Here is a 57,343-nt window from a genome sequence, read left to right as displayed (position 1 = left end):
ATCCGGCAATACCCGAGTATTTATTGAAGTGCGTTTTCGCAAAAGTCATTATTACGGCGGCGCACTGGAAAGTATCACTCATCGCAAGCAACAGCGTTTAATCCGCTCCGCCATGCTGTACAATCAACGTTTTCCAACACATCAGCCCTGGCGAATTGACGTTGTGTGCCTGAGCCCCGGCCCAAGTGCAGACTCTCCGTCAATTGAGTGGCTGCAATCAGCAATCAGCAGTTAAGACAGATTATGGATCTTCAAGACCGAATTATTGCCACCTTCCATAGCAGCATCGATTTTCAAGCCACTGCCAGCGAAATGCTGCCACCACTACTGGAGCATGCCAGCGGCCTAATGGTGAACTGCCTGATTAATGACAATAAAATCCTAACCTGCGGCAACGGCGGCTCTGCTGCTCTGGCACAGCATTTTACCTCTGAAATGCTTCACCGCCATGAAAGAGATCGCCCCAGTCTTCCGGCTTTTGCACTGAGCACAGACAGCTCAACACTGACCGCCATTGCCAATCACGCCAGCTTTAATGAGATCTTCTCTAAGCAGGTTCTTGCACTGGGCCAACCCGGTGACATCCTGCTCGTTATTACCTCCAGCTGTAAATCCAACAACGTAGTACAAGCTGTACAAGCCGCCCATGAGCGCGGTATGACGGTTATAGCCTTAACCGGAGGTGATGGCGGCGATGTGGCATCCCTACTAAGTGCAGAAGATTTTGAAATCCGCGCCCCTGCGGATCAGGCTTGTCGTATTCAGGAGGTCCATCTATTAGCGATGCATAGCCTGTGCGATCTAATTGATTACCAACTGTTTGGCGGTTTGGAAGAAGAGGAAAGCTATTACTAAGCTTGTCTGAGCGACCTACAAATCCCACCTAAAAACAGGATCACAGATCCGGAAAGAGAAAAATCAAAAAAGGCGCTTAAACAAGCGCCTTTCTTTATACCCATATTGAGTACCGAAACCCTCAAGCCTACTTCACAACCTTTAATGCAGGTCTCTTAGGTTTACTGTCAGGCACAGATGTTAATACCCTATCACCATCGGATGGGCCATTTGGCTCCGGATCAGGATCAGGGACCTCAGGCTCTTGGCCAAAAGCCATACCCTGAGCATTCTCACGGGCATAAATAGCCATAACCGCCATAATAGGTACATAAACATGCTGAGGCACACCACCAAAACGAGCAGAGAAGGTAATCGCCTCGTTGGAGATATCCAACTCCCGTACCGCAGACATAGCGATGTTTAATACAATCTGACCGTCATGCACATGCTGAGTAGGCACCATCACCTCTTCAATAGTCGCATCCACGGCGATATGAGGCGTCAGGTCGTTATCGGCCAGCCACTCATACAACGCACGAATCAGATAAGGACGACTTGATGACATAACAATTCCAATTATAAGCGCATTTCACGCTCAGCTTCAGACAGGCTTGCCTGGAAAGCTTCACGATCAAACAAACGATCTTCCATATAAGTCAGCAGAGGTTCAACCTGCCCTTCAGGCAACTCAACACCCAACGCTGGTAAACGCCACAGGATCGGCGCAATACAACAATCCACCAGAGTAAACTCTTCGTTCATGAAGTAAGGCATCTCTTCAAAGATTGGACTGATACCTACCAGACTTTCACGCAGGTTCTTACGGGCCTCTTCTACCAAGACCTCATCTTTTGCTGCTGTAATAATATCCACATGAGTACACCACTCACGCTGAATACGATGCATCCACAGACGACTCTGAGCACGCGCCACCGGATAAACAGGCAGCAATGGAGGATGCGGGAAGCGCTCATCCAGGTACTCCATCATCACATTGGATTCATACAGCACCAGATCACGATCAACCAGCGTCGGCAGACTGTTATAAGGGTTAATGTCGGCCAGTTCAGACGGCTTATTGCCTTCTGTACAGTCCAGAATATCAACAGCGACACCCTTCTCTGCCAACACAATACGCACACGATGGCTGTAATGATCTTCGCCGTTGGAGTAAAAAGTCATCGAGGAACGCTTGGCTGCTACACCCATGTTATTACCCCTATTAAAAATTTGAAGGCCAATATATTTGCATATCTTTGCTCCAAGAGCAAAAAAAGCGCGCAACCACAAAGGGTTGCACGCTCTTTAATCCAGAGTATGGAAGCGATTAGTGAATATCGCGCCAGTACTCTTTCTTCAGCAGGTAAGCCAGGATACCCAACAGTACAATAAATGCCAGCACCCAAGGCGCCATAGCATTACTCTGCAGCTTAGAAGGCTCACCTACGTAAGCCAGGAAGTTAGTCAGGTCGTACATTGCACGATCGAACTCAACCTTGCTCATAGAGCCTTCTTTAGTGATCTTCAGACAGCTATCACCTACTTGCTTACCAGTCAGCGGATCAACTTCTGCATTGTGCGTGTTAGGATCACAAACCTTCTCCTGAACACCCTGCAGGGAAGCCAGTACGTTAGGCATACCTACATCAGGGAATACAGTGTTGTTCACACCCCATGGACGACTCTCATCCACATAGAAACCACGCAGGTAAGTATAGATCCAGTCTGTACCACGCAGGCGCGCTTCCAGACTCAGATCCGGTGGCGCAGCACCAAACCATACAGCAGCATCTTCCTTCTCCATAGCGATACGCATTTGATCGTTATATTTCAGAGAGCTGCTAAAAATCAGGTTCTGCTCAATCACATCCTGAGGAATACCCAGGTCTTCCGCAGTACGTGCAAAACGCTGGAACTGTGCAGAGTGACAACCCATGCAGTAGTTCACAAACAGTTGTGCACCACGCTGCAGAGACGCCTTGTCATACAGATCCGGTTCCATTTTATCCAGGTGAACGTTACCGCCACCGGCCGCCAGCGCCGTAAAAGGAATCAGCGCTAAAATCAGTGCAATCAGTTGCTTTTTCATTAGCCTGTCACCCTCTCTGGCACTGGTTTAGTAGATTCAAACTTGGTGTACCAAGGCATCAGAATGAAGTACAGGAAGTAAATCGCTGTAGTCACCTGAGCCAGAAGTGTACGACCCGGAGTAGAAGGCAGAGCACCCAGCACACCCAGAATCACAAAGCTAATCGCAAACGCAACCAGGAACAGCTTACTGATCATGCCTTTGTAACGCATAGAGCGTACAGGACTCTTGTCCAGCCAAGGCAGCACAAACAGGATAGCAATCGCTGCACCCATTACGATAACACCCAGGAACTTCGCATCCAAACCAAACAGCGAGAAGTTAATCGCACGCAACATGGCGTAGAATGGCGTGAAGTACCATACCGGCGCAATGTGAGCAGGCGTTTTCAGTGCGTTTGCAGGCTCAAAGTTTGGCGGCTCAAGGAAGTAACCACCCATCGCAGGCGCGTAGAAAATAATCGCACAGAACACGAACAGGAATACCGCAACACCGACAATATCTTTCAGCGTGTAGTAAGGATGGAAAGGAATACCGTCCAGAGGAATACCATTCTCATCTTTGTACTTCTTGATATCGTTACCGTCTGGGTTGTTAGAACCCACTTCATGCAGTGCAATAATATGCAGAACAACCAGTGCCAGCAGCACGATTGGCAGCGCAATTACGTGCAGTGCGAAGAAACGGTTCAGGGTAATACCCGAGATCAGGAAGTCACCACGCACCCACTGAGCCAGATCAGCGCCGATCACAGGGATCGCAGTAAACAGAGAGATAATTACCTGTGCACCCCAGTAAGACATCTGACCCCATGGCAGCAGGTAACCCATAAAGGCTTCTGCCATCAGCGCCAGATAAATGGCCATACCGAAGATCCAGATCAGCTCACGTGGCGCCTTGTACGAACCGTACATCAGACCACGGAACATGTGCAGGTAAACAACTACGAAGAACGCAGAAGCACCCGTGGAGTGCATATAACGCAGTAACCAGCCGTACTCTACATCACGCATGATGTACTCTACGGAAGCAAATGCGCCCTCAGCACTCGGGTTAAAGCTCATGGTCAGCCAGATACCGGTCAGAATCTGGTTAACCAGTACTAACAGAGCCAGAGAACCAAAGAAGTACCAGAAGTTAAAGTTCTTTGGAGCATAGTATTTACTCAGGTGATCTTCCCACATCGCTGTCGCTGGGAAACGATCATCAATCCAGCCCATCAGGCCCGGATTGCCTTTATTACGACTACCAGCCATTATGCGCCCTCCTGATCAACACCGATAACAATCGTAGTGTCAGACTCGTACTTGTATGGAGGAATCTCCAGGTTTATAGGAGCAGGTACACTCTTATAAACACGGCCTGCAAGGTCAAAACGAGAACCGTGACAAGGACAGAAGAAACCACCCAGCCAGTCATCACCCAGATCAGCTGGACCTACTTCCGGACGATAGGTAGGCGAACAACCCAGGTGAGTACAAATACCGATCATTACCGCGTACTCTGGTTTCAGAGAACGAGCAACGCCTTTAATGTACTCAGGCTGCTGCGGAACTTCAGAATTAGGATCAGATACCTGATCATTCAGTTTTTCCAGAGAGGCCACCATTTCTGGAGTACGGTAAATAACCCATACAGGCTTACCACGCCACTCTACTGTCATTTGCTGTCCCGGCTGTAGCTTGGAAATATCAGCTTTAACCGGTGCACCTGCCGCCCGTGCTTTCGCACTAGGGTTCCAGGATGCAACAAAGGGAACCGCTACCCCCACAACGCCCACTGCACCAACTGCAGATGTCGCGCCGAGAAGGAAACGGCGACGCCCCTTGTTTACGCCGTCATTACTCATCGTAAGGTTTCTCCCATCAACCAACCCGTTAAACTTCAAAGGGTTATGCAACTTAAACAAAGTAACTTAACCCATTGTCATTTTTCACGGAAAATAAATGGCACAAATAGTAAAAAAATCGGCACCGCAACACAAGGAAATATACCCTTGTAAAAATAATGCCTTAGTTGCATGACAAATAGTCGATGCTGTACACCAACAACTATTCAGAGCACTCAAAGCGCCTGTTACGGGCAAAAAAAACGCCCAGACAGAAAACATGCCTGAGCGTTTTTTGTACAAACCCAATAAAAGGTCTGTAAGCGAATTAACGCTTGGAGAACTGTGGACGCTTACGTGCTTTACGCAGACCCACTTTCTTACGCTCAACCTTACGAGCGTCACGAGTTACATAACCCGCTTCACGCAGAGCTTTACGCAGAGTCTCATCGTACTCCATCAGAGCACGGGTCACACCGTGACGAATCGCGCCAGCCTGACCGAAGTCACCGCCGCCTTTAACAGTCACGTTGAGATCGAATTTTTCTTCGTTTTCAGTCAGAACCAGAGGCTGACGAACGATGATGCGAGCAGTCATACGACCGAAGTATTCGTCCAGTGGCTTACCATTTACAGTAATAACACCAGAACCTGCACGCAGGAATACACGAGCAGTAGAGGTCTTACGACGACCGGTACCGTAATACTGAGTTACAGACATGATAACCTTCCTAATTAAATTTTCAGTTCTTGCGGCTGTTGTGCAGTGTGTGGGTGAGTTTCACCAGCGTACACTTTTAACTTAGCCTGCATAGCACGACCCAGAGGGCCTTTTGGAAGCATGCCTTTAACAGCCAGCTGGATAACACGCTCAGGAGCATGATCAATCATCTGCTCGAAAGACATGGACTTGATACCACCGATGTAACCCGTGTGACGGTAGTACATCTTGTCTTTAGCTTTGTTACCAGTAACTTTTACTTTCTCCGCATTTACAACAACGATGTAGTCACCGGTGTCAACGTGAGGAGTATACTCAGGCTTGTGTTTGCCGCGCAGACGACGAGCCAGTTCTGTAGCCAGACGACCCAGAGTCAGACCGTTTGCGTCGACAACATACCAGTCACGAGTGACTGTCTGTGGTTTTGCACTAAAAGTTTTCATTTCTTAATAGCCTATATTGGTCATACGCTCTGAGAATCTTTCTCATCCCGATTGACCCTTTGCCTATTTTTATTGGTTGCAGATCCGTTGCAACGTTCATACCTTAAAAAAGGAGCGCGAAGTATAGCGACTTAGATTCGTAAAGTTAAGCCCGAATTTCGCTAAATTTGATCATTTATGATATTGATCAACTCTTCACTAACCTCTAAAAAAAGCAGTCCCTGAAAAACAACACGTTAAAATGCCATTTCGTTAACAGCAATCGATCAGAAAGCACCTCTATTAAGGGCGATGCTCACGCGCCAGATATTCGTGCGACTGCATCTCCAGCAGACGAGATACCGTACGATCAAACTCAAAACTCAGATTTCCGCCCAGATAAAGCTCGGAGATACCGGCTTCAGCAGAAATAATCAACTTCACATTACGATCGTAAAACTCATCCACCAGATTAATAAAACGACGCGCCTGATCATCTGTGTCCCGCTTCATCTGTGGCACATTGCTCAACAGTACCGTGTGAAACTCTTTTGCCAGCTCAATGTAGTCATTCTGGCTACGGGGACCATCACATAATTCATCAAACTCAAACCACACCACATCATCGTGCAGACGCTGAGTCGTCATATTACGGTGATTGACCTCAATAATAGCGTTGCGCTGACCTTCACCCAAGGCAATACTTTTAAAGCTTCGGTTCAGACTCGCATCCGCCTCCGAATCCAATGGATAATGGAAGATCTCTGCCTGCTCCAATGCACGCAGACGATAGTCCACGCCGCTATCAACATTCACCACATCAGTATATTGCTTCAACAGATCAATAGCGGGCAGGAAGCGCGCGCGCTGCAAGCCATTTTCGTACAGACCATCCGGCACAATATTTGAAGTAGTTACCAGACTGACACCGTTTTTAAATAACGAATCCAGGAGACCCGCCAGGATCATGGCATCAGTGATATCTTTTACGAAGAACTCATCAAGACACAACACCCTGATCTCTTTGGAAAGATTCTCCGCAACCAGTGTCAATGGGTTCTTTTCACCATCAAACTTACGCAGATCATCGTGTACACGCTGCATAAAACGGTGAAAGTGCACACGCATCTTTTCCTGAAATGGCAGGCTATCGTAGAAAGTATCCACAAGATAGGTTTTGCCGCGACCAACACCACCCCAGAAATACAAGCCCATCAGCGGCTGCACCTCTTCCTCTTTTTTACCAAACAAACCTTTCAGCTTACTGGCAAAGCCTTCTTCTTTTTTAGGCGGAGTGTACGCCACCAGTTCATCGTATAAGCGCTGGAGATGCTTAACTGCCATCTCCTGAGCCGGGTCATAGCTAAAATCATCCCGTTCCAGATCTTTTTTATAGCGCTCTAAAGGTGTCATGGGCCTGTATTCCAGTGATCTCAGAAAAATAAGGCCGCCATTATACTGATTCTGTCGCAAACTCCCAAACTCGTTCACTGGTGCAAAAGTCGAACTCAGCCCTCTGGAAAAACACCACTGACAACAATCTGCATTATTTAACAGCCTCTATATACAGCCACACCCTTAATAAAACAGCAAAAAAACAATCCTCAAACACTCTCTACAGAGGATTATGCTGCCACGCAGAAACGGCTTATATCTTAGCCTTTTTGCGGTTGGTCTTTTACTCTGATTAGCCTGTATAATACCCAGCTTGTTAGGAATCGTGCCTATAAAAAATAAGCTTGATAGGAGCCGCTTGTGGAAGCAGCAAATCTAGATTGGTCCCTGGTCGTTTTAACCTTTATCGTAGGTTGCGGCGTAGGTGCACTTATTTACCACTTGGTAACCATGAATTCGGGTGATGATTCAGGTCTGAAAGACCGTATGAGTCAGAAAGAGATGGACTATGATCGTTTAAGCGAAGGTGTCAGCGAACACTTTATCCGCACAGACGAACTGGTCAACACCCTTGAAAAGAACTATCAAAACCTGTTCAGCCATCTGCGTCAGGGTGCGGATAGTTTCTGCGACGACAAGAGTCTGTTAAAGCAGATCAACCGTCAGAAAGAAACAACTGAGGAACAAACCGAAGAGCCCGAGGTAGAAAAAACAGAGGAAGCTCAATCCGAGCAACCAATGGATTATGCACCGAAGAGCTCCGGTACTCTGTCTGAAGATTTCGGCCTGGAGAAAGAAAAGACTCCTGAGCCACCTAAAGGGCTGTAAGTCCTGTCTCGACAGATCATCAGGCACCGCCTTATTACTGTTTACAGGTAGTCAACGCACTATTATCAAACAGCAATAGGCGGTGTTTTTACTTTTCACAGAGGAAGTTTCAACGACCGTCCATTCCAGCACCTATGGAGAGCCTATACACCTCGCCCCACATAACATATAAAGAAGCGACTACACTGGGTTTGCTTCATCCAGAGCAATATGCTCAACCCCCAGCTCTTTCTCCAGCCACTCGCCAACAGCCAATACACCATAACGTTCAGTGGCATGATGCCCTGCGGCCATATATGCAATCCCCAGCTCTCTGGCGGTATGAACAGTATTCTCGGATATTTCTCCACTCACATACAGATCACAACCCGCCTCTGCGGCCTGCTCTATCATGCCCTGTGCTGCACCGGTGCACCAGGCAATCTTTCTAATTTCGCGCTCAGCATCACCAATAACCAAAGGCTCGCGCGCTAGCACAGTCTCAATCTGCTGAGACAACTCAGCCAGCGATACACTTTCTGACACCTCACCCACTAAACCGATACTGCGCGGATTTCCTGCTTCCAGACCATCAGTAATACTCCAGCCCAGCTTTTGGGCCAGCTGCACGTTATTGCCCAGCTTTGCATGGGCATCCAACGGCAGATGATAAGCAATCAGATTAATATCATGCTTGATCAGTGCAGAGATACGCTTGTACTTCATACCCACTAACACATTCGGCTCGTTTTTCCAGAAATAACCATGATGCACCAACAGAGCATCTGCACCGCATGCCACCGCCTGATCCACAATATTCTGACTGGCCGTAACCGCAGTCGCGATTTTTGTAATCTCGGCTTTACCCTGTACCTGCAAGCCGTTAGGACAATAATCCTTGTATTGCCCCGGCTCCAGCAATTTATCCAACTCCGCCATCAGACGCGTCAAAGCTACGCTCATAATATTACCTTCCAGACAAACTATATCTGCAACCTATAAAATGACGTAATCACCCAAGCAAAAGCTTATACTCAGAATTAGAGATCGCTTTCTCCAGCCACAAGCCGGAAAATAGCGCAACACTTTTGTTGAAGCATGTACAATCTACTCTATAGCAGCACCTATTAAGTGACTTGATTTTACAGGATTAGTCACCATATTTCGTTGAACAATCTCCGGCGACCAGGACCTCCTATGAAAAAACTCATACGTTATTTATCTTGGCCAGTCATGATCGGTGCCATTGCTGGGCTGTATATCAACCAGCAGACGCTGTTAAACAGTCAAAACAGTGGAGCAACCACCTATAACACACCGGTGTTTATTGAAGCAGCTCAGGCGAACACCACGCCTCGCTTAAGCGGTCCTTATAGTTATTCGGATGCCGTTAAACAGGCTGCTCCTGCAGTCGTCAACATCTATACAAGCAAGATCATTGAGCAAAGAAGACACCCTTTACTCAATGACCCTGCATTCAGACAGTTTTTTGGTTATAACGGCGCTCCCAGGCAACAACGTATGCAGTCTAGTTTGGGCTCAGGCGTGATTATCAGTGCAGATGGCTATGTACTGACCAACAATCACGTCATTGAAGGCGCCGATGAGATCAAAGTCGCACTGAAAGACGGTCGTGAGACCATCGCTCAGGTTGTCGGCACTGACCCCGAAACAGACCTGGCCGTATTACGCATTCAGCTGAATCAGCTACCGGTTATCACTATTGCACCCTCCGATATTATCGAAGTGGGTGATGTGGTACTGGCTATAGGCAACCCTTTTGGCGTCGGACAAACCGTGACCATGGGCATTGTCAGCGCCACAGGCCGCGACCAGCTGGGCATCAACACCTTTGAAGATTTTATTCAAACGGATGCCGCCATCAACCCCGGCAACTCCGGTGGTGCGCTGGTCAATCCACGGGGGGAACTGGTTGGCATTAACACCGCGATTTTTAGTAAGAGCGGCGGTTCTCAGGGCATCGGCTTTGCAATTCCATCGAATCTGGCACGCAAGATCATGGTGGATATCGTGCGCGAAGGTAGCGTAGTTCGCGGCTGGCTCGGCGTTGAAGTACAGGAGCTGACACCACAACTGGCCCGCTCGTTCGGCTTTAACGGTAATCAGGGGATCTTAATTGCAGGCCTGTTACGCAATGGCCCTGCCCATTTAGCAGGCCTGCAACCAGGTGATATTGTCACAGAGGTCGAAGGCAAAGCTGTGATAAGTGGCCGCACGGCAATGAATCAAATCGCGCAAAAGCGCCCAGGTCAAAATATCCCTCTGACGGTTTTCCGTCGTGGAAAACTGCTTAAGCTAACGGCAGAAGTGGGCCGTCGACCTGTGCCGCAACAAGCTCAATGACCAACAAGCCGGACAAAGCCCCTATAGCCGATCGCTATCCACCTAAACAACACTCAAATCATAACCATAAAAAAATCCCCATAAGCCAAGCTTACGGGGATTTTTTTATGATATTAAGCCCTGCTACTGATACGCACCTCAGGCTACTGCCGTATTAATCCTTGATACGGTATTCCGCAGAACGGGCGTGAGCGGTCAGACTCTCACCACGAGCCAGAACAGACGCACTCTTGCCCAGCTCAGATGCACCAGCCGCCGAGCACATAATCAGCGATGAGCGCTTCTGGAAATCATACACACCCAACGGTGATGAGAAACGTGCCGTACCTGAAGTTGGCAGTACGTGGTTAGGCCCCGCACAGTAATCGCCCAACGCTTCAGCCGTGTAACGTCCCATAAAGATGGCGCCGGCATGACGTATTTGCTCAACAACGTCCATCGGGTCTTCAATGGATAACTCCAGGTGCTCCGGTGCAACACGATTGGTAATCGCAATGGCATCATCCAGATCTTTTGCCAGGATCAGTGCTGCACGGTCACGCATGGAAGCACGGATAATCGGTTCACGCTCCATTGTCGGCAACAGCTTTTGAATACTGGCTTCCACCTGATCGATAAAGGCCTCATCCCAAGCCACCAAAATTGGTTGCGCATCTTCATCATGCTCTGCCTGGGAAAACAGATCCATAGCAATCCAGTCAGGATCGGTCTTGCCATCACACACCACCAGAATTTCTGACGGGCCGGCAATCATATCGATACCTACCGTGCCAAATACCGCACGCTTGGCCGTGGCTACATAGATATTACCCGGCCCTACAATCTTATCCACCTGAGGTACGGTTTCAGTACCGTAAGCCAGTGCCGCAACCGCCTGAGCACCACCAATGGTAAATACACGATCCACACCCGCAATACAGGCGGCAGCCAGTACCAGCTCATTCACTTCGCCACCCGGTGTTGGCACTACCATGATGATCTCGTCGACACCGGCCACTTTGGCTGGAATCGCATTCATCAGCACAGAAGATGGATACGCCGCTTTTCCACCTGGCACGTAAACACCGACACGATCCATCGGCGTAACCTGTTGCCCCAACAAGGTACCGTCGTCTTCGGTGTAGCTCCAGGAAGATTGAAGCTGTTTTTCGTGGTAACGACGCACACGCTCTGCAGCCAGCTCCAGCGCATCACGCTGAGTTTGCGGCAAACCATCGAGAGCCCGCTGCAAACGCTCCTGCGACATCTCCAACGAAGAGAAATCGGACACACCCATACGATCAAAACGATTAGTAAATTCAATTACCGCATGATCACCACGAGTCTTCACCTGATGCAGAATATCGTTAACCGCCTGGTTAACCGCAGTATCAGAAACAGCTTCCCAAGCTAATAGCTGGTCCAGCTGCTGTTTAAAGTCAGCCTGACTACTGGAGAGTCGAGTCACTTGTACAGGTGAAGACATAGGAATTTCCGTTGTTAGCAATTTAACGAACAAGCCGACAACCCTTTGCATGCAGGTCAGGGTAGGACCAGCGCAATGAATTATCGGCAGATAGGGTATATTTATTATTCAGCTGCGTTATCCGCAGCATCCACAGCCGCAGCCAGCTGATCAATAATTGGTTGAATCAGACGATGCTTCATCTTCATCGCACCCTGGCTTACCACCAGACGGGTACTGATATTGGCATCGATATGTTCACGGGCTTCCAGGCCGTTAGCCTTCAAGGTATTGCCCGTATCTACGATATCAACGATTTCGTCTGCCAGATCCATAATCGGTGCCAGCTCCATACCACCATACAGCTTAATCAGGTCAACCTGAATACCCTGTTCGGCGTAGTAGCGTTTGGCCACATTAACAAACTTGGTCGCCACACGAATACGACCTTGCGGACGCGCCTGATTCTTCATACCTGCCGTCATCAGACGGCACTTGGCAATTTTCAGATCCAGTGGCTCATAGACACCTTTAGCGCCATGCTCCAGCAACACATCCTTACCCGCAACCCCCATATCGGCTGCACCCAACTCCACATAAGTGGGTACATCCACTGCACGGATAATGATCAGCTTAACGTTTTCAATATTGGTATCAAAAATCAGCTTACGACTCTTACGCACATCCTCTAACGGATAGATCCCCGCCTGCTCAAACAGCGGCAGGGTCTCGTCCAGAATACGTCCTTTGGATAGTGCGATAATCAGCTCTTGAGACATAATAATTATAAAACCTTTTAACGGGGGACACGGCGAATCTTAGCACCTAAAAGTTGCATCTTTTCTTCAATGCACTCGTAACCCCGGTCGATGTGATAGATACGATCTACCACGGTATCACCTTCAGCGACCAGACCCGCAATAACCAGACTGGCCGACGCGCGTAGATCTGTTGCCATAACGGGAGCAGCTTTTAGCCGTTCCACACCATTGATAATGGCGGTATTACCCTGAACATCGATTTTGGCCCCCATACGCAACATCTCCTGGACGTGCATATAACGGTTTTCAAAGATGGTTTCGGTAATAGTGGAAGCCCCCTCCGCTACAGCATTCATCGCCACAAACTGGGCCTGCATATCCGTTGGAAACGCCGGGTAAGGTGCGGTACGAATATTCACTGCTTTTGGACGATTACCCTTCATATCCAGGCGAATCCAATCAGACCCCGTTTCGATATGAGCACCGGCTTCTTCCAGCTTCAGCAGCACAGCATCCTGAATATCTGCCCGGGTGTCTTTGACCAGAATACGACCACGGGTCGCAGCTGCAGCTACCAGATAGGTTCCGGTTTCAATACGATCTGCCACCACGTTGTATTCACAACCGTGCAGCTTTTCAACACCTTCAACGATGATAGTGTCGGTACCATGCCCAGTAATATTCGCACCCATGGCGATCAAACATTCCGCCAGATCGGTCACTTCAGGCTCACGGGCCGCATTTTCAATCACGGTTTTACCATCGGCCAGACAAGCAGCCATCAGGATATTTTCCGTGCCTGTTACGGTTACCGTATCAAACAGGATATTGGCGCCTTTTAAGCGGCCATTTACCTTAGCTTTGATATAGCCATCTTCAACCTTGATATCTGCCCCCATAGCTTCCAGGCCACGAATATGCAGATCCACCGGGCGACTACCAATGGCACAACCACCCGGAAGAGACACTTCCGCCTCACCAAAGTGCGCCAACAGAGGACCCAGAACCAGAATAGAAGCACGCATGGTGCGCACCAAATCGTATGGCGCGTGACAATTACGAATCGAGCGGGCATCAGCCTCTATACGCATTTTCTCATCGATAACAGGCTCAATACCCATACCGCTGAGCAGCTCAATCATAGTGGTGATATCGTGCAGATGAGGCAGATTACCTATAGTAACCGGGCCTTCTGCTAACAGCGTGGCAGCCAGAATCGGCAAAGCAGAGTTTTTTGCGCCCGAAATACGAATATCACCCGATAACGGCTGATATCCGGAAATTATTAATTTATCCATTAGAGATCCGTAACTGTAATGTTAACTGCTTAACCCACACGAAGTTGTTCAGCGTCTTTCCACTGTTCTGGAGTATAGGTACGGATCTGTACGGCATGTACGACACCGGAAGAAATCAGATCGTTAATTCCCGCATACACATATTGCTGTTTTTGAACTGGCTTTAAAGAAGCAAACACTTCACCAATGGCAATCACTTCAAAATGACGACCGTCGTCACCCTGAACAATGACCTGACAATCTGTCATTGCATCTTCTAAAATCTTTTGCAATTCACTGGCTTGCATCTTTATCTCCGAAAACTGATTCTACTTTTGCTGCAATATTATTAGAAATGCAGCCAAAAGGCGATTTTTGCTCAAATTCATTTCTAATACAGAACCTTCATAATCATGAAGATTTGTCTGTTTAACGTCTTAGCTATCTAATCCGTGACAAACGTATTAAACCAGGCTTATTTAGCCGGCTTAGACTGACTGCTTATCAGGGATAACGATTCGCCTAAACCTGACACATCAATAATGCCCTGAAGAAGATCAGGCACTCCGGTATAGCTGATTCGACGCTTTGATTCATTTGCCACTCTTAGCCAACACATCATAAGAGAAACGGCCGGACTGCCCGATTGCGTCACATCAGAAAAGTCAATGCTGATAACATCCGGACCTTTGGCAATCAGCGTTTCACCCTGCTTCCTTACTTCCAGCACTGTCGCAAAAGTCAAGGCACCAGATACTTTCAGTTCTCCCGGAGCGACTTCAACGACTGCCATTACTCTTTTTCTCCAGAGCCTTTTTCTCCAGAGCCATCACTGATTACCGAAGCCGCATCACTCTTCAGCCAGTTATCTATCACGTAATCCACATCTCGATTATGGGCCTGCATCGCACTGTCAAACTGATTACGGAAGGTCAGACCCAGGTTTATGCCATTGACAGTAACATTGGTGATACGCCAGCGGTCATCGCTACCCTTTCGCATGGAATAAATAATGGGATAAACAGTACCATCAACAGAGATCACCTCCATTTCGACGCTGTCACGATCTGGATCCCGTGAAGGCCCCTTTGGATCCAACACCCGGATTTCTTCATTGGAGAATGCCAGCAATCCCTTAGCATAGGTGCGTATCATACTATCTTGAAATACATCCATAAAACGCTGACGTTGCGCTTTTGATGCTCCTCGATAGTACTTGGCCATCACTCCGGCAGAGAAGCGACGCATATCCACGGCAGGAGTGAGGATCGCTTCAACCTTATTGTAAAAACGCTCTGGTTCCTGATCATAGTAACCTCTGGCTTCTTCAATAATGCCTAACAGCTCGTTGGCCGTTTGCGTGATAACTTCTTTAGGAGTCTGCTGTGCAGCCTGAACACTATTCACAGACAGCCCCATCATCAATAGAACACTAACAATAAAAACCCAATAGATACGTAATCCGGTTATTTTATGCATATCCCACTACCCATTGTTATTCAATTCTACTTCTACAAGAGACCTGCAACAGAAGCTGTGCAACACCCACTACCACGTACAGCCATCAGCTTTCAACACTGCACAACCAAACCCAATCACTCTTTCCCCATACTGGATAGAAACTTACCTATCAGATCTTCCAGCACCAGAGCTGGCTGAGTATCCTTAATTTCACCGCCATCCTGGATCATATTCTCTTCCGCACCAACAATCAGACCAATATAGTTCTCCCCCAACAAACCAGACGTCAAAATCATTGCTGAGGTATCTTCTGACAGCTTGCCTTTCATACTATTATCAATCTTCAATGTTACTTTGGCATCATACCATTTGGAGTCAATTTCAATACTGGCCACTCGACCAATAGTGACACCAGCCATGGTAACTTTGGCTCTGGGTTTAAGCCCTCCCACATTGTTAAAATGGGCATAAACCGTATATGTACTCTTTTCATCTGTATTGTAGTCCAAACCACTGACTTTCAGCGCCAACACCAGAAATGCCAAACCTGCAGCTACAACAAACGCACCAACGCTGACTTCGATCCAACGTGTTGTCATCATTAAAAATCCCCAAACATCAAAGCGGTCAAAACAAAGTCCAGCCCAAGTACTGCCAAAGAACCATGCACCACGGTTTTTGTGGTTGCCCGGCTAATCCCTTCAGACGTCGGTACCAGATCATATCCCTGAAATACAGCGATCCACGTCACTACAATTGCAAAGACGATGCTTTTAACAACACCATTCAGTACATCATGACCAAAATTGACGGATGCCTGCATATTACCCCAGTAGGAGCCATCAAAAACCCCTAACCATTCAACACCGACTAACATACCGCCCCAAACGCCAATAACACTAAAAATAATGCATAATAGCGGCAAGGAAATAATCCCTGCATACAGGCGAGGTGCTATTACCCTCTTCACGGGATCAACACCTATCATCTCCATACTTGCCAGCTGTTCAGTGGCTTTCATCAACCCTATCTCTGCCGTTAGAGCAGAGCCCGCCCGTCCGGCAAATAAAAGAGCAGCCACCACAGGGCTTAACTCCCTCAGCAATGTCAGCGCCACCATCTGCCCTAAGGCATCTTCAGCACCAAAGTCGACCAGGATAGAGTACCCCTGCAGCCCCAGCACCATACCAATGAACAGTCCCGATACACTGATAATTGCGATAGACAGTACACCGGTCACATAGACTTGCTTAACCAGTAAGCGAAAGTTTTTCAGGACATAACTGATACCAAGCAAAGCAGCGATTAACAATTGGGCCGAGCGCCCCAAGCCTGCCACTATGTCCAGTACACGCTTACCGATCTGTTGTAATTGAGCCACCATTAGTTACATCCCAACATATCCTGAGCGAAATCCCCGGTAGGATAACGGAAAGGCACAGGACCGTCCGGCAGCCCCTGAATAAACTGTCGCACCTCGGCCTGCTCACTTTGCAAAACCTCATCTGGTGAACCTTCAGCAACCACCTTACCACCGGATAAAACACAGACATGGTCGGCAATACTCAGGCTTTCGTCGATATCATGGGACACCAGCACTGTCGTCATCTGCAAGGAATCATTTAACTGACGAATCAGCTTCACCAGCACGCCCAGCGTAATGGGATCCTGTCCAACGAAAGGCTCGTCGTACATCATCAACTCCGGGTCCAAAGCAATCGCCCGGGCCAAAGCAACCCTGCGGCTCATACCACCTGACAGTTCAGACGGCATAAGATCACGTGCACCACGCAGCCCCACTGATTCCAGCTTAATCAACACCAGATCCCGAATCATATCTTCCGGCAAGTCGGTATGAACCCGAATAGGAAAGGCAACATTTTCATAGACACTCAATTCAGAAAAGAGTGCACCACTCTGAAACAGCATGCCCATACGCTTACGCAGCGCAAATAGATCTTTCCGACTGATATTCGGTACACTTTGGCCATCCACCAGAATTCGACCGGCATCGGGCTTGAGCTGCCCACCGATCAAACGCAACAAAGTTGTCTTCCCTGTACCACTGGGCCCCATAATTGCCGTAATCTTACCTTTTGGAATTTTCAAACTAAGATCAGAAAAGATGGCGCGATGGTCGCGTTTAAAAGTCAGGTTGGAGATTTCAACCAGACTGTCTGCATAAGGCATAAATTTGATAGACCTTTAGTATCCAAAACGGGACGAGGTATAAGAGCGCAACTTTAACCCAGTCACAGGCAAAATGCAGCCTCACTTTTTTAATCATGGTATTGGCCAAGGGGTAAATAACCGGTTAACCCAACAACCCAAAACAGGTCATCACAAAGCAGCCGCTTTACTTTCGAGTGAATTCGTTTGTGATCTTACTTAGTGCAGAAAGAAATAGTGCAGAAAATTACGAAATACTTTTCTTTTGGTGTTAATTAGGAAACCTTTCCTAATAAATAGTATCTCAGACTTGCATTCCACACTGGATGCTTCTTTAATTGCCCACCAACTTTGACTGACAGAAAAGCCCAATATGATTCTCTACTCTGCCCTAGCTCTTGTTTTTGGTTTAGGCCTCTTGGTTTGGAGCGCTGATCGCTTTATCGATGGCGCCGCTGCAACTGCCCGCAACATGGGCATGTCCCCTTTGCTAATCGGTATGACCATTATTTCTATTGGAACCTCCGCACCCGAGATTCTAGTGTCAGGTATTGCATCTCTTGAAGGCAACCCTGGACTTGCGGTTGGTAACGCTATCGGTTCCAACATTGCCAATATTGCGCTTGTATTGGGTATTACTGCTTTGGTAGCTCCTCTGCCGATCAACATGAAGCTGATGAAAAAAGAGATTCCGCTACTACTTGGCGTCACTCTGATCGCCGGAGCAGTCATGCTGGATGGTGAGCTAAGCCTGATGGATGCTTTTATCCTGGTCGGCTGTTTAGTACTGAGTCTGTTATGGCTATTTAAAGGGGATGGCGAGGGCGAATTCGATCACCCTGAAGATATCCCTCAGATGGACAGCAAAAAAGCCTGGTTCTGGCTTGTAGTAGGCCTGCTGCTGCTGATCGCCAGCTCACGAATTCTGGTGTGGGGAGCAGTGAATATTGCACAACACTTTGGCGTGAGTGACCTGGTCATCGGCTTAACTATTGTTGCAATCGGCACCAGCTTGCCAGAGCTGGCCGCCAGTGTAGCCAGCGCCCTTAAAAACCACCACGAGATTGCTCTGGGTAACGTTGTCGGTTCCAATATTTTCAACCTGTTGGCCGTACTTCCCGTACCAGGTTTCTTTGCGACTACAGTGTTGGAAGGTGATGTTATGAGTCGTGACTATCCGATTATGGCAGGCATAACCTTCCTACTGGCAGCACTGATTATTCTGATGCGCAAAAAAGGCCGTATCAGTCGCGGTGAAGGCGGCTTGCTTGCAGCCATTTATGTGGGTTATCTATACCTGATTTATCTGTCAGCCCTAGCTTAAATGCGGAGTTTTTATGCATAACTATCTTCAATCGGCTAACAGAACCATTCGGATGGAGGCGGATGCGGTTAGCCAACAGGCTCAGCATCTGGATGATAACTTTATCACGGCCTGCGAGCTTATAATGAACTGCCAGGGCCGTGTCGTAGTAACAGGCATGGGAAAATCAGGTCATATTGGCAATAAAATCGCCGCAACACTGGCCTCAACAGGTACTCCAGCATTTTTTGTTCATCCTGGTGAAGCTAGCCATGGTGATCTGGGCATGATCACCCGGGGTGACGCGGTACTGGCTCTATCTAATTCTGGTGAAACCTCAGAAGTTACCACGCTGCTCCCTCTGCTAAAGCGACTGGCCGTACCTCTTATTAGCATGACTGGCGCTAAAGATTCTACACTGGCCCGTTTTTCCAACGCTCATTTGTGGATCGATATTCAACAGGAGGCCTGCCCTTTAGATCTGGCACCAACCTCCAGTACTACAGCAACATTGGTTATGGGTGATGCCCTCGCCATTGCACTGCTGGAAGCTAAAGGCTTTAGTGCTGAAGACTTTGCCTTTTCTCATCCCGGTGGCAGCCTGGGGCGCAGACTACTGCTTAAAGTCAGCGATGTGATGCACTCCGGCGCCCGTCTGCCGCTGGTCAAAAGCGGTTCAGGCTTGCAAGAGGTGTTGCTCGAAATCACCCAAAAAGGCCTGGGCATGACAGGTGTTATCAATGAAGCAGGCCAGTTAATCGGTATATATACTGACGGAGACCTGCGCCGCACTCTGGATCAGGGGCTGGATATCCATCAAGCTATCGTAAATGATGTGATGACAGTAAACCCTGTAACGGTACACGAGGAGCAACTGGCTGCTGAAGCCGTTGAAGTGATGCAGCAGAAGAAAGTCAACGCATTACTGGTGACCGACCAGAATCAACAACCCACTGGCGCATTGAATATGCACGACCTGCTAAGAGCCGGAGTTATCTAAAACGACTAACCAGAGATAAACTCGACTGCCAGAGAGAAACTCGACTGTGTTAGGGCAGATATTGTTTTAGCAGGCGCTTTAAGCGCAAAGGCTATGATTTAAACGCCATTATTTTAAAAGCAAGCAATTGTTTTAGTTGAACGATTTACTTTAGGGGGACAAACATGACATTTTCCGACGATACATTAAATAAAGCCCGCCTGATTCGCCTGTTGGTTTTAGATGTAGACGGAGTGATGACTGATGGCAGCCTTTACTTCCATGGTGATGGCAGCGAAAGTAAATCATTCAACAGCCTGGACGGCCATGGCATCAAAATGCTGCAGGCCAGCGGTGTTAAAGTCGCAATCATTACTGGTCGACGCTCTACCATGGTGGCACAACGAGCTAAAGCACTGGGCATTGAAATTCTGCAGCAAGGCCGTGAAGATAAACTGGTTGCCTTGAAAGAGATCCGGCAGGAGCTGCAACTGGAATGGAGCCAGATCGCTTATTGCGGTGATGATCTGCCTGATCTTTCTGCAATTAGAACGTCAGGGCTGGGGATTACCGTACCTAATGCACCGGAATATATGCAGCAGCATGCAGATTACTGCTGTCAACGGGCAGGCGGCCAAGGTGCCGTGCGTGAAATCACTGATATGATTATGCAGGCGCAGAGCACCCTTCAGGATGCCATTGATCACTATCTATTGGCTCACTGACCGCCTAGCAGAAGACTGCAAAATGACTCATCTACTGGCTATTTTAGGATGACTCATTTTAAATAAGCCAAGCAGATATCACTTTTCATCGGACGACTATCCACTATGTTATTTGGCTCCCGATTAAAAAAACGCTTTCTTGGTTTAGCCGGCCTCGCCGTGCTGGGAGCCGTCATTCATTTACTGGACAGCCAACGTCCGGAAGATATCGACCTGTTTTCTGATGTGCCGGACAAACCTTCCGAGCCTGATTACTATGCGGTGAATAGCAAATACCGCAGCTATGACGACCAAGGCACCTTACATCGCTCCATCCAGGCCGAGCGTTTACTGCATTTTCCTGATAGCGCACAAACACACCTTGAAGTCCCGCTGCTGATCACCTATACCCCTCAGGGTCAAGCTCAATGGCATGCCCAAAGCCAACAGGCATTTATTGAAGGCGATGGAGATCATTTTCAATTAAATCAAAATGTTATAGTCTGGAAGGCAGATTTGAAGCAAGATCAAAAAAATATAGAAAATGCCAGCTTAAAGCTTTTGACTGATCTGATTAATATCGATTTACTGCAAAATATTGCCTACACCCAGAGCCCAATTACTCTGGAATCTGATAACGGCCACATGGAAGCAGTAGGTCTCAAAGTCAATTTAAACACTCACCGAGTTCAACTACTTGATAACGTTCGGGGATTTTATGCGCAGTAATATCCATTTCTTTTCTACAATAGCCACCTGGTTGATACTGCTGACCTCCCCTTTCTTGTCTTTGTCGGCTCTCGCTCTGGGTAGCGACAGACAACAACCCATTAATATCCAGGCAGATCAAGCCGAGTTTAACCCCAATACAGGTATTGCTACCTATACCGGTACCGTCGTATTAACCCAGGGGTCATTGAAAGTGGCTGCCCATCAGCTGACTATCTATCAAACGGATAGTGGCGAGCTTGATAAAGTCGTGGCACAAGGAAAAGAGCAGCGAGTACACATTCAGCAACAACCCAATGAGCAAGACCCTTTAGTGCACGCTTATGCCATGCACGTAGAATATTTTGCTCTTGAACAGGAAATTCTGCTGACCGACAGCGCTGAGGTCGAAAATGGCAGTGACCGTTTTACGGGTGAAAATATTCGCTACAGCCTGCAAAACCGTAATATTCGCGCCTGGGGTAAAAAGAGTAATGTAGAGAACAACCCCGATGCCGATGAAGGCCGAGTGAAAATCATTCTGTTTCCACAGAACAGTAAAAAACAGGAACAGAGTCAATGAGAACGCTCAAAGCCGCTCACTTAGCCAAAAGCTATAAGAAACGTCAGGTGGTACAGGATATAAGCCTGTCTGTTGGGCAGGGACAGGTTGTCGGCCTGCTTGGACCCAATGGTGCAGGTAAAACCACCTCGTTTTATATGATTGTTGGCTTGGTAAAATCAGATCAGGGAGCCGTCAGCATTGATGACGAAGATATCACAGCTCTTCCGATGCATGGACGGGCCAAAAAAGGCGTAGGCTATCTACCTCAGGAAGCGTCTATTTTCCGAAAACTATCGGTTGAGAAAAATATTCTCGGTATTCTTGAAACCCGCAAAGATCTTAATAATCAGCAACGTCAAGGACACCTGGAACGTTTACTGGAAGAGTTCAGTATCACCCATATCCGTAAAAGCCTGGGTATGAGTCTATCCGGTGGTGAGCGACGCAGGGTGGAAATTGCCCGTGCTTTAGCCACTGAACCCTCTTTCGTCTTACTGGATGAGCCTTTTGCAGGGGTTGACCCTATTTCGGTAAATGAAATTAAATCTATTATTCGACAGTTAAAAGCGCGTAATATCGGTGTATTAATTACCGACCATAACGTGCGTGAAACCTTGGATATCTGTGAAAAAGCCTATATCGTCAGTGAAGGACATATCATTGCCGAAGGCAATGCCGCTGATATCATGAGTAACCAGCAGGTAAAAGACGTTTACCTGGGTCAAGAATTCAAGCTATAACAACACTCAGGAATAAGCCGTAACCTATGAAGCCGGCATTACAGCTCAAAATCGGTCAGAATCTGACCATGACGCCCCAGCTGCAACAAGCCATTCGCTTGCTGCAGTTGTCGACGCTGGATCTGCAACAGGAGATTCAGGAAGCTCTGGAATCCAATCCCATGCTGGAAGTGGAGGATGAGTTTAATTCTGCTCCTGAAGCAGAAGGCGCAGCCAGTAATGAGACTCAGGAAGCGGAAGGTGAAACTGCTACCGCATCAGACTCCACAGACACTGATCTGGACTCGGATCAATACAGCACCAGCGCTGAAGACAACTGGCAGGACTCCATCCCGGAAGATCTGCCTGTCGATAGTGGCTGGGATGAGGTCTACCAGGAAAGCCTGCCAATCTCTTCCGGCAGCATCTCTGATGATGAAAACAATTATCTGGAACAACGGGGCACCGTCACAGAAACCCTTCAGGACCATCTGTCCTGGCAGCTGAACTTATCCGGCTTGCCACTGCAGGATGTTGTGATAGCAGAAGCCATTATCGATAGTATCGACCCCGATGGCTACCTGTCCTCCAGCATTGAAGATATTATGGAAGGCCTGAAAGATCGTGAGCAATTCCAGAACTGTGCTTTTGAGCTGGAGCTGGAAGATGTCGAGGCGGTTCTGGGTTATGTTCAACATCTGGATCCTATTGGCTGTGCAGCCCGCAATCTTCAGGACTGCTTATTGATTCAGCTGGAAACCATCGAAACGAGCCCCTTCCTACTGGAAAAAACCCGCAAGCTGATCAGTTACTTCCTGGATATGCTCGGCAGTCGAGATTTTACCCAACTGATGCGTAAGCTGAGAGTCAAAGAGAGTGAGTTACAGGAGATTATCGCCCTTATCCGAACTCTGAACCCTAAACCAGGCTCCAGCATCTCCACAGAACACGCGGAATACGTGACACCGGACCTGTTTGTCACCAGAGAAGAAGATCACTGGAAAGTTGATTTAAATCCCGACATTGCGCCTAAGATCCGTATTCACAACGCATATTCAGGTCTGATTAAGCGGGCCGACAACAGCCCTGACAACACCTTTATGAAAAATCAGCTTCAGGAAGCACGCTGGTTTTTAAAAAGCTTACACAGTCGTAATGAAACCCTTCTGAAGGTAGGATTAGAGATTGTAAAGCGCCAACAGGGTTTTCTTGAGATGGGCGAAGAGGGCATGAAGCCCATGGTATTGCACGATATTGCCGAAGCCATTGGCATGCATGAGTCCACCATCTCCCGTGTAACAACACAGAAATACATTCATACTCCGCGGGGTATTTTTGAGCTGAAGTACTTCTTCTCCAGCCATGTGGGCACAACCTCAGGCGGTGAAGCATCTTCTACTGCAATCCGAGCTATGATTAAGAAGATGATTGCGGAAGAACCGCCCCGAAAACCTCTGAGCGACAGTAAATTGGCAAATATGTTGGCTGAGCAAGGTATTAAGGTTGCAAGACGGACCGTAGCCAAGTACCGTGAAGCTATGAATATTCCACCTTCGAACGAACGTAAGAAGTTGATTTAAAATCCCTTTACAAAAAAAAGGTTTGCAAATACAGGAAAAGCGATACAATCAGTTTGCAGACCGCTAAAAAGTAAGGAGCTCGTTATGCAATTAAATATTACTGGTCAACATCTAGAGCTTACCGATGCACTGCGTGACTATGTATCAAATAAGGTAACCCGCTTAGAACGTCACGTTGATGGTATTACCAATGTTCAGGTTACCCTGAAAGTAGAGAAGGAACGCCAAATTGCAGAAGCCACACTGCATGTTGCCGGAGCTGATCTGCACGCAACCGCAGAAGATGAAGACATGTATGCGTCAATCGGTGCGTTAACCGATAAAATCGATCGTCAGCTTATTAAACACAAAGAAAAAGCCCAGGCCCGTAAACAAGGCGCTGCGGCACGCTAAGCGAACCTAATTGATATCACATGTCACTCAATTCTGTTCTTACCCCCCTGCGAACTCTGGATGGAGTTCCAGGGGGCAGTAAAAAAAGACTTCTCGAATTCTTCAGCAAATTTATCAGCCAACAGATACCCACTCTCGAAAGCACCGAAGTTTTTGATAAACTGATCGCGCGCGAACGCTTGGGAAGTACTGGTATTGGCGAAGGTATAGCCGTGCCCCATTGCAGAATCAGTAATTGTACTGAAAGTGTAGGCACCTTTATCCGACTGAAGGACAAAATCGACTTTGACGCCATTGATGGTAAACCTGTAGACATGCTGTTTGTGCTGCTGGTGCCGGAAGAGGCCACTGATGAACATCTGCAACTGCTCTCATCTCTGGCTGAAAAGTTCTCAGACCCAGATTTCTGCCGTACATTGCGTACTGCACCAAATTCCGATGAGTTGTATCAACTCTGGATGGGTTAATATCTCATCTGAACTCAGGCAGTAAATGGAACCTTCATCATGAAACTGGTGATTATCAGCGGCCGATCAGGGGCCGGTAAAAGCGTAGCCCTACATGTCCTAGAGGATTTGGGTTTTTTTGCCATCGATAATCTTCCTATCGGCCTGCTCAGTGAATTACCTCACCACCTTCCTAATAGCAATAATCGTGTTGCTGTCAGCATTGATGCACGTAATATTGTGACTGACCCTGAAGGTATTCAGCCCCACTTTGACAAACTTAGGGATGATGGTGTCAGCGCCAGTATCATCTATCTGGATTCAGATGATGCCACGCTGATTGAACGTTTTAATGCTACACGTCGAAAACACCCTCTCTCCTCCAAGCAAACCTCCCTGGTAGAAGCCATCGAACAGGAAGCTCATCTGCTGGAAAGCATCGCTGAACAGGCTGACCTGAGAATTGATACCAGCAACCTGAACATTTATGATCTCAGAGATGTTATCAAGCAACAGTTACAGGAAAACAGCCAACAAGCCGTAGCGATTCAGTTCCAGTCCTTTGGCTTTAAACGGGGTGCGCCTAAAGACTGTGATTTTATATTTGACGTACGCTGCCTGCCTAACCCCTACTGGGAGGTTCAGTTACGCCAATATACAGGTCAAGACCAACCTGTTATCGAGTTTCTGGAGCAAGACTTTAGCGTCCGAGCCATGCTATCTGATATTTCAGGTTTTCTTGATAAGTGGTTACCCAGTATTATTGCCAGTGGCCGTAATTACATCACTATAGGCATAGGCTGTACTGGCGGTCAGCACAGATCTGTTTATACTGCAGAACAGTTGGCTGCTCGCTTTCAACAACAGTATCCACAAACCCTGGTAAGGCATAGGGATTTAAGGCTGGCTAATAAGGATTAATCGATGCTGAGTTTTACTGTCACCGTATGCAACAGCAAAGGCTTTCATCTAAGACCGGCCTCCAAACTGGTTGAACTAGTATCCAGTTTTCAATCAATTGATGTCATCTTGCATGATCGGGACAAAGGCAAAAAGGCTGACTGTCGTAATATGATGGCTTTGATGATGATGAGCAGTCCCAAAGGTACTATATTAGAGTTCGAAGTAAACGGTGCTAACGAAGCGGACGTAGCCGAAGCGATTCAAACCTTGTTCGCAAGCGGGTTTGGTGATGAAAGCTAGCCGCATCCGTCCACCACCCTGAACATTATCACTCAGTTACCTATGTAGAATTTATTAGCTGTAAAATCTTCTTAACACTGCCATTTAAGAAAAAATCCAGTTATTATCGCAACATACGCCACTGATCACCCTTGAGCGATGTGAATTATGGCCAGCGATAATCAAGATACACAACCAATACTTTCCCGTCTAAATAATGCGATGGACTCAGGTGCCTTTGCCCAGGTTCGACGCATGCTTAATCGTGGCTTGCCCGCACAAGATGTCGCTCATCTGCTTGAATCCACGCCCCCGAAAGAGCGTGATTTGCTTTGGCGCATGATTGACCCTGAGCTACAGGGTGATGTTCTTCAACACCTCAGCGATGATATCCAGTCTCTTTTTCTGAAACGCATGAATGCAGAAGAAGTACTCAATGCCACAGAAGGCCTGGAAATCGATGATATTGCTGACCTGCTACAGCAGCTGCCTGATACAGTTACCCGTGAAGTTCTGGTCTCCATGGACGCACAGGACCGGCAGAGAGTAGAAGCTGTATTATCCTACCCAGAGGATACTGCAGGCGGCCTGATGAACACAGATACCATTACTATCCGCCCGGATATCACTCTGGATGTGGTATTGCGTTATCTGCGTCGCCACCAAAGCTTACCCAACTCAACGGACTCTCTGCTGGTTGTAAGCCGTAAAGACCATTTTATTGGCGTATTACCAATTACCACCCTACTGGTAGCCGACCCCAATATCACGGTACGGGAAGTGATGGACACTGACTGCATTGTTATCAAAGCCGATATGCCTGACAGTGAAGTTGCTACCCTGTTTGAAAAGTTTGACCTAATCTCTGCTCCTGTAGTGGATGAAGAAGACAACCTGCTTGGCCGTATCACCATTGATGACGTAGTAGACGTAATCCGGGAAGATGCTGACCACTCCCTGATGAGCATGGCGGGTCTTGATGAAGATGAAGATACCCTCTCTCCAGTGCTGATCACGGCAAAGCGTCGTGCTGTCTGGCTGGGGATTAACCTGCTAACCGCTTTTCTAGCCTCAGCTGTAATCGGTATCTTTGATGCGACCATTGAGAAAGTTGTCGCCCTGGCTGTACTGATGCCAATTGTCGCCAGCATGGGAGGTATCGCGGGTAGTCAGACCTTAACCGTTGTGATTCGGGGTATGGCACTAGGCCATATCTCGTCGAGTAATACCCCTTGGTTATTAAACCGGGAGCTGATTGTCGGGGTTATTAATGGGAGTTTATGGGCCTTGGTGGTCGCAGGAGTTGCAGTACTCTGGTTTAACGATCTGACATTGGGCTTTATTATCGGTGCAGCAATTGTGATTAATCTGATTGTCGCTGTGCTGGCCGGTGCAACACTGCCCTTGATACTAAAATGGATGAAGATTGACCCGGCACTGGCAGGCAGTGTTCTCCTAACAACGGTCACCGACGTAATCGGCTTTATGGCCTTCCTGGGGCTGGCCACCGTGTTTTATCTGTAGACTATTCTACCAATCTGCTTTTTACAGCTTTCACTGTAGAACATGCTTTCTCTGTGACATAAAAAGCCCCGACTCTTCAAATCGGGGCTAATTTTTTTCAACCGGTTAAACCTACTGGCTGAAAGATGTCTATCTAAGCACCGGCTACAGTCATCTGTTCAATCAGGATAGAGCCCGTCTGGATATTGCCTCGAGTATCCACATCTCTTCCGACTGCCAGAATTTGCTTAAACATCTCATTCAGGTTTCCCGCCACAGTGATTTCATGCACTGGATATTGAATCACGCCATTCTCCACCCAGAAACCCGCCGCACCACGGGAATAGTCACCGGTTACCATATTCAGGCCCTGCCCCATCAGTTCCGTTACCAGTAAACCCGTACCCATTTTAGCCAAAATACCTGCCAGGTCTTCACCTGTAGAAGTGATAGACACATTCCGGGCTCCACCGGCATTGGCAGTAGTTTCCAGACCCAGCTTACGAGCAGAATAGCTACCCAGCATATAACGACTTAAAATACCATCCTGCACAAAGACATTATCACGGGTGGCGACACCTTCACGGTCGAATGGACTACTGGAAACACCACCTGCTATATGGGGCTGCTCTGCAATAGAAACAAAGTCCGGAAAAATCTGTTCACCTAAACGGTCTTTCAGAAAAGAGGCATTACGGTACAGGCTACCGCCACTGATACCGCCCAACAGGTGCCCAACTAAACTGGCAGCAATCTCTGCTGCAAATACTACTGGCACCTTTTGCGTCGACAGCTTCTGCGGGTTTAAACGTGACAGAGTGCGCTCAGCTGCTTTGGCTCCAATCTGTTGAGCGTCCTGCAATAAGCCCCACTGACGCTGACTGTCATACCAATAGTCCCGCTGCATCTGATCACCTTGACCCGCAATCAATACGCAACTGGCCGAATAACTGGTACCCGATAACTGGCCAATAAAACCATGACTATTAGCATAGATTGCACAGCGCTCACCGGCATAAACGCTGGCACCATCGGAATTACTGATACGCTCATCTTTACGACCAGCGGCTTCACAGGTCAATGCCCGAGTCACCAGGTCATCCACTTCCAGTTCAGCGTGGTAATAAAGCTGAGGGTCCTGCCAATCCTTAGCCATCAGTTCAGCATCAGCCAAACCAGCAAACTCATCCTCTGCAGTATGATTCGCAAACGCCAGCGCCATATCAACGGCATTGCTCAATGCAGATTCGGTCAGATCCGTAACCGAAACATGGCCTTTTTTCTGACCACGGTATACGGTCAGAGATACACTTTGATCCTGATTAAACTCAACAGTTTCTACTTCGCCCAAACGAGCATTGACGGATAAACCGCGGCTACCGGAAACAGAGACCTCTGCAGAGGTGGCCCCTTTAGCACGCGCTTCTTCCAGAACATGCTGAGCACAACTTGGCAACTGACGGCTCCAAGCACTCATCTGTTCACTGTATTGTTGCGAAACCTGCTGTGGCGTTGGCTGTGATGTTTGCTGAGACATAGAGGCTACCTAATCGTTATTTCTGTTATCTCGGTCAGATCATACAAATGTGTTAAACTTAACCCGTTTGATAACTGCACAAGTGGATGATATGAGCGAAGACGTATATGACGAGTCCGAGGAATTTGATTACGGACCCAGTAAGACCCAGATAAAACGGGAGATGCATGCCCTTCAGGAGATGGGGAAAAAGATTCTGGAACTGAATAAAGATCAGCAACAGAAATTACAACTCTCCGACGACATGTATCGCGCCATTGATGAGTATCATCGCATCCGCTCAAACGAAGCCAAGCGCCGCCACCTTCAATATGTGGGCAAGCTGATGCGTAATGAAGATAATGATGCGGTGGCTGAAAAGCTAGCACTATTTGATACCACCAGTGACGCCTATAACCGCCAGTTCCACAAGTTGGAGCATTGGCGCGATCGCTTGGTTGCGGAGGGTGATAGTGCACTGAATGACCTGGTCGCTGAACAACCGGATACGGATCGTCAGACCATGCGTCAACTGATCCGTACTGCGCAAAAAGAGCAAAGTCAGGGGAAACCACCGGCCGCTGCCCGCAAGATTTTCCGCAAGCTGCGTGAGATCTACGACATGTAGCTAGACGCCGCTTTTGCCAACCATCGCCCTTAGCTAAAGTTGGCATTTGACGCATCAGGGATGCAGAGACCGGCAGGCCGTTATGGCCACACCGGTTACTGCATTCACGGGCGAAAATCACGAGCCCGTACCACCTACGGTCAATTCGTCCAGCTTTAATGAGGGCTGGCCAACACCGACCGGTACACTCTGGCCATCTTTACCACAGACCCCTACACCATCATCCAGTTTCAGATCATTACCGACCATAGACACCTTCTGCATCGCTTCTGGACCATTACCAATCAGGGTGGCACCTTTTACCGGAGCAGTAATCTTACCGTTTTCAATCAGATAAGCTTCATTAGCAGAAAAGACAAACTTACCTGAGGTAATATCGACCTGACCACCGCCAAAGTTAACGGCATAGATGCCATTTTTCACACTGGCAATCAGCTCTTCCGGATCATGCTCACCTGGCAGCATATAGGTATTGGTCATGCGCGGCATTGGCAGATGAGCAAAGGATTCACGCCGCCCATTACCGGTCAGCTCATGCCCCATCAGTCGGGCATTCATCTTATCCTGCATATAACCAACCAGCTTACCGTTTTCGATCAGCGTAGTATTCTGTGTCGGCGTACCTTCATCATCCACAGATAAGGAACCACGGCGATCTGCCAAAGTACCATCATCCACAATGGTACAGAGAGAGGAGGCGACCTGTTCACCAATACGGCCGGAGAACGCCGAACTGCCCTTACGGTTAAAGTCACCTTCCAGGCCATGCCCCACCGCTTCGTGCAGGAGCACACCAGGCCAACCTGCCCCCAATACAACGGGCATATTACCCGCCGGGGCTTCAACCGCTTCCAGGTTCACCAATGCCTGACGCACCGCTTCTTTCGCCACAGATTCAGACAATGACTTGTCCAGCAGGGCTTTCAGAGAGTAACGGCCACCGGCACCGGCTGATCCTCGCTCACGACGTCCATTATGCTCAGCAATAACGCTGACATTGACCCGTACCAGAGGGCGAATATCTGCCGCCAGAGTACCATCGCTGGCAACAACCATAACCTGCTCAAAATTAGCCGACAGTGATGCTGTCACCTCTTTAACTCTTGAGTCAGCAGCACGGGCGATCTCATCAGCCTGTTGCAAAATAGCCAGTTTTTCATCTGCTGATAGTGCCATAATGGGATTATCAGCCTGATACAACGGCTCGAAAGGCACAGACTGCAGCGCCTGTACACTTTTCTTCTGCCCCTGACGTACAATACTGCGTGCTGCCATAGCGGCTTGCTCAATGGCTAGAGCAGAGATATCACCACTGTAGGAAAAACCGTTTTTTTCTCCTGAGATTGAACGTACGCCTACCCCTCGATCCGCACTATAGGCCGCATCTTTAACAATCCCCTCTTCCAACACCCAGCTTTCATGCATGGATTGCTGAAAATAAAGGTCTGCAAAATCAATTCCTGGCCCCATCGCCTTGGCTAAAAAGTGATTCATTTGCTCAAGGCCAAGGTCGCCGGGTAACAAGAGCTCCTGGGAAACCTGTTCTATCATAATCATTCTCTTATTAACGGCTAAAATACACGTTTCAGCTCAATTTTGGGGTTATCCCAAGCCCCTGTAACGCTGTATCTGGCTCGGGTAAATTTATCAAACAAATTACCTAATACTTTCTGGGCAATATAGATAGTACCGCCGATCTGAGGCGCTCCCGCCAGAACCGCAGCAAAGGGTAATGTTTCAGCAACCGGTAAGGTCACAATCAGATCCTGTTCAAGCGTTTCATCAATAAAGTTAATATTGCCTGTCATCTCAAACTTGGTAGCCGAGCCGTCAACTTTAAGAGGCTCCTTTAATGTACCTAGCCCATTCAGTATAGTCACCCTGCCGCTGACCTTATCGTAAGACAGGCCTTTACCTGACATGTCTGAAAAATCCAACTGCAGGCGGCGCACTAGCGAGCCAAAATTAAATAACGAAATTAATCGTAACGCTGGTGCAGAAGAGACTTGCTCAAATTCTCCTTTCTCTAACTGAATCATCACATCACCAGACACTTTATCTGATGCCAATTCATTAGGCAGACCTTGCCACATCAAACGGGAAGAGAGCTTTGCTTTTTGGCTACTGATCACAGGCTTGATCGCAAAGGCTTTCTGGGCATCAGCCAGGTCACGCCCATGAATATCAAATTCTAAAGTAGATTGTGAGAAAGTGGCTTTGCCGCTATAACCAGAAGCATCAGGCACCTGCCAATCTAAAACCCCCTTGTAACCCATACTCCCCTGAGTCAGGTTATTCAGCGTTAACCTGCGCTTATCTGACTCACTGCGATAACCAATGTCCAAATCCTTGCCAACAATACGATTAACCTGAAACTGTTTGATTGTAAGATCAAAGTCCGGCCATTGCGGGGTAAATAACTGATCCAATACGCCGCCTTCTTTTTGCTCAGGTACTACAACTGCTTGATTTTCCGGACTATCGTAAAACAGGTGTTCCAGCTCAATCAGGGCTAATTTCTCAGTTATATTTGCCTCGCCCTGAATTTGAGGGCTGGCAAAACGGAAGCGATACTCTTTTTGATCCTGCTCGACATCCAACACAAAGTTTTCGAGCTTCATATCACCATAATGCAACTGCTTAGTCTCAAGATGAAAACGAGTCGGACCCGATCTCTGCTGCGAGCCGCTCTTGGTACTCTCTTGATCAACACCAGCCACATCCAAATCTGCACTAACGGTTGCTTGACCAGAATTGACTGCTGGTTCAGCACTGGAAAGTGCTACCGATTGGGCTAGCTCTAACCTGGCTTGCTCTGCTTTAATAAACTCGACCCAGGGAGACGCATCAATCCTGGACTGCTGAAAGTGAATATCTGTTCGGCCAGTCAGGGTAGCAGGAGCCTGCATCTGCTTTGGCAGATCACCCACCCAGATGTTGGCAGCAAAGTTATTTGGCGGCTCTGCCTGCCCTATTTCCCTTTCACTTAGCTCGCTATCACCTTGCTTACCATCACTTTGCCCTCCCAACCAAAGGCCTTTGGCATTAACATGATCGCCATACTGCACTGCAAAGCGATTTTCTTCAGCACCAAAACTCATATTCACATCCAGAGATGTGTTCATCTCAGCAGTTTTAGCCATAGGCGGCGGCATACGCACTTCCACACCTTGCAAATCACTGATCAGGTGTAATTGACTGACCTTATCCAATCTGACAAAAAAGTTATAAGGCGCTGTACCGGACAGCCAGGGTGAAAAAGGCATGGGCTGCCACAGACTTAGAGCATCAACTTCCGCCTGCCCCAAGCCCTCAACCATAACGGCACCCTGCGCCATATCAGTATGAATATTAAACTGAGCAGGACCGGCTAAAAACTCTGCTTTTCCCTGCTTTGCTGACAAGCCTTTGACCAGATCATACTCAACTTCGGCGTCAATATTATCCAAGGGTGTGCCAAGCTCAGGGATCAACAAGCGATTACCTTGAGTCTTTACCCTCACCCAACCATTGCCTTCCCGGCCATCAATGGGGAAATCCAGCCAAGTATTCAACCATATATTTTTACCGGTCAGTTGCCAGTCAAATAGCGTATCCGGCACCAATTTTTGCAACGGTGTTTGAGAGAAAACCTGCCAGCCTTGTTCTGGGATCAACTGGCCTTTAAGGTTTGTTTGTACCCGACCACCGATGGCATCATTGACCAGATTAACCTGGCCATGAAGCCCCTCATTTCCCAGGTAACGCGCAGAGATAACCTCTGACCTCAGTTCAGTACCATCCACAAACAGCTTGGCAGTTAAGTCTTCCACCGCAGGCCATTCCGGTAAGAATTTCAGCTGACTGTTATCAATATCCAGCATCAGATGAGTTGTAGCCGCCCTTACAGGATTTTCTGCGTTGAGCAACAAGCTGCCATCATAGATAAACCCGCCCTCCTTAACATGGGCCTGCTGAATACTTTGTTTTAACCATTGCACTATCTCAGGACGCAAAATACGCTCCGGAACCAAGGTAAGGCCAAACGGGTCATAGACATCCTTGACAGCAACATTCAGATAAAACAGGTCGTCTTCAGGCGTGTTATGCAGTAGTACATCAAACTCACCAAACACTTCGCTGCTGCCTTTCCTGAGCATCAGGTCTTGGCCAAAAACCCGTACTGCCTCACCGATCTGCCAGTCAATCTGACCCTCAGCATGCTCAAATTGCCACCCCTGGGGATAAAGACGGGGGAAATCCATAGCAAAATTCTCAGTGGCAAAACGAATAAAACCCTCATCCTGATCTGTCTGCAGATAACCACTGACATTCGTTAACGCAGGCGCACCATAGTAGGCATCCACAGACACCCCATCCAGTTCAGCGGTCACCATAACAGAGCGTTCCGCTCTTTTCTCCATATCCGAAGTAGCAGACAAGAGTGCAGAGTCAGGCTCTTGTTTAACAGTAACTCCAGCATCCGGGCTGACCGTAACCACCTGCGGTTCAGCTGAATCTGAAAAAATTTCATTCTCTTGTTCTTGAGTCTTAATCAGCGGATTCTGAGCGTCTTGCAACGGTTCCTGTAGATCAACCACCGCCAGCGTATCAACTTCTGCTAACGGTGACCGCTGTTGCATTCCTAAGGATGCTACCTGCTCTTCTATTGGCGGTGTCGGTGTCGGTGGCTGTGGCTGTGAATGAAAATAGTTCACCACCAGATTACGTAGATAACCTCGGGGTTTCAGTCGTTTCAGAGCATCCAGAGCCTCTTTCGGTAACTCAGGCACTTGCCTAAGGACACCAGATAATGCCTCCAGATCCAACGCAGCCAGTTGCAGCTTCAGCTGATTGCTGCCTTTCTCCGAATCAATAATCAACTGATCCATTGGAAAGTGCTGTCCTTGCAAGGAGAAGTCCAACTGATCCAGGATCAGCTGCCAATTATTTAGCGGTTGTCGCTCCAGATGAACAACACTATACAGATCGGTCAGTGTAATATCGGGGTGCTGCGGATAGGAGAGGGAGATTTCCTTAGCCGTTACTTCGCCTTTTAACGACATCAGCTTACCGCCTTGCCAATGACTCCATAGCTCGATACCCGCATTGAGTTTAGGCAAACCGACAGGCAAGAGATCAGAAAATTTCTCAATCCATGAGGTTAAGGATTGTGAATCAGCTTGTAAATAAAGATCCAGTGCTAAAGTCGGCGGATTAAAAGGATCGCCACTTACCTCCAGAATAAAACCCGCTTGCTCCGAAGACTCTGCATTCAACTGCAAACTCCCCTGCAATCGTTTTTTACCATCGCCTAAATCGACTGCTTCAATACGCTTACTAAAAGCACGATACTGACGACCATACCGGTCAAGCAGCTCCAGCCAAACATACTCCATCTTTAAGTGCTGCTGATGCATCAGGAAACTGAGCAAATGGAAAATCTCACTCACATCCTTTTTGACCTGCTGGTTTGCGGAGGCGATACCATCGACACTTTCAGGTTGAAAACCCTCCCACCCCTTAAGGATCCAGGAAGTATCCTCTTTCTGTTGTAACCTGAGAGTCACGCCCTGAATGGAAGCCTGACGAATAACCGGTTGCTGGTAACGCAAGGAGGATAAGCTATCCAGCTCCAGGCTGAACCGCTCAACTTGGATAGCAGGCTGGCTATTTTCTTGATTATCTATCGGCTGATAGCGGGAAAAAAGCGCGATATTTTCCAGCTGGATGAAGGGATCGAATCGATTCCAGTCACCACTTAATTGCTCCAGCTGGACAACTACGGGCAAACGATCGTTCACCCATAGAACAACATCATCACGATAGTTTTCCAACAGGGGAAAGAAGTAACGACCCACACTGATATAAATAGCCGACAACACCACTAATGGTACTATCAGCCAGATCAAAGTATGGTGAAAAAACTGCCGAATCATAGACGACATTAAGATCGACCAAATCAGTGTGCGTTATAGCAGTACAACATCAAACTGCTCTTGGCTATACATGGTTTCCACCTGGAACTTGATGGTTTTATTAATAAACAGCTCCAGATCCGCCACACTGGCAGATTCCTCATCCAATAAACGATCCACAACCGGTTGAGAAGCCAAGACCAGATAGGTCTTTGAGCCGTAAGCACGCTCTTCACGCAGAATCTCACGGAAGATTTCGTAACATACGGTTTCAGGGGTTTTAATCGTGCCACGGGCTTCACAGGTCGGGCAGGGTTCACACATCACCTGTTCCAGACTTTCCCGAGTACGCTTACGGGTCATCTGTACCAGCCCCAACTCAGTCACACCCGTCAACTTGGTTTTAGCGTGATCCCGTTCCAGGTTTTTCTCTAACAAACGCAAAACCTGACGCTGATGTTCCGCATCTTCCATATCGATAAAGTCGATAATAATAATGCCGCCCAAGTTACGCAGGCGAAGCTGACGTACAATCGCGGTTGCAGCTTCCAGATTCGTCTTGAAAATGGTCTCTTCCAGATTACGATGACCAACAAAAGCACCTGTGTTCACATCAATCGTGGTCATCGCCTCTGTTTGATCCACAACCAGATAGCCACCGGATTTCAGCTGAACTTTACGCCCCAGTGCTTTCTGAATCTCATCCTCAACTCCGTAGAGATCGAAGATGGGGCGCTCACCAGGATAATATTCAACTCTAGGCTCCAGAGAAGGTACAAACTCTTGTACAAACTCTTTTAACTTTGTGAAGTTTTCTCTGGAATCAATACGGATTTTTTCAATTTCAGGCCGAACAAAGTCACGCATAGTGCGCATAAACAGTGGCAGATCTTCATAGATTACTGTGCGCTCTTTCGCTTCTTTACAACGCCGTTCTACCGAGCGCCACAGACGCTCCAGAAAATGCACATCGGCCTGAACCTCCTCCTCGCCATAACCTTCAGCCGCAGTGCGGATAATAAAGCCGCCTTCCACGCCTTTGCCCTTCTCCGGTTCAGGACGATTTTCGACAATACTGCGCAAACGCTCTCTCTCTTCCTCATCGTCAATACGCTGAGAAACCCCAGTATGAGGCGTATGTGGCATATAAACCAGATAACGGGAAGGAATGGACAGATGAGTGGTTAATCGAGCCCCTTTGCTGCCAATAGGCTCCTTAGTAACCTGCACTATCAGTGACTGCCCCTCTCTAAGCAGAGCACTGATACTTTCCACATCAGAACCGGCCTGATGACCACGACTGGGTGGCGTCACATCAGCAGCATGAATAAATGCTGCCCGCTCCAGGCCAATATCAACAAAAGCAGCCTGCATGCCCGGTAGAACCCGAACCACCTTACCTTTATAGATATTACCCACGATGCCACGGCGACGGGTTCTTTCGATATAAACTTCCTGCAAAACGCCGTTTTCTACAACCGCAACACGGGTTTCCATCGGCGTAATATTAATCAGAATCTCTTCACTCATCGCCCTCCCCCTGCGATAACGAACACTTCTCTACTTGAACGGATGAAGCCGTTTTATGAACGCTCAAGTATCTGAATATCATATTTTTTTAACAGTTCAGCGGTTTCAAATAACGGTAAACCCACCACATTGCTGTAGCTGCCTGATACGGACTCAACAAACACCGCTGCCAACCCCTGAATACCATAGCCTCCGGCTTTATCTACCGGCTCACCTGTGCGCCAGTATTGGCGGCACTCTTGCTCGCTTAATGAGCGAAAGGTTACTTCCGTGATGCTTAACAACGAGTGTATCTGATCTCTCTGACACACAGCTACTCCAGTCATCACCTGATGAGTCTGACCAGACAATAGCATTAACATCTCAACACAGTGCTCTTCATCTCTGGGTTTGCCCAGGATATGCCCCTGATACACAACTGAAGTATCAGAACCTAATACCGGCAGTTCCGTTCCAGAGCGAACCATCCCCATCCGAGCCTTATCTTCCGCTAAGCGCAAGACATAAGCCTGGGCAGTTTCTTCGGGTAACGGTGTTTCATCCAGATCAACCGGGTATTGCAAACAGGATAATCCGATCTGCTCCAGCAATGCCTTACGGCGTGGCGAGGCAGAGGCTAAACACAGGTCAACAGGACTACTCACACTGACTCCCTAATCTTTCTGTATGAATGAGCTTTTATTTCAACAGTGTCTGTTTAATAAAACAGAGCCACAGACCCTCTTAACGGATCTGGAAGCGACGACGTAATGTGCGCATCGCAATAAAAAACCATGGCCATAAAATGGTGCTGGTTAATGCAGGTAACAAAAATGCCACAGTATCTGCAGCTACACTGGTCAGATTCTGAATCCACTGAGAAATCATCAGACTGATACCAATCAACACACCTACCATCATCGCCTGTTGCCAGGCACCGTAATTTCTCAACCTTTGATATAACAATAGCGCTAAATAAGCCATAACCGAGCAGGTTAACGCATTTTGTCCCAATAGCGTGCCTTCCAGAAGGTCAACACTTAACCCCAGGAAAAAACCACTTACCACCCCTATACGGTGAGGCAAAGCCATACACCAATAGATAAGCACCATATAAACCCACTCAGGCTGGAACCAGAGCAAGCTACCTGGCAAAGGCATGGCTGCCAATAAAAGTGCAATGAGAAAAGTCAGTAATATCAAAAACATAAATCAACCACCCTGCCTTTTCTCTGCACTCTGTTTAGCCGCATTACTATCCGATTGGTCGCTGTTCGACTCTCCCCTCATGCCTGATTTCTCTGACAGTGCCTCCACGACACCAGAATCATCATCATGCTGAGATTTTGCATCCTGCTCTTTAGGATTGAGCAGAAGCACATAACGGCTACGCTCCAGCTGTGCCAGAGGCCGTGCATTGACTTCAGCAAAAGGCTTACCTGGACGATGAGTTACTTCAATAACCTCTGCCACAGGATATCCTGCAGGGAAACGCCCCCCCAGGCCCGAGGTCACCAACAGATCCCCCTGACGAATATCAGCCGTATCTGGCACATGACTTAATTGCAACAGCTCCATATCACCAGAACCCAGAGCTACCGCACGAAAACCGTTACGATTGACACTCACAGGCACTGCATGAGCAGTATCCGCAATAAGGAGTACACGACTGGTATAAGTACTGACCGAAATCACTTGGCCTACCAATCCCAAAGCATCCACCACCCCCTGGCCTTCATAGACCCCATCATCGCGACCACGATTGATCAGAACCTGATGCACAAACGCATCGGAATCCAGGCCAATCACCTCACCTAACAGAAATCGATCTTTATAGGGTTTCTGACCATTTAGCAGCTCACGTAAACGCAGGTTTTCCGCAATCAGATAGGCCATACGCTGGTTTTTGCTGGACAGTTGCAATGCCTGAGCTTTTAGCGTGGCATTCTCATCCAACAGCTGGTTTCGATCGGTAAAAGTTGTGGCCCCCCAGGACCATAGCTGGGTTGGTAGATCTACAGCCCACTGCAGAGGGGTCACAGCAACCGCAAGTACTGAACGCACACGATCCATATGCTGATAGCGGTAGTCAGCAAACATCAGTACCAGAGACAAAATCAGGCACAGTAGCAGTCTAAGCCCTAAAGCAGGGCCCTTTACAAAAAGCGGGTTAATTGCTATCTCCTTAAGTTCCTGTTTTTACTGGTGATATCCACAGTAAACCGGCGATATTAAAGCTGAGGTAGGAATGTATTTTAAGGAAGATTAAACAAAAAAATGGCGGTGTTCAAACCGCCATTTCACTTTAATCAACAGATGCTTAAATATTAGCCTTCTGTTGATAATAGATCAAAGGTATGTTGATCAATCATCTCCAGTGCACGCCCACCACCGCGAGCCACACAGGTCAGCGGCTCTTCGGCGATAATCACCGGCAGACCGGTCTCATCGGCGATCAGTTTATCGATATCCCTTAACAAGGCGCCACCACCAGTCAGTACCAGGCCGCGCTCAGCAATATCAGACGCCAGTTCAGGTGGAGATTGCTCCAGCGCACTCTTCACCGCTTGCACTATAGCGGACAGTGGCTCTTGCAGAGCTTCCAGGATCTCATTGGAGTTCAGGGTAAAGCTGCGTGGAATACCTTCAGCCAGGTTACGGCCACGGACATCAATTTCGCGCAGATCACTGCCAGGGTAGGCACAACCGATCTCTTCTTTAATGCGCTCTGCGGTAGCTTCACCGATCAGACTGCCGTAGTGACGGCGCACATAAGCGACAATCGCTTCATCAAAACGGTCGCCACCGACACGGACGGATTGGGCATAAACCACACCGTTCAGGGAGATAATAGCGATTTCAGTAGTACCACCACCAATGTCAACGACCATGGAGCCATTGGCTTCATCTACAGGCAGGCCCGCACCAATCGCCGCAGCCATCGGCTCTTCGATCAGGAAAACTTCACGGGCACCGGCGCCCATCGCCGATTCGCGAATAGCACGACGCTCAACCTGAGTTGACATGCAGGGTACACATACCAGTACTCGGGGGCTTGGCGTTAACCAGCTATTTTCGTGCACTTTGTTGATAAAGTGCTGCAACATTTTTTCTGTCACGTGGAAATCAGCAATAACGCCGTCTTTCATCGGGCGAATCGCGGTAATGTTACCCGGTGTACGACCCAACATACGTTTGGCATCCAGCCCCACCGCAGCCACGCTACGTTGGTTGCCATGATGACGAATCGCCACCACAGAAGGCTCATCCAGTACTACGCCGCGACCGCGAACGTAGATCAAAGTGTTAGCTGTACCCAAGTCGATGGACAGATCGCTGGAGAACAGACCTCTGAGTCGTTTAAACATGTGATTTTTTTCACCTAAATCCAATTTACCCTGTGCAGGCTGAACTCTAACAATCAGAGGCACACACGGCAAGATACAAATGTGTCAGGCGGGTTGAAATATGTTAAATTGTGCGCCTATTTTCCTATTAAACCACATTTTGTGACTAAACTGGCTCACTCAGGGCAGGAAGCTACATGGCTCTAGAAAGATCCGATGTTGAAAAAGTCGCCCATCTGGCCCGACTTCAAATCGAAGAAAACGACATTCCAGAATACACCCGTAACCTGACCAGCATTCTGGATCTGGTTAATCAGATGCAGGAAGTGGATACCGGTGATATTGAACCACTGGCCCACCCACTGGATGCCACTCAGCGTCTTCGTCACGACGAAGTGACTGAAAGCAATCAGCGTGAGCACTTCCAGCAAAATGCACCTGCCACTGAAGCAGGTCTGTTCCTGGTCCCTAAAGTAATCGAGTGATTCACTCAGGTTACTCAAGCATCAGATGATTCCAATCAGGGTATCGGCCAAAACAGATAGCCGTAACGTCAGGACTAACGGTGAATTTAAGGGAATTGATTTTAAGTCAATCAATTTACCAATCATCATATCCTGATCGTAAGTATCTGCCACGCGTACATATGCGCGTCTTAACCGATACCGGAAACGGGTAGCGAAGGATTTATTCCACCATGCATAACAAGACTATCGCTGAACTGGCCCAGGGCCTTGCCGACGGCGAGTTTTCCAGTGTCGAGCTGACCCAGCACTTTTTGCAGCGCATCGACGAACTGGACAGCCAGTACAACAGCTTTATCACAGTGACCCACGAGCAGGCACTGGCTGAAGCTAAAGCCGCTGACGAGATTCGTGCCGCAGGCAATGCCGGTAAACTGACCGGCATCCCAATGGCACACAAAGATATTTTCTGTACCAACGGAGTACTGACCACCTGTGGCTCCAAGATGCTGTCTAACTTCACAGCACCTTACGACGCAACTGTGATCAGCAACTTTAAAAAAGCCGGTATGGTCTCTCTGGGCAAAACCAATATGGATGAGTTCGCGATGGGCTCCTCCAACGAAACCAGTTACTACGGCCCATCCAAAAACCCTTGGGATCTGAATGCGGTTCCTGGCGGTTCTTCCGGTGGTTCAGCAGCTGCGGTTGCGGCACGCCTGGCACCGGCAGCTACTGGTACTGATACTGGTGGTTCGATCCGTCAACCTGCGGCGTTCTGTGGCATTACCGGTCTGAAACCGACCTACGGTCGTGTCTCTCGCTGGGGCATGATCGCTTACGCTTCCAGTCTGGATCAGGGCGGCCCTATGGCACGCACCGCCGAAGACTGTGCTCTGCTGCTAAATGAGATGGCCGGTTTCGATCCAAAAGATTCCACATCGCTGAAAAAAGCCGTACCGGATTACACCGCTGATCTGAGCAAACCACTGAACGGTCTGCGTATCGGTCTGCCAAAAGAGTACTTTGGTGAAGGTCTGTCTGCTGAGATGGGCGAGACCATCATGGCTGCGGTCAAAGAGTTTGAGAAACTGGGCGCGACCGTTCAGGAGATCAGCCTGCCAAATACCATGCTGGCTATTCCTGCGTATTACGTGATCGCACCAGCTGAGGCCTCTTCCAACCTGTCCCGTTACGACGGTGTGCGTTTTGGCCATCGTTGTGAAGAGCCAGTAAATCTGGAAGACCTGTACAAGCGCTCCCGTGGCGAAGGTTTCGGTAAAGAAGTACAGCGCCGTATTCTGGTAGGTACTTATGCCCTGAGTGAAGGTTACTACGATGCCTACTACCGCAAGGCACAGCGTATCCGTCGTCTGATCCAGCAGGATTTCCTGAACGCCTTTAACGAGGTGGATCTGATTATGGGCCCGACCGCGCCAACACCGGCGTTTGACCTGGGCAGCAACACCGAAGATCCGGTACAGATGTATATGGAAGACGTTTACACCCTGGCCGTTAACCTGGCCGGTCTTCCGGGCATCTCTGTACCTGCAGGTCTGATCAATAACCGCCCTGTGGGCCTGCAGATTCTGGCAGGTCACTTCCAGGAAGCTCAACTGCTGAATGCTGCACATCAGTTCCAGAGTGCAACCAGCTGGCATCAACTGGCGCCCGGCGCTGGTCAGTAATTTACAGACCTGATTAGAGGATAATACGATGGAATGGGAAGCAGTGATCGGGCTGGAGATTCACGTCCAGCTGGCCACCCAGTCTAAGATTTTTTCCGGTGCCAGCATCGCATTTGGTTCCGAACCCAATACTCAGGCCTGTGCCGTTGACCTGGGCCTGCCGGGCATTCTGCCGGTACTGAACGAATCAGCCGTTGAGATGGCGGTGAAGTTTGGTCTGGGTATTGAAGCCGAGATCGGTATGAAGTCTGTTTTTGAGCGTAAAAACTACTTCTACCCGGATCTGCCAAAAGGTTATCAAACCACTCAGAATGATCTGCCAATTGTCGGCCCAGGCATCATCGAAGTGGAACCGGAAGAAGGCAAAATCCGTCAGATCCGCATCCACCATGCGCACCTGGAAGAAGATGCGGGTAAATCCCTGCACGAAGACTTCCATGGCATGACGGGTATCGACCTGAACCGCGCCGGTACGCCGCTGCTGGAGATCGTATCTGAGCCAGATATGCGCTCCGCTAAAGAAGCCGTAGCCTATATCAAAGCGATTCACAGCATCGTGACCTATCTGGGCATCTCTGACGGTAATATGTCAGAAGGCTCCATGCGTTGTGATGCCAACGTTTCTGTACGCCTGAAAGGCGAAGAGAAATACGGCACCCGTGCAGAGATCAAAAACATCAACTCGTTCAAGTTTATCGAAAAAGCGATCAATCATGAGGTTGAGCGTCAGATTGAACTGATCGAAGATGGCGGCAAAGTCGTTCAGGAAACCCGCCTGTACGATCCGGACAAAAACGAAACCCGCTCCATGCGTAGCAAAGAGGAAGCGAACGACTACCGTTACTTCCCATGTCCTGATCTGCTGCCTGTTGTTCTGGATGAGGCCTATATCGAGCATATTAAAGCGGATATGCCAGAGCTGCCAAAACAGAAGAAACAGCGCTTTGTGGATGAACTGGGCCTGTCTTCCTATGATGCAGGCGTTCTGTCTGCAACCCGCCCAATGGCGGAATACTTTGAGCAGGTGAAAGAGCGTTGTGGCGATGCCAAGCAAGCCGCAAACTGGGTGATGGGCGAACTGTCCGGCCAGATGAACAAAGACGGTGTTGAGATCGAACAGAGTCCGGTATCAGCCGAGCAACTGGGCGACCTGATCAAGCGTGTTATGGATGACACCATCAATGGTAAGGCCGCTAAGCAAGTCTTTGCTGCGCTGTGGGCCGGTGAAGGTGCATCTGCAGATGAGATCATCGAAGCGAAAGGTCTGAAACAAGTCACAGATACCGGTGCGATTGCCGCTATTGTTGACGAAGTACTGACTAACAATCCGCAACAGGTTGAACAGTACCAGGCTGCGCCGGAAGATAAGCGCGGCAAGATGGTCGGTTTCTTTGTCGGTCAGGTGATGAAAGCATCTAAGGGTACCGCAAACCCCCAGATGGTGAATCAGCTACTGAAAGAGAAACTGGGCTAAAAGTCTTAAGGCCGACAGCTACTGATTGTCTTGTCCGACAAGGCAGTAAAAACCCCATAACACCAAGGTGTTATGGGGTTTGTTTTATCTATATAGCCCTATTGCCCTTAGTGCATGAGTGGATAGTGTCTCAATTTATTCACTTCAGCCTTCGAACGATCTAACCCACCCAGATCCATCTATTCCACTCTATGCACCACTTTTAATCGGTCATCGAGATACTCCACAGGCATATAGGCGATAGCCAGTGGATTATCGCGCCATCGAACAGCTATCGATTACAGATAAACTGACTCAGCTGTATAACCGCGCTAAGATGGAAGAGCTGTTTGCTCAAGAGCTGAGCCAGATCACTCACTACGAAGTCCCTCTTTCTATCGTACTGATCGATTTGGATCACTTTAAATCTGTTAATGACACCTACGGCCACCTCACCGGTGATAAGGTGTTGCAGGAGCTCGCCGAAGTATTACGCAATAATATCCGTAAAACGGATTATCTGGGCCGTATCGGTGGCGAAGAGTTTCTGATTATTGCGACTCATACCAATCTGGAACAGTGTCTGACTTTGGCAGAAAACCTGCGCCAAAAAATCGAGAGCTTTGACTTTTTTGAAGCAGGCCAGAAGACCGGCAGTCTGGGAGTTGCCACCTACCATTCGGGCGATAATGAAAAGAGCATGTTGCAACGGGCCGATGACTGCCTATACTACGCCAAAGAACATGGTCGCAATCAGGTTGTCAGCGAAACAGTTCTGACCGCGTCTTAAGATGCTTCTGATACGGAGAGCCACGCCAGACAATTGCAAAACAGCCTGCACGTCGGCAGAAACCAACACCATCAATAGTCAGCCTTCATAGACGTAATTTTCTTAAGGAAATAAAGCCTAAAAGCGATCACAATAATCACAACGTCTTTCATCAGATCGAGTACATATGGATAGTTTCTGGCTCTTTATTACCCTGGCCATAGTCATGGTAATCCTGTTTGATTTTACCAACGGCTTTCACGATGCATCCAATATGGTGGCATCAGTCATCGCCTGTCAGGCGATGACTCCGGCCCAATCGGTCATCATTGTCGGCGGCTTTACCTTTCTTGGCCCCCTGTTAGGCGGCACCGCTGTTGCCAATACCATCGGTAAATTTGTTCAACTGGATGATGTTCCCCCGGAGCTGTCTCTCGGCATTGTTATCTGTGGTTTATTTGCGGCGACGGCGTGGAACTTTATTACCTGGTGGAGAGGGCTACCCTCTTCCTCATCCCATGCTCTTGTAGGAGGGTTGTCCGGTGCGGTTGTGATGTCTGTTGGAGCAGATCACGTACTGTGGGGCTTTGGGCAGCTGTTAGAAGGTGAGATCACCGGCGTCACCAAAGTTCTGTTGGCCCTTTTTTTATCACCTCTGGCCGGTTTTTGGGTCGGTTTTATCCTGCAACGTATCACCCTGTTTCTCTTCCGTGCTGCCAGCCCTCTGCTAAACCGGGAACTGAGAGGCGCACAATGGTTATCCACCGCGGGCCTGGCCTTTGCCCATGGCGCGAACGATGCTCAGAAAAGTATGGGAATTCTGACGCTCTGCCTGCTGCTGAGCGGCCAGATTGACAGCTTTGAGGTGCCGCTATGGGTTATGCTGCTATGCGCATCAGCCATTACCTTGGGCACGGTACTCGGAGGTTGGAAGATCGTACGCACCCTGGCCTTTGCGATTTATAAAATCCGTCCGCTACACGCATTAAACTCCCAGATCACATCCGGTGGCGTGGTATTTATGGCCTCATTAATCGGCGCACCGGTCTCAACGACCCATGTGGTTTCATCGTCCATTATGGGGATCGGTGCTTCGGAACGGCCAAAAGCGGTACGCTGGAAAAAGGCCAAAGAGATCGCTGTAACCTGGCTGCTTACTATCCCAGGTTCTGCACTGGTCGCTATGTTCGCTTATGGATTACTCGCGTTATTACGCATGGTATAAAGGTTATGTTATGACAAAAAATAAGAAGATCAGCCTGCTGCAACGCCTGCTAAATCGCCTGATCCCGGTGCCACCTGACTTTTTCTCTTTTCTGGCGGAACAGAGCACCATGGTGACCGAAACCCTGCGCAACCTGGATCGCTATATGCAGCAGCCAGATCGTCACCTGGAAGATGTTCTGTCTGAGGATGAACATGCCGCAGATACCTTGAAAATCCGTAATCTGCACCAGCTGAATCGTGCCTTTTCCACCCCCATTGACCGGGAAGATATCTACCGTGCCATTGAAGCGCTGGATTGGATCATCACCCATTGTAAAAGTACGGTGAATGAGATGCGCGATCTGGATGTCGATCCCGATCAGCATATGCGCAGTATTGTCAGTGAGTTGTTAGCCGGATGCGAAGCGTTAGAGCGTGGCTTTAAAGCACTGGAGACTTATCCCGCCGATGGTGAAAAAGAAGCCCATGCGGCTCGTCATGCTCACCGTCGTATTGAGCGTATGTACCGCCATAGTCTGTCGGATCTTTTTCAAGGTGAAGTCACAACAGACATGCTGCGTAAACGGGAGATCTATCATCATCTGATGGACGGCTCCCGCCGCCTTCATGCTGCCGCGAATGTATTGCACGATATTATGGTCAAACTGGTTTAAAGCCAGAAGCCGAGACGCACTTGCGATAGGCTTTTATCTCCAACTGTATAAATACACACCATCTGCTACACTGCAGGACATTCAATTCTTACTGCAGTGACTGTCGCCTTTATGGAAAAGTTTGAACAGATCTACCAACGTGCCGCCGAACGCAAAGGCGGCTCAGACCCATTAGAAGCTCTACTGCCAGAATCCCTCGGCTCAGATGCGTTAGCCAAACTGGACGACAGCCGGTATCTGGCACAGTTTACCAAGTCTGTTTTTCAGTCCGGCTTTGTCTGGCGTGTGGTTGAGCAAAAATGGCCGGACTTTGAGCAGGTATTTTTTGCTTTTGAACCCCAAACCTTATTGCTCTTGAGTGACGAACAGTGGGAACAGAAAGCCAAAGACACCCGCATCATCCGCAATATGAGCAAGGTGATGACCATCAAGCACAATGCTCAGATGATCTATGACCTACAGTTTGAACACGGCAGTTTTGCCAAGTTTATCGCTCAGTGGCCCGATGACGATATTGTCGGCCTCTGGCAATATCTGAAAAAACAGGGCAAACGCCTCGGTGGTAATACCGGCCCTTACGCTTTACGACAGTTAGGCAAAGACACCTTTATCTTCTCCAACGATGTTTGGGGTTATCTGAAGGCCCATAAGGTGGTCAGCGCCAGCAGCCCAACCAGTATTAAAGCGATGAAAGAAGCCCAAGAAGCATTTAATCAGTGGCGGGAAGAATCCGGTCGAAGCCTGGCTCAGATCAGTAGGGTAATTGCATTAAGCACCGGTGATAATTACCAGTAGCAATCAGATACAGATACAGATACAGATACAGATACAGATACAGATACAGATACAGATACAGAAAAGGGTGACAATTTATATATTGTCACCCTTTTGTTTGTTATAGCAGTTATGCAGCGCTCTATATTCTGGAAGGATTCAGGACAATGCCAACTCAACCGCCTTGGCCGCATGCAGAGCTGTCGTATCATATAAAGGCACCTGTGTATGATTCTGCTGCACCAATAAAGCAATCTCTGTACAGCCCAAGATAATGGCTTGGGCTCCCTTTTCGGCCAGTTGATCAATCACCTCCAGATAAACCTGACGAGACTCTTCCCTGATCTCTCCCTGACACAGTTCCTGATAGATAATATGATGCACCTGCTCCTGCTCAGGCTCTTCCGGCACCAGCACCTCAATACAGAATTTATCCTTCAACCGTTGCTTATAAAATGCCTCTTGCATGGTAAACCCCGTCCCCAATAGACCCACCTTAGTGCAACCATCAGCCAGCAAAGCCTCAGCGGTAGCATCGGCAATATGCAGAATAGGGATTGAGATACCGGATTGAATCTCATCAGCGACCTTATGCATGGTATTGGTACAGATCAGCAGAAAATCGGCACCACCAGCCTCAACCTTCTGTGCGGCATCAGTCAGTATCTCCGCCGTTTGTTGCCATTGTCCCTGATGTTGCAGCTGCTCAATCTCGGCAAAATCCACACTATAGAGACAGATCTTTGCCGAGTGCAGGCCGCCCAATCTGGCCTTAACTTCCTGATTCAACGCCTGATAATAGCTGGCCGTGGATTCCCAACTCATACCGCCTAACATACCGATTGTCTTCATTATCTTCCCTACTCTCTCTCTAATTACCAGATATCTCAATGGCCCGCTATCTCGAATTACCTTCTATCTCTAATTGCTCGGCCATTTCTAACTGCCCGATATATAAAGTCACGCAGACTCAAAAATCAGGTCTAAATAAGATTAAACCAGTACAAAATAAACCGAACCCGCCGTTAACAGCGCCATCACACTATTAAACTGCAAGCGGCTTTTTTCATGGGTCAAAAAACGACCAATCGTACTACCAAAGCCTGCCCAGGCATTTTGCGTAAAACTCATCACCACAAAGGCCACCAATAAAATTTGTACCACTGACAGCCAGTAAGCCTCACCACTAACAGAAAAGGCCGACACCATAGAGAGTGACATGACCCAAGCCTTAGGGTTGAGATATTGAAACAGTGCAGCCTGCACTAAAGTAATCGGTTGTTGATCTGCCGCGCCTTCTGCCATTGCGCCACTGGTAAAGATTTTCCACGCCAGCCAAATAAGATAAGCCGCACCAGCCAGTTTTAACATCTGATGAAATAACGGCCATTGCTGGAACAACACGCCCAGACCCGCCGCCACCAGGGCTATCTGAGACGCCATACCCAAAATAATGCCGTAAACCGCAGGTAGAGTACGCCAATAACCAAACTGCGCCCCGGTCGCCGTCAGAATGACATTGTTTGGTCCCGGCGTACCTGCTGTGGATAACACAAACAAAGCCAGTGGCAGATAAAAGGTTTCCAGAGAAAAGGGCAGCCAGCTGCTATGCTCTATCGTCATGTTTTCATCTTCCTGTCATTGGACAAGATTCAATTGTCCCAATACAATTAACAGCAATCTTACATTGTCTTCATTGTCACTATAGTTTTATAGATACAATTATGACAATAACTTTATTGTCACCATGACAATAGCCACCAGTCAAAACCGCTTACACTGCACAGAGCAGGGACACGACAAGACAGTGACTTTTTAGCGAGATGTTTTGCTCTGGTAATAAATAGAGTGACAGCATGATGTGGACCCCAGATTTAGAACACTATAAAGGCCCTCGCTATACTGCTATTGCCGATGCGATGGCTGATGCCATTAAAAGTGGAGAGCTTAATGATGGCGATCGCCTGCCCACCCATAGGGCGCTGGCGGATCAACTGGGCGTGACAGTAGGTACCATCACCCGAGCCTATACCGAAGCGGAACGCCGTGGTTTTGTGAATGCCCGTGTCGGACGCGGTACCTTTATCGCCACACAACATACCCAAGGACAAAGATTTCGTATTCCCGGTGAAGCAGAACCCAATGCCGTGGATCTCAGGCTGAATCTTCCGGTAGCCAAAGACAGGGCGGATGTACTCAGTAAGGCAATGGCTGAGCTGGCGGCAGAACCCGAGCAGATGAATCGCCTACTGGGTTATCAGCCAGATATCGGTCTACCTGAGCATAGAGAACAGGCGGTGAACTGGTTAAAACAAACCGGCTTACATACCAGTGCCGACCAGATTGCTATCACCAACGGTGGCCAGCATGGCATTATGCTGACTTTACTGGCACTGACTCGCCCTGGAGACATTATTCTGTCGGAAGCGATGACCTATCCCGGTTTTATGGCAGTAACTCACCAACTTCATCTGCGTCCGCAGCCGGTCGCTATGGATGAGGAAGGCGTGATTCCATCAGCCTTTGAAGATGCCTGCAAGCAGTTCTCACCCAGAATTCTTTACTGCACACCAACCCTGCAAAACCCGACCAATGCGATTATGTCGGAAATTCGTCGGGAAGCCCTGGCCGATGTGGCCCGACGCTACAATGTGTGGATTATTGAAGACTCCGTTAACTCTAACCTGATCTCAGAAGCCCCAACACCTCTGGCAGAAATTGCACCGGATAAAGTGATCCATATTAATAGTGCCTCCAAAACCCTGGCAGCAGGTCTACGGGTAGGGTGGTTAGTATCCCCCCCAGAAGTGCGTCAACAGATCGCCAACGCCTTAAGAGCCAGCTGCTGGATGACCAGCCCTCTGTTAGCGGAAATTGCCAGTCGCTGGATCTCCAGCGGTTTAGCTCAGACACTACTGGAGCAACAGAAAGAGGAGCTTACACAGAGAAATCTGCTTCTGGATCAATACCTTGGGCCTTATGGCCTCCAGTCTAATCCCTATAGCCTGCATGCCTGGCTGGAATTGCCAGAGCTCTGGCGCAGCAGCGAATTTATCGCCGCCGCGGATAAGGAAAACGTGAAGGTGATTGGTGAGGATAGTTTTATTGTCGCCCAGTACCGGGCACCGCAAGCAATCCGACTGTCTTCCAGCTGTGCCTGGTCGCTAAACCATCTGGAAAAAGGATTAAAGGTATTAGCCAGATTATTACAGGAAGAGCCACAGCCAACACTGTCGGTATTCTGATCTTTTCGGGATCGGTGTGACGTATTACTGGAAATTAGCATGACTACAATCAGGAAACTCCCTGATTGCACACAACGTGCTATCAGGGAGATGATCTTACAAGGTCGAATTAGATAACAAACTTACCAGCTTCAGCTTTTAGATCACCGGCCAGATCAGACAGTTTGTGTACCTGCTGTTCACTTTCTTCAGCATCATGTGCCAGGTCGTCAGCAAAAGAGCGGATATTTTGCGTATTACTGTGAATTTCCTGGCTGATAGCTGCCTGCTGATTCGTCGCAGCCGCAATCTGTTCCGATAGTGTATTGATGTGTTGTACGGCACTTACGATCTCAGTCAGCATGTTCTGTGCCTGGATCGCGTCTTCCACACTGTCCTGTGCCAACTCACCACTGGAATTCATCAATTCGGTCGCTTGCAGTGCGGAGTTCTGTACCGACTCCATTACTTCCTGAATCTCACTGGTAGATGTACTGGTACGTTGCGACAGGTTGCGTACTTCATCGGCTACGACTGCAAAGCCACGACCGGCTTCACCAGCGCGAGCCGCTTCAATAGCTGCATTAAGGGCCAGCAAGTTAGTCTGCTCAGCAATCTCCTGAATACTGGTCAGAATATTGGTAATGCCCTGGGCGCTGTTATTCAGATCGGTCACCACCTGGCTGGCAGTGCTGAGTTTATCCGCTAGTTCTTTCACGGACTGCTGACTCTTATCGACCTGCTCAATACCCTGCTCACCCAGCTTCAGAGTGGTCTTCACCTGACTCGAGGTATTACCAACATGCCCCAGAATGCTTTCGGTCGCCAGAGATAACTGATCAATGGCATCGGCTACCTGAGTGGTCTGATTCTTCTGCTGATAGATCTTCTTGCTATTCTGCTCGGTCTTATCAGCAATGATGTCCGACTGCATCCCCAGATCAGAGGCAGTGTGCTCCAGCTTACTGATGATGGTATGCAGGTTGCCAATAAAGTGGTTAAAGTCATTAGCTATTTCTCCAATCTCATCTTTACTACGGGTATCAATACGCTTAGTCAGATCACCTTCTCCTTTCGCGATATAGCCCAAAGCACGCCCCATAGCATGCAGATCCCGCAGCAACACTTTTACCAGCACGGCGACAGTCAGCATAACAAAAACAAAGATTGCACTACCGATAATGATCTGCACCATTAAGGTTTCACTGAAGGCGGCCATCTCGGTGGCTTTGTCTACTTCAACGCCCAGTAGCCAGGAGGACTGTGGAATCTTAGTCAGATGAACCAGTTTGTCACCCTGCGGTGTTGATACTTCGATCAGGCGTCCTGCTGAAGCCAGGTTCTGTACCTGTTTATCCTGAATAGCAGGATAGAGATCTTGAATAGGCTTAAGCTGATAGGCTTTGTCGGAGTGGGCAATCAGGGTGCCCTGATCGTTTAACAAAAACAGTTGGCTGTTTTTACCAGATTCAAATCCAGTAATCTCTTTAAATAGATCTTTTAGCTGCAAATCGGCACCAATAATGCCCATGATCTGTCCGCTTCCCTGAAGAGGGCGGGCGATGGTAAAAGTCATCTCTTTGGTCGTGCGATCTTCATACGGCCCAATCAGCACCATCTTTTTCTCGGCCATACCCTTTTTGTACCATGGACGGGTTCTGGGGTCGTAACCATTAACAAACTTAGTATGGCCATTACTGCCGATACGGGTACCATCAGTTAGCCCGGCAAAGATAGCGATAAACTCTCCGGCTTCACGAGTCATTTTCAGCTGTTCGATAAAGCTTTCCTGCTGAGCTGGTCGACTGGCCAGGGTGTTCAATAGCTGGTACTTGGAAGATACCCAGCGTTCAACACCGGTACTGACCGCGTTAGAAACGCCCTGAACTCTATGCTCTACGTTCTCTTTGGTCAAACCTGATAGGCGGTAAGCGGAAAATCCGGTCAATGATATTGCGGTAATCAGTACCGCCAGGGTCGCCATAAGGATTATTTTGACCCCAAGAGAAAGCCCCTTCATCGTTTTTACTGTCCCTTGTTATGTTATTCAGTACGGACTAGCAGGGTGCCGGAGAGAGTCATTTCAGACGGGACTATTGAGTGCGTCTGATTCCCTTCAGCATGCTGCTCCTGGCTATCACCCTACCACTAATCTGTTAAGTAGGGAAAATCTAAAAAGATTACCAACAATACTAACAAGATGAGAAAAAATCACTTGGATCGATATTAAATGTTTGACGAAGCAAGAAAGCGCATAGAAAAGTTACAAGCAAAGAAAGCACTCAGAAGAAAACAGGACAAAGGCTATGGCAGATAATCCATTGCCCTGAATAAAGAGAGTCTAACCAGTGCGCGGCACGAATCATCGCTTTTACCACACGGATGGGTGTTGGGGTATTGTTCCACCCAGGGTTTGGATACACCAAAGACTTTTTCTGGGTTGTTTTTCCAGATCTCGTAGTCGGTTACAACCGGTACACCGATATCGTTAAATACCGCCTGTTAGTTCCAGTGTTCGCCCACGCAGTAGCCGTAGATAGTGCCGGCTCCATGGTCGCTGGCATCTGAGGTGGTGGCGTTACAGATAGCAGGGCATCGGCGACCTAGGTATCGCCTTTATGGGGTGCATAGAAACCTGAGTGGATATCACCGGCCACGAACCAGCTGACGGAAATATTCATCAGGCTACACAGAGTAGTCGCGGTGACAACGGCCAGCGTTTTTTTCATAAAGCTACAGCGTGACAGACCGTTAACAGTAGTGGAGCAGGAAAGTGCTTTTTACTCACCACCTATATCTCCTTTACTCACCACCTATATCTCCTTTACTCACCACCTATATCTCCGTTTTCACTAATATTTTTTGCGCTTGATTGGGTATTGCCGGTTAGAGTGGGTCAAGCGTAATCAGATTCTCAAAATAAAAAAGGCGCTTGCACTTCACCTCTGGTCAGAGAGGAAGTACAAGCGCCTTTGTTTGTGTTTTTATCTTGTTTTTATTTGCTGCTTTGTAGCTTTTGATCTGCCGGAGCCGCTTTTGGCACTATGGAAGATCTTGCTCTTACTGGGTCGAGCATCTTGTTTTTCTTAGTTATCTTGTTTAATGCATTGGCTATGCCATAAATAAAAAATCTTTATTAAACAAGTTATTATCTTGTTTTTTACTGAGTTTAAGTCCTATTGTGTCTGTTTTGTGTGCACTCGGATTGTTCATAAGCGCGCTATTGTGTCGCCTGATGGTGCAGTGCGTTTAGGCCTCAGCCTGCTAACGATATTCTCGGAAGCGATACGATAACCCGCATCCAGCAGGGCTTGCTCCAAAATAGCCGCACGGGCGGGTTCATTATCCACCAGCATTACGGACAGGTTGAGCTTAGGCATGCGTTGCATAGCTGAAACATCTACAGGGAAAATATACGACTGCGTTTAACACGGTGGTTTTGTATCAACTGAATCAATAGGATGAGTCCGCAAAAAACCAGAAGCGGGAGGCTGCCATATTGAGCATAGAGCGTATGCCCGTTCATCGACCAGACTTCACCACGGACTATCGCTTGTTCAAACTGAGGTGCTGTGGCTTTGATACGCCCCTGTGGATCAATAATAGCTGTCACACCATTATTGGTGCCCCGTAGCATATAGCGCCCATTTTCGGCGGCACGAACCTGAGCCATCTGTAGGTGTTGCAAAGGCCCTACCGAACGACCAAACCAGCTATCGTTGGAGATAGTAATCATCAGATCACTCTCTTTGGCCTGCTGACGAACAAACTCTGGATAGACCACCTCGTAGCAGATAAAAGGGGCGATATTCAGACCTTTAGCCTGTAACGATGGTTGATTATCATCACCTCTGACAAAACTGGACATGGGCAGGTTAAAAAAGTCGATAGCCCCTCGGAGCATGGCCTCTAACGGTACATATTCACCAAAAGGTACCAACTTCTGTTTACGATAAATACCATCACCATCGCCCCATACCAAGACACTATTATAGTATTGAGCCGGCTTGATAGAGGCAGGTGTTGCACGCTCTGGCAAACCGGTAATCAGGGCTGTATTTTCCGGCAGATCATCAATGACACGATTGAGATAGGCCCTGGACTGGCTGACCAATAAAGGCACCGCCGTTTCAGGCCACAGGATCAAATCAGCATTTTTAATATCCTGACTGAGGTTCAGATAGAGCTGCAGGAACTCATCACGATATTGGGGTTGCCACTTCTGGTTCTGATCAATATTACCCTGTACTAAGGCTACCTGAAGAGGCTGTTTGCGGCTGGTTTGTGTCCACTGCACACTGTTCAGTAAGTGAGCACCGGCAAAGACCACTACAATAAAAGCCACTAGAGTGCGCAGTTTTAAGCGTTGCTGAATAAAGCGATTCAGCATCACACCGGCCATTACCAGTATAAAGCTGGCCAGATAAACCCCTCCGGTGGGTAGCCAGGATGAGAGAGGAGAGTCGACCACGCTATTACCCAGATATAGCCAGGGAAAACCGGTCAATAGCCAACTGCGCAGCCATTCAAACACGACCCATAATGCAGGGAAGCACCAGACAGGGGAGATATGGTTAAACAGGCGTTGGAAAATAGCGACCTGAATAGCAGGTAGCAGGGATAACCCCATAACAAAGGCCAGAGTGAGCAACAGTGCCAACGGCATACCGGTAAAGCCAAAATCATGGATACTGATATAGACCCAGGAAGCGCCGTTACCAAAAAGACCTAAACCGAAGAACCAGCCTACGACAAAACCAGAGTGGTTGCGCTCCTGACTAATATTACGTCCCTGAATGGCAAACATCAGAATACAGATAGCCAACGGCGTAATATACCAGAACTGGAAAGGGGCAAAAGACAGTGGAACTAACCAGCCTGAAAAGGCGGCGAGTAGATAGCGATGCAACCCCTGTCGGGTTGAAACTTGCTGGAGCAGGCTGGAAATTGCCATTTTATTATTATATCCCTACTGTCTTGTATCTGGGCAGACTATCAAAAGCAGGCTTGGCTGAAAACTATCCGGTCAGTGGAAAATTGATAAAAGAGGAAAAAGGTGCGAAGAATAGGATACGCTGGCCGTTGACCAGAGTATCCCGGATAAGGATCAGTTATAGAGCAGCATGATCAGGCTTCTCTGCTCACCTGCAGCAGACGAATACGGCGATTGTCGGCGTTCAGCACCTTAAACTCCAGACCTTCCAACATGGTGCATTCGTTACGATCCGGCAGATGGCCAAAGCGCTGCATAATAATACCGCCGATGGTGTCGAAGTCTTCGTCACTGAATTCGGTGCGAAAGTGCTCGTTAAAGTCTTCAATAGGTGTCAGAGCTTTAACGATAAACTTATGTTCATCAATCGCACGGATATCCATATCATCTTCTTCGATGTCGTGCTCATCTTCAATCTCACCGACGATCTGTTCCAGCACATCCTCAATAGTTACCAGTCCTGCCACACCACCGTACTCATCAACCACAATAGCCATATGATTGCGATTGATACGGAACTCGCTCAAGAGGCTGTTCAGGCGCTTGGATTCAGGAATAAAGGTTGCAGGACGTAGAATCTCTTTCAGATCGAAGTCACTGCGATCTTTTTTCAGCATCAGTGGCAGCAGATCTTTTGCCAACAGGATGCCGATAATTTCATCTGGTGTTTCACCAATAACAGGAAAACGGGAATGCGTGGACTCAATAATGAGGGGAACAAAGCTTTCTGGTGTCAGATCGGCTTTAACCGCCACCATTTGTGAACGAGGAATCATAATATCCCGAACCTGCATCTCATTGATCTGCAGTGCACCTTCGATGATGTTCATCGCTTCGGCATCCAGCTTCAGGCGCTGTTCGGCATCTCGAATAAATTCGAGCAGCTCCCGACGGGTTTTAGGCTCACCTGTCAGGGAGGTCATGATATTTCTTAGCCAGGATCTTTCCTGACCGTTGCTCGATCGGTCTTCGCTCATGTGTTGCTTTCCTACTAGTCCTTAATCCAGATGATAAGGGTCTTTAATATTTAGGGTTGCCAGGAGATCGATTTCTAAACTTTCCATCTCTTCGGCTTCTTGTTCTTCTATATGGTCATAGCCCAATAAATGCAAGCAACCGTGAATAATCATATGGGCCCAATGATCATTCAGGGCTTTATTCTGTTCCTGTGCTTCCTGTTCCACGACATCAGCACAGACAATCAGATCACCGAGTAAGGGTAGTGCAACTTCCGGGGGTGACTCAAAGGGAAAGGATAAGACATTAGTCGGCTTGTCCTTTCCACGGTATTGATGATTCAGCGACTGGCTTTCCACAGGCTTAACAACCCTGATGGTAACCTCGTTACCGGTCTCCTCATGAGCATCCAGTACGCACTGCACCCAGCGGGTGAAATCAGCTTCGTCCGGTAGATTAGCGTTTTCGCAGGCCAGCTGTAAATCAATGATAGCGTCAATGGACATAAACTAGCTCTCAGTATCCGTTGGCTTCTGGTCTTCTGATGCGCTTTGTTGCGGCTCTACCTGAGTTGGTACTTCAGGTGC

At 48.3% G+C, this 57,343-nt stretch carries 59 protein-coding genes and 1 pseudogene (2 of these 60 running past the window's edge); 25 read left to right on the top strand and 35 right to left on the bottom strand.

Translation table 11 applies throughout. The features are described from left to right. Nucleotides 1-235, top strand: the 3' portion of a protein-coding gene (locus tag H579_RS0120640; protein ID WP_028302225.1) for a YraN family protein. The gene continues 131 nt to the left of window position 1, outside the view; the window shows 235 of its 366 coding nt (coding positions 132-366); the start codon falls outside the window, past its left edge; its stop codon occupies nt 233-235. Between the two features lie 8 nt (nt 236-243). Further along, the gene (locus H579_RS0120635; RefSeq protein ID WP_028302224.1) at nt 244-855 is read left to right on the top strand and encodes a phosphoheptose isomerase; all 612 of its coding nucleotides are present in this window, start codon (nt 244-246) and stop codon (nt 853-855) included. 127 nt (nt 856-982) lie between these two features. On the opposite strand, the gene H579_RS0120630 is transcribed toward H579_RS0120635, so the two are convergent. The 8 genes from H579_RS0120630 to zapE all read right to left on the bottom strand — a co-directional run bounded on the left by H579_RS0120630 (nt 983) and on the right by zapE (nt 7,310). Then, on the bottom strand, nt 983-1,402 hold the full coding sequence (locus H579_RS0120630) for a ClpXP protease specificity-enhancing factor (RefSeq protein ID WP_028302223.1): 420 nt from the start codon (nt 1,400-1,402) through the stop codon (nt 983-985). Nucleotides 1,403-1,413: 11 nt separating this feature from the next. Further along, the gene (locus tag H579_RS0120625) at nt 1,414-2,046 is read right to left on the bottom strand and encodes a glutathione S-transferase N-terminal domain-containing protein (protein WP_028302222.1); all 633 of its coding nucleotides are present in this window, start codon (nt 2,044-2,046) and stop codon (nt 1,414-1,416) included. Nucleotides 2,047-2,164: 118 nt separating this feature from the next. Then, nucleotides 2,165-2,926, bottom strand: coding sequence for a cytochrome c1 (locus H579_RS0120620; protein ID WP_028302221.1), 762 nt, complete (start codon nt 2,924-2,926; stop codon nt 2,165-2,167). Next, nucleotides 2,926-4,182 carry a cytochrome b gene (locus H579_RS0120615; RefSeq protein ID WP_051228113.1) on the bottom strand — a complete coding sequence of 419 codons (1,257 nt, stop codon included), beginning with the start codon at nt 4,180-4,182 and terminating at the stop codon, nt 2,926-2,928. Before H579_RS0120615 ends, H579_RS0120620 begins: the two co-directional genes overlap by 1 nt. Beyond that, on the bottom strand, nt 4,182-4,775 hold the full coding sequence (petA, locus tag H579_RS0120610) for a ubiquinol-cytochrome c reductase iron-sulfur subunit (protein WP_028302219.1): 594 nt from the start codon (nt 4,773-4,775) through the stop codon (nt 4,182-4,184). The genes H579_RS0120615 and petA overlap by 1 nt, the downstream gene beginning before the upstream one ends. A gap of 307 nt (nt 4,776-5,082) precedes the next feature. Beyond that, nucleotides 5,083-5,475 (bottom strand): 30S ribosomal protein S9, encoded by a 393-nt coding sequence (gene rpsI / locus H579_RS0120605; RefSeq protein WP_028302218.1) that lies wholly within the window; start codon nt 5,473-5,475, stop codon nt 5,083-5,085. 14 nt (nt 5,476-5,489) lie between these two features. Then, nucleotides 5,490-5,918, bottom strand: a complete 429-nt coding sequence (rplM, locus tag H579_RS0120600) for a 50S ribosomal protein L13 (RefSeq protein ID WP_028302217.1) — start codon at nt 5,916-5,918, stop codon at nt 5,490-5,492. A gap of 282 nt (nt 5,919-6,200) precedes the next feature. Then, the gene (gene zapE / locus H579_RS0120595) at nt 6,201-7,310 is read right to left on the bottom strand and encodes a cell division protein ZapE (protein ID WP_051228110.1); all 1,110 of its coding nucleotides are present in this window, start codon (nt 7,308-7,310) and stop codon (nt 6,201-6,203) included. 342 nt (nt 7,311-7,652) lie between these two features. Between zapE and H579_RS0120590 the strand changes: the two genes are divergently transcribed. Beyond that, on the top strand, nt 7,653-8,120 hold the full coding sequence (locus H579_RS0120590; protein WP_028302215.1) for a Z-ring associated ZapG family protein: 468 nt from the start codon (nt 7,653-7,655) through the stop codon (nt 8,118-8,120). A 180-nt stretch (nt 8,121-8,300) separates the two neighbouring features. Here H579_RS0120590 and H579_RS0120585 read toward each other — a convergent pair whose 3' ends face one another. Further along, nucleotides 8,301-9,062 (bottom strand): Nif3-like dinuclear metal center hexameric protein, encoded by a 762-nt coding sequence (locus H579_RS0120585; protein ID WP_028302214.1) that lies wholly within the window; start codon nt 9,060-9,062, stop codon nt 8,301-8,303. A 234-nt stretch (nt 9,063-9,296) separates the two neighbouring features. Between H579_RS0120585 and H579_RS0120580 the strand changes: the two genes are divergently transcribed. Continuing rightward, complete coding sequence (locus H579_RS0120580) at nt 9,297-10,463, top strand: Do family serine endopeptidase (protein WP_028302213.1); 1,167 nt, start codon at nt 9,297-9,299, stop codon at nt 10,461-10,463. A 154-nt stretch (nt 10,464-10,617) separates the two neighbouring features. Here H579_RS0120580 and hisD read toward each other — a convergent pair whose 3' ends face one another. The 9 genes from hisD to H579_RS0120535 all read right to left on the bottom strand — a co-directional run bounded on the left by hisD (nt 10,618) and on the right by H579_RS0120535 (nt 17,596). Continuing rightward, nucleotides 10,618-11,928: a histidinol dehydrogenase gene (hisD, locus tag H579_RS0120575; protein ID WP_028302212.1), complete on the bottom strand. Its 1,311-nt coding sequence runs from the start codon at nt 11,926-11,928 to the stop codon at nt 10,618-10,620. A 104-nt stretch (nt 11,929-12,032) separates the two neighbouring features. Further along, entirely contained in the window at nt 12,033-12,686 is a 654-nt protein-coding gene (gene hisG, locus H579_RS0120570) for an ATP phosphoribosyltransferase (RefSeq protein ID WP_028302211.1), read from the bottom strand. A 17-nt stretch (nt 12,687-12,703) separates the two neighbouring features. Beyond that, entirely contained in the window at nt 12,704-13,966 is a 1,263-nt protein-coding gene (gene murA, locus H579_RS0120565) for a UDP-N-acetylglucosamine 1-carboxyvinyltransferase (protein WP_028302210.1), read from the bottom strand. A gap of 29 nt (nt 13,967-13,995) precedes the next feature. Further along, entirely contained in the window at nt 13,996-14,253 is a 258-nt protein-coding gene (locus H579_RS0120560; RefSeq protein WP_028302209.1) for a BolA family protein, read from the bottom strand. Nucleotides 14,254-14,420: 167 nt separating this feature from the next. Next, entirely contained in the window at nt 14,421-14,738 is a 318-nt protein-coding gene (locus H579_RS0120555; RefSeq protein ID WP_028302208.1) for an STAS domain-containing protein, read from the bottom strand. Beyond that, nucleotides 14,738-15,424 (bottom strand): MlaC/ttg2D family ABC transporter substrate-binding protein, encoded by a 687-nt coding sequence (locus H579_RS26890; protein ID WP_051228107.1) that lies wholly within the window; start codon nt 15,422-15,424, stop codon nt 14,738-14,740. Before H579_RS26890 ends, H579_RS0120555 begins: the two co-directional genes overlap by 1 nt. 116 nt (nt 15,425-15,540) lie before the next feature. Continuing rightward, nucleotides 15,541-16,008: an outer membrane lipid asymmetry maintenance protein MlaD gene (mlaD, locus tag H579_RS0120545; protein ID WP_028302207.1), complete on the bottom strand. Its 468-nt coding sequence runs from the start codon at nt 16,006-16,008 to the stop codon at nt 15,541-15,543. Further along, a complete protein-coding gene (mlaE, locus tag H579_RS0120540) occupies nt 16,008-16,790 on the bottom strand; it encodes a lipid asymmetry maintenance ABC transporter permease subunit MlaE (RefSeq protein WP_028302206.1) in 783 nt (260 codons plus the stop codon). The genes mlaD and mlaE overlap by 1 nt, the downstream gene beginning before the upstream one ends. Next, nucleotides 16,790-17,596, bottom strand: coding sequence for an ATP-binding cassette domain-containing protein (locus H579_RS0120535; protein WP_028302205.1), 807 nt, complete (start codon nt 17,594-17,596; stop codon nt 16,790-16,792). The genes mlaE and H579_RS0120535 overlap by 1 nt, the downstream gene beginning before the upstream one ends. Nucleotides 17,597-17,948: 352 nt before the next feature. Between H579_RS0120535 and H579_RS0120530 the strand changes: the two genes are divergently transcribed. The 12 genes from H579_RS0120530 to mgtE all read left to right on the top strand — a co-directional run bounded on the left by H579_RS0120530 (nt 17,949) and on the right by mgtE (nt 27,678). After that, a complete protein-coding gene (locus H579_RS0120530) occupies nt 17,949-18,899 on the top strand; it encodes a calcium/sodium antiporter (RefSeq protein WP_342662806.1) in 951 nt (316 codons plus the stop codon). A 13-nt stretch (nt 18,900-18,912) separates the two neighbouring features. Beyond that, on the top strand, nt 18,913-19,878 hold the full coding sequence (locus H579_RS0120525) for a KpsF/GutQ family sugar-phosphate isomerase (RefSeq protein ID WP_028302203.1): 966 nt from the start codon (nt 18,913-18,915) through the stop codon (nt 19,876-19,878). Between the two features lie 164 nt (nt 19,879-20,042). After that, nucleotides 20,043-20,582, top strand: coding sequence for a KdsC family phosphatase (locus H579_RS0120520; RefSeq protein WP_028302202.1), 540 nt, complete (start codon nt 20,043-20,045; stop codon nt 20,580-20,582). A gap of 105 nt (nt 20,583-20,687) precedes the next feature. Further along, nucleotides 20,688-21,290: an LPS export ABC transporter periplasmic protein LptC gene (gene lptC, locus H579_RS0120515; protein ID WP_028302201.1), complete on the top strand. Its 603-nt coding sequence runs from the start codon at nt 20,688-20,690 to the stop codon at nt 21,288-21,290. Beyond that, nucleotides 21,280-21,852 carry a lipopolysaccharide transport periplasmic protein LptA gene (gene lptA / locus H579_RS0120510; RefSeq protein WP_028302200.1) on the top strand — a complete coding sequence of 191 codons (573 nt, stop codon included), beginning with the start codon at nt 21,280-21,282 and terminating at the stop codon, nt 21,850-21,852. The genes lptC and lptA overlap by 11 nt, the downstream gene beginning before the upstream one ends. After that, the gene (lptB, locus tag H579_RS0120505; protein ID WP_028302199.1) at nt 21,849-22,574 is read left to right on the top strand and encodes an LPS export ABC transporter ATP-binding protein; all 726 of its coding nucleotides are present in this window, start codon (nt 21,849-21,851) and stop codon (nt 22,572-22,574) included. The genes lptA and lptB overlap by 4 nt, the downstream gene beginning before the upstream one ends. Before the next feature lie 26 nt (nt 22,575-22,600). Next, complete coding sequence (locus tag H579_RS0120500; protein WP_028302198.1) at nt 22,601-24,133, top strand: RNA polymerase factor sigma-54; 1,533 nt, start codon at nt 22,601-22,603, stop codon at nt 24,131-24,133. Between the two features lie 84 nt (nt 24,134-24,217). Beyond that, nucleotides 24,218-24,526 carry a ribosome hibernation-promoting factor, HPF/YfiA family gene (hpf, locus tag H579_RS0120495; protein WP_028302197.1) on the top strand — a complete coding sequence of 103 codons (309 nt, stop codon included), beginning with the start codon at nt 24,218-24,220 and terminating at the stop codon, nt 24,524-24,526. A 20-nt stretch (nt 24,527-24,546) separates the two neighbouring features. Next, complete coding sequence (ptsN, locus tag H579_RS0120490) at nt 24,547-24,993, top strand: PTS IIA-like nitrogen regulatory protein PtsN (RefSeq protein ID WP_028302196.1); 447 nt, start codon at nt 24,547-24,549, stop codon at nt 24,991-24,993. Between the two features lie 39 nt (nt 24,994-25,032). Further along, nucleotides 25,033-25,893, top strand: a complete 861-nt coding sequence (gene rapZ, locus H579_RS0120485) for an RNase adapter RapZ (RefSeq protein WP_028302195.1) — start codon at nt 25,033-25,035, stop codon at nt 25,891-25,893. 3 nt (nt 25,894-25,896) lie between these two features. Continuing rightward, nucleotides 25,897-26,175: an HPr family phosphocarrier protein gene (locus H579_RS0120480; RefSeq protein WP_028302194.1), complete on the top strand. Its 279-nt coding sequence runs from the start codon at nt 25,897-25,899 to the stop codon at nt 26,173-26,175. A 147-nt stretch (nt 26,176-26,322) separates the two neighbouring features. Next, nucleotides 26,323-27,678 (top strand): magnesium transporter, encoded by a 1,356-nt coding sequence (mgtE, locus tag H579_RS0120475; RefSeq protein WP_028302193.1) that lies wholly within the window; start codon nt 26,323-26,325, stop codon nt 27,676-27,678. Between the two features lie 133 nt (nt 27,679-27,811). Here mgtE and pmbA read toward each other — a convergent pair whose 3' ends face one another. Continuing rightward, entirely contained in the window at nt 27,812-29,194 is a 1,383-nt protein-coding gene (pmbA, locus tag H579_RS0120470) for a metalloprotease PmbA (protein WP_028302192.1), read from the bottom strand. A 91-nt stretch (nt 29,195-29,285) separates the two neighbouring features. Between pmbA and yjgA the strand changes: the two genes are divergently transcribed. Further along, nucleotides 29,286-29,801, top strand: coding sequence for a ribosome biogenesis factor YjgA (gene yjgA, locus H579_RS0120465; protein WP_028302191.1), 516 nt, complete (start codon nt 29,286-29,288; stop codon nt 29,799-29,801). Nucleotides 29,802-29,918: 117 nt separating this feature from the next. Here the strand turns inward: yjgA and tldD are convergent, their stop codons facing one another. The 7 genes from tldD to H579_RS0120430 form a co-directional block, all read right to left on the bottom strand. Further along, on the bottom strand, nt 29,919-31,358 hold the full coding sequence (gene tldD, locus H579_RS0120460) for a metalloprotease TldD (RefSeq protein ID WP_036567033.1): 1,440 nt from the start codon (nt 31,356-31,358) through the stop codon (nt 29,919-29,921). Between the two features lie 14 nt (nt 31,359-31,372). Then, entirely contained in the window at nt 31,373-35,728 is a 4,356-nt protein-coding gene (locus H579_RS0120455; RefSeq protein WP_036567031.1) for a YhdP family phospholipid transporter, read from the bottom strand. 24 nt (nt 35,729-35,752) lie between these two features. After that, a complete protein-coding gene (rng, locus tag H579_RS0120450; RefSeq protein WP_028302188.1) occupies nt 35,753-37,228 on the bottom strand; it encodes a ribonuclease G in 1,476 nt (491 codons plus the stop codon). Between the two features lie 53 nt (nt 37,229-37,281). Continuing rightward, on the bottom strand, nt 37,282-37,872 hold the full coding sequence (locus H579_RS0120445) for a Maf family protein (RefSeq protein ID WP_028302187.1): 591 nt from the start codon (nt 37,870-37,872) through the stop codon (nt 37,282-37,284). A 79-nt stretch (nt 37,873-37,951) separates the two neighbouring features. After that, the gene (mreD, locus tag H579_RS0120440; RefSeq protein WP_028302186.1) at nt 37,952-38,416 is read right to left on the bottom strand and encodes a rod shape-determining protein MreD; all 465 of its coding nucleotides are present in this window, start codon (nt 38,414-38,416) and stop codon (nt 37,952-37,954) included. A gap of 3 nt (nt 38,417-38,419) precedes the next feature. Further along, a complete protein-coding gene (mreC, locus tag H579_RS0120435) occupies nt 38,420-39,382 on the bottom strand; it encodes a rod shape-determining protein MreC (protein WP_211224772.1) in 963 nt (320 codons plus the stop codon). 152 nt (nt 39,383-39,534) lie between these two features. Next, nucleotides 39,535-40,575 (bottom strand): rod shape-determining protein, encoded by a 1,041-nt coding sequence (locus H579_RS0120430; protein ID WP_028302184.1) that lies wholly within the window; start codon nt 40,573-40,575, stop codon nt 39,535-39,537. Nucleotides 40,576-40,751: 176 nt separating this feature from the next. On the opposite strand from H579_RS0120430, the gene gatC reads away from it, so the two are divergent. From gatC to H579_RS0120395, 7 genes are all read left to right on the top strand, one after another. Next, nucleotides 40,752-41,039, top strand: a complete 288-nt coding sequence (gene gatC / locus H579_RS0120425; RefSeq protein ID WP_028302183.1) for an Asp-tRNA(Asn)/Glu-tRNA(Gln) amidotransferase subunit GatC — start codon at nt 40,752-40,754, stop codon at nt 41,037-41,039. Nucleotides 41,040-41,251: 212 nt separating this feature from the next. Then, nucleotides 41,252-42,706 carry an Asp-tRNA(Asn)/Glu-tRNA(Gln) amidotransferase subunit GatA gene (gatA, locus tag H579_RS0120420; RefSeq protein ID WP_028302182.1) on the top strand — a complete coding sequence of 485 codons (1,455 nt, stop codon included), beginning with the start codon at nt 41,252-41,254 and terminating at the stop codon, nt 42,704-42,706. A 28-nt stretch (nt 42,707-42,734) separates the two neighbouring features. Then, a complete protein-coding gene (gene gatB, locus H579_RS0120415) occupies nt 42,735-44,180 on the top strand; it encodes an Asp-tRNA(Asn)/Glu-tRNA(Gln) amidotransferase subunit GatB (protein WP_028302181.1) in 1,446 nt (481 codons plus the stop codon). A 247-nt stretch (nt 44,181-44,427) separates the two neighbouring features. Then, nucleotides 44,428-44,949: a GGDEF domain-containing protein gene (locus H579_RS26885; protein WP_051228101.1), complete on the top strand. Its 522-nt coding sequence runs from the start codon at nt 44,428-44,430 to the stop codon at nt 44,947-44,949. A 166-nt stretch (nt 44,950-45,115) separates the two neighbouring features. Further along, nucleotides 45,116-46,153: an inorganic phosphate transporter gene (locus tag H579_RS0120405; RefSeq protein WP_028302180.1), complete on the top strand. Its 1,038-nt coding sequence runs from the start codon at nt 45,116-45,118 to the stop codon at nt 46,151-46,153. Nucleotides 46,154-46,163: 10 nt separating this feature from the next. Further along, complete coding sequence (locus H579_RS0120400) at nt 46,164-46,808, top strand: DUF47 domain-containing protein (RefSeq protein WP_028302179.1); 645 nt, start codon at nt 46,164-46,166, stop codon at nt 46,806-46,808. Nucleotides 46,809-46,919: 111 nt separating this feature from the next. Further along, the gene (locus tag H579_RS0120395; protein WP_036567029.1) at nt 46,920-47,603 is read left to right on the top strand and encodes a DNA-3-methyladenine glycosylase I; all 684 of its coding nucleotides are present in this window, start codon (nt 46,920-46,922) and stop codon (nt 47,601-47,603) included. A 138-nt stretch (nt 47,604-47,741) separates the two neighbouring features. Here H579_RS0120395 and H579_RS0120390 read toward each other — a convergent pair whose 3' ends face one another. Together H579_RS0120390 and H579_RS0120385 are read right to left on the bottom strand one after the other, a co-directional pair. After that, nucleotides 47,742-48,434: an aspartate/glutamate racemase family protein gene (locus H579_RS0120390; protein WP_028302177.1), complete on the bottom strand. Its 693-nt coding sequence runs from the start codon at nt 48,432-48,434 to the stop codon at nt 47,742-47,744. A 141-nt stretch (nt 48,435-48,575) separates the two neighbouring features. Beyond that, the gene (locus H579_RS0120385) at nt 48,576-49,205 is read right to left on the bottom strand and encodes a LysE family translocator (RefSeq protein ID WP_102049400.1); all 630 of its coding nucleotides are present in this window, start codon (nt 49,203-49,205) and stop codon (nt 48,576-48,578) included. Between the two features lie 233 nt (nt 49,206-49,438). Here H579_RS0120385 and ehuR point away from each other — a divergent pair, with 233 nt between their 5' ends. Beyond that, a complete protein-coding gene (ehuR, locus tag H579_RS0120380) occupies nt 49,439-50,827 on the top strand; it encodes a MocR-like ectoine utilization transcription factor EhuR (RefSeq protein WP_051228097.1) in 1,389 nt (462 codons plus the stop codon). 109 nt (nt 50,828-50,936) lie between these two features. Here the strand turns inward: ehuR and H579_RS0120375 are convergent, their stop codons facing one another. The 7 genes and pseudogenes from H579_RS0120375 to H579_RS26875 form a co-directional block, all read right to left on the bottom strand. Beyond that, nucleotides 50,937-52,790, bottom strand: a complete 1,854-nt coding sequence (locus tag H579_RS0120375; RefSeq protein WP_051228094.1) for a methyl-accepting chemotaxis protein — start codon at nt 52,788-52,790, stop codon at nt 50,937-50,939. A 355-nt stretch (nt 52,791-53,145) separates the two neighbouring features. After that, nucleotides 53,146-53,469: pseudogene (locus H579_RS28795) on the bottom strand (ABC transporter substrate-binding protein); the annotation flags it as partial. A 546-nt stretch (nt 53,470-54,015) separates the two neighbouring features. Beyond that, the gene (locus H579_RS28790) at nt 54,016-54,195 is read right to left on the bottom strand and encodes a hypothetical protein (protein WP_084624262.1); all 180 of its coding nucleotides are present in this window, start codon (nt 54,193-54,195) and stop codon (nt 54,016-54,018) included. Between the two features lie 11 nt (nt 54,196-54,206). Then, a complete protein-coding gene (lnt, locus tag H579_RS26880; protein ID WP_051228091.1) occupies nt 54,207-55,760 on the bottom strand; it encodes an apolipoprotein N-acyltransferase in 1,554 nt (517 codons plus the stop codon). A 173-nt stretch (nt 55,761-55,933) separates the two neighbouring features. Continuing rightward, nucleotides 55,934-56,776, bottom strand: coding sequence for a CorC family transporter (locus tag H579_RS0120350; RefSeq protein WP_028302173.1), 843 nt, complete (start codon nt 56,774-56,776; stop codon nt 55,934-55,936). A gap of 21 nt (nt 56,777-56,797) precedes the next feature. Then, complete coding sequence (ybeY, locus tag H579_RS0120345) at nt 56,798-57,262, bottom strand: rRNA maturation RNase YbeY (protein WP_028302172.1); 465 nt, start codon at nt 57,260-57,262, stop codon at nt 56,798-56,800. Nucleotides 57,263-57,265: 3 nt separating this feature from the next. Then, nucleotides 57,266-57,343, bottom strand: partial view of a PhoH family protein gene (locus H579_RS26875; RefSeq protein WP_169449727.1) — the 3' portion only. Its footprint extends 1,077 nt past the window's final position; only the last 78 of its 1,155 coding nucleotides appear in the window; its start codon lies off the right edge, out of view; it ends in the stop codon at nt 57,266-57,268.

Source organism: Oceanospirillum beijerinckii DSM 7166 (assembly GCF_000422425.1).
GTDB lineage: Bacteria > Pseudomonadota > Gammaproteobacteria > Pseudomonadales > Halomonadaceae > Oceanospirillum > Oceanospirillum beijerinckii.
The sequence above is the reverse complement of the archived record's forward strand: the minus strand, read 5'-3'. Positions and strand labels throughout refer to the sequence as shown.

Excerpts from the sequence above, each read along its gene's own strand:
- H579_RS0120350 (WP_028302173.1), bottom strand. The coding sequence starts at position 56,776 with ATGAGCGAAGACCGATCGAGCAACGGTCAGGAAAGATCCTGGCTAAGA.
- lptB (WP_028302199.1), top strand. The coding sequence starts at position 21,849 with ATGAGAACGCTCAAAGCCGCTCACTTAGCCAAAAGCTATAAGAAACGT.
- pmbA (WP_028302192.1), bottom strand. The coding sequence starts at position 29,194 with ATGTCTCAGCAAACATCACAGCCAACGCCACAGCAGGTTTCGCAACAA.
- rng (WP_028302188.1), bottom strand. The coding sequence starts at position 37,228 with ATGAGTGAAGAGATTCTGATTAATATTACGCCGATGGAAACCCGTGTT.
- mlaE (WP_028302206.1), bottom strand. The coding sequence starts at position 16,790 with ATGGTGGCTCAATTACAACAGATCGGTAAGCGTGTACTGGACATAGTG.
- H579_RS0120455 (WP_036567031.1), bottom strand. The coding sequence starts at position 35,728 with ATGTCGTCTATGATTCGGCAGTTTTTTCACCATACTTTGATCTGGCTG.
- H579_RS0120555 (WP_028302208.1), bottom strand. The coding sequence starts at position 14,738 with ATGGCAGTCGTTGAAGTCGCTCCGGGAGAACTGAAAGTATCTGGTGCC.
- H579_RS0120385 (WP_102049400.1), bottom strand. The coding sequence starts at position 49,205 with ATGACGATAGAGCATAGCAGCTGGCTGCCCTTTTCTCTGGAAACCTTT.
- mlaD (WP_028302207.1), bottom strand. The coding sequence starts at position 16,008 with ATGATGACAACACGTTGGATCGAAGTCAGCGTTGGTGCGTTTGTTGTA.
- hisD (WP_028302212.1), bottom strand. The coding sequence starts at position 11,928 with ATGTCTTCACCTGTACAAGTGACTCGACTCTCCAGTAGTCAGGCTGAC.
- H579_RS26890 (WP_051228107.1), bottom strand. The coding sequence starts at position 15,424 with ATGCATAAAATAACCGGATTACGTATCTATTGGGTTTTTATTGTTAGT.
- rplM (WP_028302217.1), bottom strand. The coding sequence starts at position 5,918 with ATGAAAACTTTTAGTGCAAAACCACAGACAGTCACTCGTGACTGGTAT.
- H579_RS0120530 (WP_342662806.1), top strand. The coding sequence starts at position 17,949 with ATGATTCTCTACTCTGCCCTAGCTCTTGTTTTTGGTTTAGGCCTCTTG.
- ehuR (WP_051228097.1), top strand. The coding sequence starts at position 49,439 with ATGATGTGGACCCCAGATTTAGAACACTATAAAGGCCCTCGCTATACT.
- hpf (WP_028302197.1), top strand. The coding sequence starts at position 24,218 with ATGCAATTAAATATTACTGGTCAACATCTAGAGCTTACCGATGCACTG.
- murA (WP_028302210.1), bottom strand. The coding sequence starts at position 13,966 with ATGGATAAATTAATAATTTCCGGATATCAGCCGTTATCGGGTGATATT.
- H579_RS28790 (WP_084624262.1), bottom strand. The coding sequence starts at position 54,195 with ATGCAACGCATGCCTAAGCTCAACCTGTCCGTAATGCTGGTGGATAAT.
- H579_RS0120635 (WP_028302224.1), top strand. The coding sequence starts at position 244 with ATGGATCTTCAAGACCGAATTATTGCCACCTTCCATAGCAGCATCGAT.
- H579_RS0120500 (WP_028302198.1), top strand. The coding sequence starts at position 22,601 with ATGAAGCCGGCATTACAGCTCAAAATCGGTCAGAATCTGACCATGACG.
- gatC (WP_028302183.1), top strand. The coding sequence starts at position 40,752 with ATGGCTCTAGAAAGATCCGATGTTGAAAAAGTCGCCCATCTGGCCCGA.
- rapZ (WP_028302195.1), top strand. The coding sequence starts at position 25,033 with ATGAAACTGGTGATTATCAGCGGCCGATCAGGGGCCGGTAAAAGCGTA.
- H579_RS0120585 (WP_028302214.1), bottom strand. The coding sequence starts at position 9,062 with ATGAGCGTAGCTTTGACGCGTCTGATGGCGGAGTTGGATAAATTGCTG.
- yjgA (WP_028302191.1), top strand. The coding sequence starts at position 29,286 with ATGAGCGAAGACGTATATGACGAGTCCGAGGAATTTGATTACGGACCC.
- gatB (WP_028302181.1), top strand. The coding sequence starts at position 42,735 with ATGGAATGGGAAGCAGTGATCGGGCTGGAGATTCACGTCCAGCTGGCC.
- hisG (WP_028302211.1), bottom strand. The coding sequence starts at position 12,686 with ATGTCTCAAGAGCTGATTATCGCACTATCCAAAGGACGTATTCTGGAC.
- H579_RS0120615 (WP_051228113.1), bottom strand. The coding sequence starts at position 4,182 with ATGGCTGGTAGTCGTAATAAAGGCAATCCGGGCCTGATGGGCTGGATT.
- lnt (WP_051228091.1), bottom strand. The coding sequence starts at position 55,760 with ATGGCAATTTCCAGCCTGCTCCAGCAAGTTTCAACCCGACAGGGGTTG.
- H579_RS0120430 (WP_028302184.1), bottom strand. The coding sequence starts at position 40,575 with ATGTTTAAACGACTCAGAGGTCTGTTCTCCAGCGATCTGTCCATCGAC.
- tldD (WP_036567033.1), bottom strand. The coding sequence starts at position 31,358 with ATGATTATGATAGAACAGGTTTCCCAGGAGCTCTTGTTACCCGGCGAC.
- H579_RS0120520 (WP_028302202.1), top strand. The coding sequence starts at position 20,043 with ATGACATTTTCCGACGATACATTAAATAAAGCCCGCCTGATTCGCCTG.
- H579_RS0120620 (WP_028302221.1), bottom strand. The coding sequence starts at position 2,926 with ATGAAAAAGCAACTGATTGCACTGATTTTAGCGCTGATTCCTTTTACG.
- mreD (WP_028302186.1), bottom strand. The coding sequence starts at position 38,416 with ATGTTTTTGATATTACTGACTTTTCTCATTGCACTTTTATTGGCAGCC.
- gatA (WP_028302182.1), top strand. The coding sequence starts at position 41,252 with ATGCATAACAAGACTATCGCTGAACTGGCCCAGGGCCTTGCCGACGGC.
- ybeY (WP_028302172.1), bottom strand. The coding sequence starts at position 57,262 with ATGTCCATTGACGCTATCATTGATTTACAGCTGGCCTGCGAAAACGCT.
- H579_RS0120525 (WP_028302203.1), top strand. The coding sequence starts at position 18,913 with ATGCATAACTATCTTCAATCGGCTAACAGAACCATTCGGATGGAGGCG.
- H579_RS0120625 (WP_028302222.1), bottom strand. The coding sequence starts at position 2,046 with ATGGGTGTAGCAGCCAAGCGTTCCTCGATGACTTTTTACTCCAACGGC.
- H579_RS0120395 (WP_036567029.1), top strand. The coding sequence starts at position 46,920 with ATGGAAAAGTTTGAACAGATCTACCAACGTGCCGCCGAACGCAAAGGC.
- H579_RS0120390 (WP_028302177.1), bottom strand. The coding sequence starts at position 48,434 with ATGAAGACAATCGGTATGTTAGGCGGTATGAGTTGGGAATCCACGGCC.
- H579_RS0120375 (WP_051228094.1), bottom strand. The coding sequence starts at position 52,790 with ATGGCGACCCTGGCGGTACTGATTACCGCAATATCATTGACCGGATTT.
- petA (WP_028302219.1), bottom strand. The coding sequence starts at position 4,775 with ATGAGTAATGACGGCGTAAACAAGGGGCGTCGCCGTTTCCTTCTCGGC.
- H579_RS0120560 (WP_028302209.1), bottom strand. The coding sequence starts at position 14,253 with ATGCAAGCCAGTGAATTGCAAAAGATTTTAGAAGATGCAATGACAGAT.
- mgtE (WP_028302193.1), top strand. The coding sequence starts at position 26,323 with ATGGCCAGCGATAATCAAGATACACAACCAATACTTTCCCGTCTAAAT.
- H579_RS0120400 (WP_028302179.1), top strand. The coding sequence starts at position 46,164 with ATGACAAAAAATAAGAAGATCAGCCTGCTGCAACGCCTGCTAAATCGC.
- zapE (WP_051228110.1), bottom strand. The coding sequence starts at position 7,310 with ATGACACCTTTAGAGCGCTATAAAAAAGATCTGGAACGGGATGATTTT.
- ptsN (WP_028302196.1), top strand. The coding sequence starts at position 24,547 with ATGTCACTCAATTCTGTTCTTACCCCCCTGCGAACTCTGGATGGAGTT.
- H579_RS0120480 (WP_028302194.1), top strand. The coding sequence starts at position 25,897 with ATGCTGAGTTTTACTGTCACCGTATGCAACAGCAAAGGCTTTCATCTA.
- rpsI (WP_028302218.1), bottom strand. The coding sequence starts at position 5,475 with ATGTCTGTAACTCAGTATTACGGTACCGGTCGTCGTAAGACCTCTACT.
- lptA (WP_028302200.1), top strand. The coding sequence starts at position 21,280 with ATGCGCAGTAATATCCATTTCTTTTCTACAATAGCCACCTGGTTGATA.
- H579_RS0120580 (WP_028302213.1), top strand. The coding sequence starts at position 9,297 with ATGAAAAAACTCATACGTTATTTATCTTGGCCAGTCATGATCGGTGCC.
- H579_RS0120535 (WP_028302205.1), bottom strand. The coding sequence starts at position 17,596 with ATGCCTTATGCAGACAGTCTGGTTGAAATCTCCAACCTGACTTTTAAA.
- H579_RS0120630 (WP_028302223.1), bottom strand. The coding sequence starts at position 1,402 with ATGTCATCAAGTCGTCCTTATCTGATTCGTGCGTTGTATGAGTGGCTG.
- H579_RS0120405 (WP_028302180.1), top strand. The coding sequence starts at position 45,116 with ATGGATAGTTTCTGGCTCTTTATTACCCTGGCCATAGTCATGGTAATC.
- lptC (WP_028302201.1), top strand. The coding sequence starts at position 20,688 with ATGTTATTTGGCTCCCGATTAAAAAAACGCTTTCTTGGTTTAGCCGGC.